Source organism: Pseudomonas sp. BS3782 TE3695 (genome assembly GCF_050435305.1).
Taxonomy (GTDB): domain Bacteria; phylum Pseudomonadota; class Gammaproteobacteria; order Pseudomonadales; family Pseudomonadaceae; genus Aquipseudomonas.
In genome coordinates, this window is the sequence record NZ_JBNDKB010000001.1 from 1,907,403 (window position 1) to 1,964,797 (window position 57,395).

Annotated in this window: 51 protein-coding genes (1 of these 51 only partly in view); 29 read left to right on the forward strand and 22 right to left on the reverse strand. The window is 59.4% G+C overall.

Features of this window, described 5'->3' with window-relative positions; translation table 11 throughout:
- The 8 genes from ftsW to lpxC all read left to right on the forward strand — a co-directional run.
- Positions 1-129 carry the 3' end of a putative lipid II flippase FtsW gene (gene ftsW / locus ABH909_RS08725; RefSeq protein ID WP_429432232.1) on the forward strand. The gene continues 1,089 nt to the left of window position 1, outside the view, so 129 of the gene's 1,218 nt are visible here — the last part of the coding sequence; its start codon lies beyond the left edge, outside the window; its stop codon occupies positions 127-129.
- Entirely contained in the window at positions 119-1,189 is a 1,071-nt protein-coding gene (gene murG, locus ABH909_RS08730) for an undecaprenyldiphospho-muramoylpentapeptide beta-N-acetylglucosaminyltransferase (protein ID WP_429432235.1), read from the forward strand. Before ftsW ends, murG begins: the two co-directional genes overlap by 11 nt.
- Positions 1,182-2,642: a UDP-N-acetylmuramate--L-alanine ligase gene (gene murC / locus ABH909_RS08735; protein ID WP_429432238.1), complete on the forward strand. Its 1,461-nt coding sequence runs from the start codon at positions 1,182-1,184 to the stop codon at positions 2,640-2,642. The genes murG and murC overlap by 8 nt, the downstream gene beginning before the upstream one ends.
- Positions 2,639-3,622: a D-alanine--D-alanine ligase gene (locus tag ABH909_RS08740; protein ID WP_429432241.1), complete on the forward strand. Its 984-nt coding sequence runs from the start codon at positions 2,639-2,641 to the stop codon at positions 3,620-3,622. The genes murC and ABH909_RS08740 overlap by 4 nt, the downstream gene beginning before the upstream one ends.
- Positions 3,623-3,626: 4 nt before the next feature.
- Positions 3,627-4,493: a cell division protein FtsQ/DivIB gene (locus tag ABH909_RS08745; protein ID WP_095632519.1), complete on the forward strand. Its 867-nt coding sequence runs from the start codon at positions 3,627-3,629 to the stop codon at positions 4,491-4,493.
- A gap of 15 nt (positions 4,494-4,508) precedes the next feature.
- Entirely contained in the window at positions 4,509-5,768 is a 1,260-nt protein-coding gene (gene ftsA / locus ABH909_RS08750) for a cell division protein FtsA (RefSeq protein ID WP_007904319.1), read from the forward strand.
- Positions 5,769-5,861: 93 nt separating this feature from the next.
- Positions 5,862-7,055, forward strand: coding sequence for a cell division protein FtsZ (gene ftsZ / locus ABH909_RS08755; RefSeq protein WP_007939850.1), 1,194 nt, complete (start codon positions 5,862-5,864; stop codon positions 7,053-7,055).
- A 112-nt stretch (positions 7,056-7,167) separates the two neighbouring features.
- Positions 7,168-8,079: a UDP-3-O-acyl-N-acetylglucosamine deacetylase gene (gene lpxC / locus ABH909_RS08760; protein ID WP_007939852.1), complete on the forward strand. Its 912-nt coding sequence runs from the start codon at positions 7,168-7,170 to the stop codon at positions 8,077-8,079.
- A gap of 152 nt (positions 8,080-8,231) precedes the next feature.
- Here the strand turns inward: lpxC and ABH909_RS08765 are convergent, their stop codons facing one another.
- The 3 genes from ABH909_RS08765 to ABH909_RS08775 form a co-directional block, all read right to left on the reverse strand.
- Positions 8,232-9,728, reverse strand: coding sequence for a sensor domain-containing diguanylate cyclase (locus ABH909_RS08765; RefSeq protein ID WP_429432246.1), 1,497 nt, complete (start codon positions 9,726-9,728; stop codon positions 8,232-8,234).
- Between the two features lie 255 nt (positions 9,729-9,983).
- Positions 9,984-13,076, reverse strand: coding sequence for a multidrug efflux RND transporter permease subunit (locus ABH909_RS08770; protein WP_429432248.1), 3,093 nt, complete (start codon positions 13,074-13,076; stop codon positions 9,984-9,986).
- On the reverse strand, positions 13,073-14,233 hold the full coding sequence (locus ABH909_RS08775; RefSeq protein WP_429432251.1) for an efflux RND transporter periplasmic adaptor subunit: 1,161 nt from the start codon (positions 14,231-14,233) through the stop codon (positions 13,073-13,075). Before ABH909_RS08775 ends, ABH909_RS08770 begins: the two co-directional genes overlap by 4 nt.
- 361 nt (positions 14,234-14,594) lie before the next feature.
- Here ABH909_RS08775 and ABH909_RS08780 point away from each other — a divergent pair, with 361 nt between their 5' ends.
- The gene (locus tag ABH909_RS08780; protein ID WP_007905458.1) at positions 14,595-14,852 is read left to right on the forward strand and encodes a hypothetical protein; all 258 of its coding nucleotides are present in this window, start codon (positions 14,595-14,597) and stop codon (positions 14,850-14,852) included.
- Positions 14,853-14,998: 146 nt separating this feature from the next.
- Here ABH909_RS08780 and ABH909_RS08785 read toward each other — a convergent pair whose 3' ends face one another.
- The 5 genes from ABH909_RS08785 to norR all read right to left on the reverse strand — a co-directional run bounded on the left by ABH909_RS08785 (position 14,999) and on the right by norR (position 19,551).
- A complete protein-coding gene (locus tag ABH909_RS08785) occupies positions 14,999-15,748 on the reverse strand; it encodes a YkgJ family cysteine cluster protein (protein WP_429432255.1) in 750 nt (249 codons plus the stop codon).
- An 83-nt stretch (positions 15,749-15,831) separates the two neighbouring features.
- Positions 15,832-16,158 carry a hypothetical protein gene (locus tag ABH909_RS08790; RefSeq protein WP_429432258.1) on the reverse strand — a complete coding sequence of 109 codons (327 nt, stop codon included), beginning with the start codon at positions 16,156-16,158 and terminating at the stop codon, positions 15,832-15,834.
- 177 nt (positions 16,159-16,335) lie between these two features.
- Positions 16,336-16,794, reverse strand: coding sequence for a GNAT family N-acetyltransferase (locus ABH909_RS08795; RefSeq protein ID WP_429439795.1), 459 nt, complete (start codon positions 16,792-16,794; stop codon positions 16,336-16,338).
- A gap of 27 nt (positions 16,795-16,821) precedes the next feature.
- Positions 16,822-17,724: a chemotaxis protein CheV gene (locus ABH909_RS08800; protein WP_429429514.1), complete on the reverse strand. Its 903-nt coding sequence runs from the start codon at positions 17,722-17,724 to the stop codon at positions 16,822-16,824.
- Positions 17,725-17,997: 273 nt separating this feature from the next.
- The gene (norR, locus tag ABH909_RS08805; RefSeq protein WP_429432261.1) at positions 17,998-19,551 is read right to left on the reverse strand and encodes a nitric oxide reductase transcriptional regulator NorR; all 1,554 of its coding nucleotides are present in this window, start codon (positions 19,549-19,551) and stop codon (positions 17,998-18,000) included.
- A gap of 147 nt (positions 19,552-19,698) precedes the next feature.
- On the opposite strand from norR, the gene hmpA reads away from it, so the two are divergent.
- Together hmpA and ABH909_RS08815 are read left to right on the forward strand one after the other, a co-directional pair.
- The gene (hmpA, locus tag ABH909_RS08810; RefSeq protein WP_429432264.1) at positions 19,699-20,880 is read left to right on the forward strand and encodes an NO-inducible flavohemoprotein; all 1,182 of its coding nucleotides are present in this window, start codon (positions 19,699-19,701) and stop codon (positions 20,878-20,880) included.
- Positions 20,881-21,119: 239 nt separating this feature from the next.
- On the forward strand, positions 21,120-21,896 hold the full coding sequence (locus ABH909_RS08815; protein ID WP_429432267.1) for an ABC transporter substrate-binding protein: 777 nt from the start codon (positions 21,120-21,122) through the stop codon (positions 21,894-21,896).
- 124 nt (positions 21,897-22,020) lie between these two features.
- Here ABH909_RS08815 and ABH909_RS08820 read toward each other — a convergent pair whose 3' ends face one another.
- From ABH909_RS08820 to ABH909_RS08840, 5 genes are all read right to left on the reverse strand, one after another.
- Positions 22,021-22,662: a helix-turn-helix transcriptional regulator gene (locus tag ABH909_RS08820; protein WP_429432270.1), complete on the reverse strand. Its 642-nt coding sequence runs from the start codon at positions 22,660-22,662 to the stop codon at positions 22,021-22,023.
- Between the two features lie 99 nt (positions 22,663-22,761).
- Positions 22,762-23,889: an NAD(P)/FAD-dependent oxidoreductase gene (locus ABH909_RS08825; protein ID WP_429432273.1), complete on the reverse strand. Its 1,128-nt coding sequence runs from the start codon at positions 23,887-23,889 to the stop codon at positions 22,762-22,764.
- A gap of 154 nt (positions 23,890-24,043) precedes the next feature.
- Positions 24,044-24,991 (reverse strand): ornithine cyclodeaminase family protein, encoded by a 948-nt coding sequence (locus tag ABH909_RS08830; RefSeq protein WP_429432276.1) that lies wholly within the window; start codon positions 24,989-24,991, stop codon positions 24,044-24,046.
- A 137-nt stretch (positions 24,992-25,128) separates the two neighbouring features.
- Positions 25,129-26,616, reverse strand: a complete 1,488-nt coding sequence (gene rhlB / locus ABH909_RS08835; RefSeq protein WP_429432279.1) for an ATP-dependent RNA helicase RhlB — start codon at positions 26,614-26,616, stop codon at positions 25,129-25,131.
- A gap of 85 nt (positions 26,617-26,701) precedes the next feature.
- The gene (locus ABH909_RS08840) at positions 26,702-27,358 is read right to left on the reverse strand and encodes an alpha/beta hydrolase (RefSeq protein ID WP_429432282.1); all 657 of its coding nucleotides are present in this window, start codon (positions 27,356-27,358) and stop codon (positions 26,702-26,704) included.
- Positions 27,359-27,827: 469 nt separating this feature from the next.
- Here ABH909_RS08840 and ABH909_RS08845 point away from each other — a divergent pair, with 469 nt between their 5' ends.
- The 4 genes from ABH909_RS08845 to ABH909_RS08860 all read left to right on the forward strand — a co-directional run bounded on the left by ABH909_RS08845 (position 27,828) and on the right by ABH909_RS08860 (position 31,990).
- Entirely contained in the window at positions 27,828-28,859 is a 1,032-nt protein-coding gene (locus ABH909_RS08845; protein WP_429432285.1) for an amino acid ABC transporter substrate-binding protein, read from the forward strand.
- A gap of 65 nt (positions 28,860-28,924) precedes the next feature.
- Positions 28,925-30,106, forward strand: coding sequence for an amino acid ABC transporter permease (locus ABH909_RS08850; protein ID WP_429432288.1), 1,182 nt, complete (start codon positions 28,925-28,927; stop codon positions 30,104-30,106).
- A 10-nt stretch (positions 30,107-30,116) separates the two neighbouring features.
- Positions 30,117-31,214: an amino acid ABC transporter permease gene (locus ABH909_RS08855; protein WP_429432291.1), complete on the forward strand. Its 1,098-nt coding sequence runs from the start codon at positions 30,117-30,119 to the stop codon at positions 31,212-31,214.
- Positions 31,215-31,225: 11 nt separating this feature from the next.
- Positions 31,226-31,990 carry an amino acid ABC transporter ATP-binding protein gene (locus ABH909_RS08860; protein WP_008053474.1) on the forward strand — a complete coding sequence of 255 codons (765 nt, stop codon included), beginning with the start codon at positions 31,226-31,228 and terminating at the stop codon, positions 31,988-31,990.
- A gap of 62 nt (positions 31,991-32,052) precedes the next feature.
- On the opposite strand, the gene ABH909_RS08865 is transcribed toward ABH909_RS08860, so the two are convergent.
- Entirely contained in the window at positions 32,053-33,732 is a 1,680-nt protein-coding gene (locus tag ABH909_RS08865) for a S8 family peptidase (protein WP_429432295.1), read from the reverse strand.
- A gap of 222 nt (positions 33,733-33,954) precedes the next feature.
- Here ABH909_RS08865 and ABH909_RS08870 point away from each other — a divergent pair, with 222 nt between their 5' ends.
- The 5 genes from ABH909_RS08870 to ABH909_RS08890 all read left to right on the forward strand — a co-directional run bounded on the left by ABH909_RS08870 (position 33,955) and on the right by ABH909_RS08890 (position 37,881).
- Positions 33,955-34,614, forward strand: a complete 660-nt coding sequence (locus tag ABH909_RS08870; RefSeq protein ID WP_429432298.1) for a FadR/GntR family transcriptional regulator — start codon at positions 33,955-33,957, stop codon at positions 34,612-34,614.
- Entirely contained in the window at positions 34,604-35,920 is a 1,317-nt protein-coding gene (locus ABH909_RS08875) for a CynX/NimT family MFS transporter (RefSeq protein ID WP_429432301.1), read from the forward strand. Before ABH909_RS08870 ends, ABH909_RS08875 begins: the two co-directional genes overlap by 11 nt.
- Before the next feature lie 115 nt (positions 35,921-36,035).
- The gene (locus tag ABH909_RS08880) at positions 36,036-36,506 is read left to right on the forward strand and encodes a nuclear transport factor 2 family protein (protein WP_429432304.1); all 471 of its coding nucleotides are present in this window, start codon (positions 36,036-36,038) and stop codon (positions 36,504-36,506) included.
- Between the two features lie 39 nt (positions 36,507-36,545).
- A complete protein-coding gene (locus tag ABH909_RS08885; protein WP_429439797.1) occupies positions 36,546-36,857 on the forward strand; it encodes a GIY-YIG nuclease family protein in 312 nt (103 codons plus the stop codon).
- 88 nt (positions 36,858-36,945) lie between these two features.
- Positions 36,946-37,881, forward strand: coding sequence for a glutathione S-transferase family protein (locus ABH909_RS08890; RefSeq protein ID WP_429432307.1), 936 nt, complete (start codon positions 36,946-36,948; stop codon positions 37,879-37,881).
- Between the two features lie 123 nt (positions 37,882-38,004).
- Here the strand turns inward: ABH909_RS08890 and ABH909_RS08895 are convergent, their stop codons facing one another.
- Both ABH909_RS08895 and yejK read right to left on the reverse strand, forming a co-directional pair.
- Positions 38,005-38,355, reverse strand: a complete 351-nt coding sequence (locus tag ABH909_RS08895; protein WP_429432310.1) for a glutaredoxin family protein — start codon at positions 38,353-38,355, stop codon at positions 38,005-38,007.
- Positions 38,355-39,359 (reverse strand): nucleoid-associated protein YejK, encoded by a 1,005-nt coding sequence (gene yejK, locus ABH909_RS08900; RefSeq protein WP_007905511.1) that lies wholly within the window; start codon positions 39,357-39,359, stop codon positions 38,355-38,357. Before yejK ends, ABH909_RS08895 begins: the two co-directional genes overlap by 1 nt.
- A gap of 497 nt (positions 39,360-39,856) precedes the next feature.
- On the opposite strand from yejK, the gene ABH909_RS08905 reads away from it, so the two are divergent.
- The gene (locus ABH909_RS08905) at positions 39,857-40,138 is read left to right on the forward strand and encodes an HU family DNA-binding protein (protein WP_007905514.1); all 282 of its coding nucleotides are present in this window, start codon (positions 39,857-39,859) and stop codon (positions 40,136-40,138) included.
- A 208-nt stretch (positions 40,139-40,346) separates the two neighbouring features.
- Here ABH909_RS08905 and rlmF read toward each other — a convergent pair whose 3' ends face one another.
- The 5 genes from rlmF to ABH909_RS08930 all read right to left on the reverse strand — a co-directional run bounded on the left by rlmF (position 40,347) and on the right by ABH909_RS08930 (position 46,987).
- The gene (gene rlmF / locus ABH909_RS08910; RefSeq protein WP_192345524.1) at positions 40,347-41,369 is read right to left on the reverse strand and encodes a 23S rRNA (adenine(1618)-N(6))-methyltransferase RlmF; all 1,023 of its coding nucleotides are present in this window, start codon (positions 41,367-41,369) and stop codon (positions 40,347-40,349) included.
- A 242-nt stretch (positions 41,370-41,611) separates the two neighbouring features.
- Positions 41,612-44,458 carry a valine--tRNA ligase gene (locus ABH909_RS08915; RefSeq protein ID WP_429432314.1) on the reverse strand — a complete coding sequence of 949 codons (2,847 nt, stop codon included), beginning with the start codon at positions 44,456-44,458 and terminating at the stop codon, positions 41,612-41,614.
- 139 nt (positions 44,459-44,597) lie between these two features.
- Positions 44,598-44,999, reverse strand: coding sequence for a DNA polymerase III subunit chi (locus ABH909_RS08920; protein ID WP_429432317.1), 402 nt, complete (start codon positions 44,997-44,999; stop codon positions 44,598-44,600).
- An 8-nt stretch (positions 45,000-45,007) separates the two neighbouring features.
- Entirely contained in the window at positions 45,008-45,436 is a 429-nt protein-coding gene (locus ABH909_RS08925; RefSeq protein WP_008072051.1) for a DNA polymerase III subunit chi, read from the reverse strand.
- A 60-nt stretch (positions 45,437-45,496) separates the two neighbouring features.
- Positions 45,497-46,987: a leucyl aminopeptidase gene (locus tag ABH909_RS08930; RefSeq protein WP_429432320.1), complete on the reverse strand. Its 1,491-nt coding sequence runs from the start codon at positions 46,985-46,987 to the stop codon at positions 45,497-45,499.
- A 295-nt stretch (positions 46,988-47,282) separates the two neighbouring features.
- On the opposite strand from ABH909_RS08930, the gene lptF reads away from it, so the two are divergent.
- The 8 genes from lptF to pdxJ all read left to right on the forward strand — a co-directional run bounded on the left by lptF (position 47,283) and on the right by pdxJ (position 55,708).
- On the forward strand, positions 47,283-48,401 hold the full coding sequence (lptF, locus tag ABH909_RS08935) for an LPS export ABC transporter permease LptF (protein ID WP_429432323.1): 1,119 nt from the start codon (positions 47,283-47,285) through the stop codon (positions 48,399-48,401).
- The gene (lptG, locus tag ABH909_RS08940) at positions 48,394-49,455 is read left to right on the forward strand and encodes an LPS export ABC transporter permease LptG (RefSeq protein WP_063341463.1); all 1,062 of its coding nucleotides are present in this window, start codon (positions 48,394-48,396) and stop codon (positions 49,453-49,455) included. Before lptF ends, lptG begins: the two co-directional genes overlap by 8 nt.
- A 171-nt stretch (positions 49,456-49,626) precedes the next feature.
- Positions 49,627-51,426, forward strand: coding sequence for a translation elongation factor 4 (lepA, locus tag ABH909_RS08945; RefSeq protein ID WP_123494427.1), 1,800 nt, complete (start codon positions 49,627-49,629; stop codon positions 51,424-51,426).
- A 5-nt stretch (positions 51,427-51,431) separates the two neighbouring features.
- Positions 51,432-52,286: a signal peptidase I gene (gene lepB / locus ABH909_RS08950; protein WP_429432325.1), complete on the forward strand. Its 855-nt coding sequence runs from the start codon at positions 51,432-51,434 to the stop codon at positions 52,284-52,286.
- 184 nt (positions 52,287-52,470) lie between these two features.
- On the forward strand, positions 52,471-53,160 hold the full coding sequence (gene rnc / locus ABH909_RS08955; RefSeq protein WP_007905528.1) for a ribonuclease III: 690 nt from the start codon (positions 52,471-52,473) through the stop codon (positions 53,158-53,160).
- Positions 53,153-54,055: a GTPase Era gene (era, locus tag ABH909_RS08960; RefSeq protein WP_429432328.1), complete on the forward strand. Its 903-nt coding sequence runs from the start codon at positions 53,153-53,155 to the stop codon at positions 54,053-54,055. Before rnc ends, era begins: the two co-directional genes overlap by 8 nt.
- Before the next feature lie 169 nt (positions 54,056-54,224).
- Positions 54,225-54,911 carry a DNA repair protein RecO gene (gene recO / locus ABH909_RS08965; protein WP_429432331.1) on the forward strand — a complete coding sequence of 229 codons (687 nt, stop codon included), beginning with the start codon at positions 54,225-54,227 and terminating at the stop codon, positions 54,909-54,911.
- Positions 54,912-54,961: 50 nt separating this feature from the next.
- Entirely contained in the window at positions 54,962-55,708 is a 747-nt protein-coding gene (pdxJ, locus tag ABH909_RS08970) for a pyridoxine 5'-phosphate synthase (protein WP_401177034.1), read from the forward strand.
- Positions 55,709-55,836: 128 nt separating this feature from the next.
- Here pdxJ and mltF read toward each other — a convergent pair whose 3' ends face one another.
- Positions 55,837-57,297, reverse strand: coding sequence for a membrane-bound lytic murein transglycosylase MltF (gene mltF / locus ABH909_RS08975; RefSeq protein ID WP_429432334.1), 1,461 nt, complete (start codon positions 57,295-57,297; stop codon positions 55,837-55,839).
- Between the last annotated feature and the right edge of the window lie 98 nt (positions 57,298-57,395).

Here is a 57,395-nt window from a genome sequence, read left to right on the forward strand (position 1 = left end):
TTGGTGATCTGCTGTGCCTGTCTTGGCTTGTTGCTGCGCATCGAGTGGGAGAGTCGAACCCACCTGGGCAGTGAAGAGATGGAGTTCCATGAGAGCGACTTCGCCGAGGAGCCGAACCATGGGCGCTAACGTATTGATCATGGCGGGCGGCACCGGGGGCCACGTGTTCCCGGCACTGGCTTGCGCTCGCGAGTTCCAGGCCCGCGGTTACACCGTGCACTGGTTGGGCACGCCGCGCGGGATCGAGAACGATCTGGTGCCGGCGGCCGGTCTTCAATTGCATCGGATCAACGCCAGCGGTTTGCGCGGCAAGGGCAAATTGTCCCTGCTCCAGGCACCGTTCATGTTGCTCAAGTCGATCTGGCAGGCGCGGGCGATCATTCGTCAACTGCGACCAGTCTGCGTGGTCGGCTTCGGAGGTTATGTGACCGGGCCCGGCGGCGTTGCAGCCAAATTGTCCGGTGTGCCGGTGATCGTTCATGAGCAGAACGCCGTGGCCGGTACCGCCAATCGGTTGCTGGTGCCGTTGGCCGCCCGAGTCTGTGAAGCGTTCCCCGACACCTTTACCCTGTCGAACAGCCGTCGCACCACCGGTAACCCGGTGCGCACCGAGCTGTTCCTCGAAACACCGCGACCTGCCCTGGCCGGTCGCAAGGCGCGTTTGCTGATCCTGGGCGGAAGCCTGGGCGCAGAGCCGTTGAACAAGTTGCTGCCTGAAGCCTTGTCGCAAGTCGCTCCCGACCTGCGCCCGGACGTGTTTCATCAGGCCGGCAGAAACCACGATGAAGTGACTGCAGAGCGCTATCGCGCAGCTGGCGTCGAGGCGCACGTGCAGCCTTTCATCAAAGACATGGCCCAAGCCTATGGCTGGGCCGACCTGGTGGTGTGCCGTGCAGGCGCATTGACCATCAGTGAACTGGCGGCTGCCGGTCTGCCCTCGATGCTGGTGCCTTTGCCCCACGCAATCGACGATCACCAGACCCGCAACGCCGATTATTTGGCCCGTGAAGGCGCTGCCTTCCTGATGCCGCAAAGAACGACTGGCGCAGCGGATCTTGCCGCTCGCCTGACAGAGGTCTTGATGCAACCGCAACGACTCAACGACATGGCCACCGCGGCACGCCGCCTGGCCAAACCCGATGCCACTCGTAACGTGGTCGATACCTGCCTGGAGGTGGCCCATGGTTGAGAACAAGAAAGCCATGCCGCACCCGGAAATGCGCCGCATCCGTCGCATCCACTTCGTCGGTATCGGCGGCGTGGGCATGTGCGGCATTGCCGAAGTGTTGCTGAACCTGGGCTATGAAGTGTCCGGTTCCGACCTCAAGGCATCGCCGGTGACCGAGCGCCTGGAATCCTTCGGTGCCCACATTTATATCGGCCACCGTGCAGAGAACGCCGCGAACGCCGATGTGCTGGTCACCTCCAGCGCTGTGAACACGTCCAACCCGGAAGTTGCTACCGCCCTGGAACGCCGGATTCCGGTAGTGCCACGGGCCGAGATGCTGGCGGAGCTGATGCGTTACCGCCACGGCATCGCCGTCGCCGGTACCCACGGCAAAACCACCACCACCAGCCTGATCGCTTCGGTGTTTGCCGCCGGTGGCCTGGACCCGACGTTCGTCATCGGTGGTCGTCTTAATGCCGCGGGCACCAATGCCCAGCTCGGCACCAGCCGTTACCTGATCGCCGAAGCCGACGAAAGCGATGCCAGCTTCCTGCACTTGCAGCCGCTGGTGGCCGTGGTCACCAACATCGACGCCGACCACATGGCGACCTACGACGGCGACTTCAACAAACTGAAGAAAACCTTCGTCGAGTTCCTGCACAACCTGCCGTTCTACGGTCTGGCGGTGGTGTGCCTGGACGATCCGGTGGTGCGTGAGATTCTCCCGCAGGTGAAACGCCCGACGGTCACTTATGGCTTTGGCGACGATGCCGACGTGCGCGCGATCAATGTGCGTCAGCAGGGCATGCAGACCTTCTTTACCGTGCTGCGCCCTGATCGTGAGCCGCTGGATGTGTCGGTGAACATGCCGGGCAACCACAACGTACTGAACGCGCTGGCAACCATTTGCATCGCCACCGACGAAGGCGTCAGCGATGAAGCCATCGTTCAGGGTCTGTCCGGGTTCCAGGGTGTCGGTCGTCGCTTCCAGGTGTACGGCGAACTGCCGGTTGAAGGTGGCAACGTGATGCTGGTGGACGACTACGGTCACCACCCGACCGAAGTCGCGGCCGTGATCAAAGCCGTGCGCGGTGGCTGGCCGGAGCGCCGTCTGGTGATGGTCTACCAGCCGCACCGTTACAGCCGCACACGCGATCTGTACGACGATTTCGTCAATGTATTGGCCGACGCCAACGTGTTGCTGTTGATGGAAGTCTACCCGGCCGGTGAAGAGCCGATCCCGGGCGCCGACAGCCGCAAGCTGTGCAACAGCATTCGCCAGCGCGGTCAGCTCGACCCGATCTACATCGAGCGCGGCGTCGACCTCGCACCAATCGTCAAGCCGCTGCTGCGTGCCGGCGACATTCTGCTGTGCCAGGGCGCCGGTGATATCGGCGGTCTCGCACCGAAACTATTGAACAGTCCGTTGTTCGCTGGCGCGGTTGCCGCGCCAAGCGTGGGGAAGTTGAAATGACTGCTGCTTACGCCAACCTCGTCTCCACGATCGCGCCGAAAGACTTCGGCCGTGTCGCCGTGCTGTTCGGCGGCAAGAGTGCCGAGCGTGAAGTCTCCCTGAAGTCGGGTAACGCGGTGCTCGACGCACTGCAAAGCGCCGGTGTGGACGCCTTCGGCATCGATGTGGGCGATGACCTGCTGCAACGTCTGCTGAACGAGAAAATCGACCGCGCCTTCATCATCCTCCACGGTCGTGGCGGTGAAGACGGCAGCATGCAGGGCCTGCTCGAATGCGCAGGCATTCCGTACACCGGCAGCGGCATTCTGGCCTCGGCATTGGCCATGGACAAACTACGCACCAAGCAGGTCTGGCACAGCCTCGGTATTCCGACGCCGCGCCACGCGGTACTGAGCTGCGAGGCCGATTGTATTTCGGCGGCCACGGAACTGGGCTTCCCTTTGATCGTCAAACCGGCCCATGAAGGTTCCAGTATCGGGATGGCCAAAGTGACCTCCGCGTCCGAATTGATCGACGCATGGAAAGCGGCCAGTACCTACGATTCGCAAGTGTTGGTCGAGCAATGGATTCAAGGTCCGGAGTTCACCATCGCCACCCTGCGTGACCAGGTGTTGCCTCCAATCGCCCTGGGCACAACCCACAGTTTCTACGACTACGACGCCAAGTACGTGGCTTCCGATACCCAGTACCGGATCCCGTGTGGCCTGGACAGCGACAAAGAAAAAGAACTCATGGACCTCACGGCCAAAGCCTGTGAGGCGCTGGGTATCGCCGGTTGGGGCAGGGCAGACGTGATGCAGGACGCCGACGGGCAGTTCTGGTTCCTGGAAGTCAATACCGCACCGGGCATGACCGATCACAGCCTGGTGCCGATGGCGGCCCGTGCCGCTGGCCTGGATTTCCAGCAACTGGTTCTGGCGATTCTGGCCGCCAGCGTTACCGGCAATGCTGCCGGTAATCAAGAGCCGACAAGAGGTTAAGACCATGCAAGGCGCTCAGCTACGTCATCAGCCTTCCGCACCCGGCCGCAAGCCGGTGCCGCGGGGTGCCAGCCGAATGGTGGCCAAAGAGCCGATGTCTGCGCGCCTGCCGAAAGCCAATTTTGGTTTTCTGAAAAGTCTGTTCTGGCCCGTGCTGCTGGTCGCGCTGGGGTTCGGCACTTATGAAGGCGCACAGCGTTTGCTGCCGTATGCCGACCGGCCGATCACCAGGATCGCGGTGCAGGGCGACTTGAGTTACATCAGCCAGCAAGCGGTGCAGCAGCGGATCGCCCCATTCGTGGCATCGAGCTTCTTCACCATCGACCTGGCGGGCATGCGCACCGAGCTTGAACAGATGCCATGGATTGCTCATGCCGAAGTGCGCAGGGTATGGCCGGATCAGGTGGTGATTCGTCTGGAAGAACAACTGCCGGTGGCCCGTTGGGGCGATGAGTCGCTGTTGAACAACCAGGGGCAGGCGTTCACCCCGCGTGAACTGGCGAACTACGAACACTTGCCGCAGTTGTTCGGCCCGCAACGGGCCCAGCAGCAAGTGATGCAGCAATACCAGGTGCTGAGCCAGATGCTCAGGCCATTGGGCTTCTCGATTGCACGCCTGGAGTTGCGTGAACGAGGCAGTTGGTTCCTGACCACCGGCGCCGGCAGCGCGGGCCCGGGAATCGAACTGCTGCTGGGACGCGGCAAGCTGGTGGAAAAGATGCGCCGCTTCATTGCCATCTATGACAAGACGCTCAAAGAGCAGATTACGAACATTGCGCGCATCGATCTGCGCTACGCCAACGGCCTCGCTGTTGGCTGGCGGGAACCTGTAGCGCCCACGACAGCCCAACCCGCTGTCGCGCAGAATTAAGAAGAGGCAGGACCCATGGCAAACGTGCAAAGCGGCAAAATGATCGTCGGTCTCGATATCGGCACCTCCAAGGTGGTGGCGCTGGTAGGCGAGGTCTCGGACGACGGCACGCTCGAAATCGTCGGGATCGGTACTCATCCGTCCCGCGGCCTGAAAAAAGGCGTAGTGGTGAACATCGAGTCCACCGTGCAATCGATCCAGCGCGCGATCGAAGAAGCGCAGCTGATGGCCGGTTGCCGGATCCACTCGGCGTTTGTCGGCGTGGCCGGCAATCACATCCGCAGCCTGAACTCCCACGGCATCGTGGCGATTCGTGATCGCGAAGTCAGCTCCGCGGACCTTGAGCGCGTTCTCGACGCTGCCCAGGCGGTAGCGATCCCGGCTGACCAGCGCGTGCTGCATACCCTGCCGCAGGATTACGTGATCGATAACCAGGAAGGCGTTCGCGAGCCGCTGGGTATGTCTGGCGTGCGTCTGGAAGCCAAGGTTCACGTCGTCACCTGCGCCGTCAACGCCGCACAGAACATTGAAAAATGCGTGCGCCGCTGCGGTCTGGAAATCGACGACATCATTCTCGAGCAGTTGGCCTCGGCCTACTCGGTCCTGACCGATGACGAGAAAGAGCTGGGCGTGTGCCTGGTGGACATCGGCGGCGGCACCACCGACATCGCGATCTTCACTGAAGGCGCGATCCGTCACACCGCGGTGATCCCGATTGCGGGCGACCAGGTGACCAACGACATCGCCATGGCGCTGCGCACCCCGACCCAGTACGCCGAAGAAATCAAGATTCGCTACGCCTGCGCCCTGGCCAAACTGGCCGGTGCCGGTGAAACCATCAAGGTGCCGAGCGTCGGCGACCGTCCACCGCGCGAGCTGTCCCGTCAGGCCCTGGCCGAAGTGGTCGAGCCGCGTTACGACGAACTGTTCACCCTGATCCAGGCCGAACTGCGTCGCAGTGGCTACGAAGACCTGATCCCGGCCGGCATCGTACTGACCGGCGGTACGTCGAAGATGGAAGGCGCGGTGGAACTGGCCGAAGAGATCTTCCACATGCCGGTTCGCCTGGGCGTGCCGCATGGCGTCAAGGGCCTGGACGACGTGGTCCGCAACCCGATTTATTCCACCGGTGTTGGCCTGTTGATGTACGGCCTGCAGAAGCAGTCCGACGGGATTTCGTTCTCGGGCATCGGCAGCCGTGACAGCTACAGCAACGACGAACCGAAAGTTGCCTTGCTCGATCGCTTCAAGAGCTGGGTCCAAGGCAACTTCTGACGAAGCAGTTCAAGCGACAAGTTTCAAGCGGCATGCGGTAAAGCAGCAAAACGCAGTAGGCGAAAAAAACTAGAGAACGTAAGGAGAGGGAACATGTTCGAACTCGTAGACAACATCCCCGCAAGCCCGGTAATTAAAGTTATCGGTGTTGGCGGTGGCGGCGGCAACGCTGTCAATCACATGGTCAAGAGCAACATTGAAGGCGTTGAATTCATCTGCGCCAACACTGATGCCCAGGCACTGAAAAGCATCAGTGCGCGGACCATCCTGCAACTGGGTACCAGCGTGACCAAAGGTCTGGGCGCCGGTGCCAATCCTGAAGTAGGTCGTCAGGCCGCTCTCGAGGACCGTGAGCGCATTGCCGAAGTCCTGCAGGGCACCAACATGGTGTTCATCACCACCGGCATGGGCGGTGGTACCGGTACCGGTGCTGCGCCAATCATTGCCGAAGTGGCCAAGGAAATGGGGATCCTCACCGTAGCGGTGGTGACCCGTCCGTTCCCGTTCGAAGGTCGCAAGCGCATGCAGCTCGCCGACGAAGGTATTCGTCTGCTGTCTGAAAGCGTCGACTCGTTGATCACCATTCCCAACGAGAAGCTGCTGACCATCCTCGGTAAAGACGCCAGCCTGCTGTCGGCTTTCGCCAAGGCCGACGATGTACTGGCCGGTGCCGTTCGCGGTATCTCCGACATCATCAAGCGTCCGGGCATGATCAACGTCGACTTCGCCGACGTACGCACCGTGATGTCCGAAATGGGCATGGCGATGATGGGCACTGGCTGCGCCAGCGGTCCGAACCGTGCACGCGAGGCCACCGAAGCGGCCATTCGCAACCCGTTGCTCGAAGACGTGAACCTGCAAGGCGCACGTGGCATCCTGGTGAACATCACCGCTGGTCCTGACCTGTCCCTGGGTGAGTACTCCGACGTGGGTAGCATCATCGAAGCCTTCGCCTCCGAGCACGCAATGGTCAAGGTCGGTACCGTTATCGATCCGGACATGCGCGACGAGCTGCACGTGACTGTTGTTGCCACCGGTTTAGGCGCTAAAATCGAGAAGCCTGTCAAGGTCATCGACAATACCGTTCACACCTCGATGGCTTCCCAGCCACAACAACAAGCCCCTGTTCGTCAGGAACAGCCTGCGGTGAATTACCGTGACCTGGACCGTCCGACCGTCATGCGCAACCAGGCTCAGGCCGGTGCTGCGACTGCCGCGAAGATGAACCCGCAAGATGACCTGGACTACCTGGACATCCCGGCTTTCCTGCGTCGTCAGGCCGATTGATGAAATGTATCAGGGGTATTAGGGTGATTGGTGTTCAGCAAAGGTCTGGTCTGCTATCATCGCCAGCCTTTGTTGATACCAGTTCGCAATTTGCGCTGAAGCGGCCCATGCCATGATAAAACAACGCACCCTGAAGAATATTATCCGTGCCACAGGTGTCGGCCTGCACTCCGGGGAGAAGGTCTACCTGACCCTCAAGCCAGCGCCCGTCGACACCGGCATTGTGTTTTGTCGTGCTGACCTCGACCCTGTGGTGCAGATTCCTGCCCGCGCGGAAAACGTTGGCGAAACCACTATGTCGACCACGCTTGTTAACGGTGACGTCAAAGTGGACACGGTGGAGCACCTGCTCTCGGCCATGGCTGGCCTGGGCATCGATAACGCCTACGTCGAGCTCTCCGCGTCCGAAGTCCCGATCATGGATGGTAGCGCTGGACCCTTCGTATTCCTGATTCAATCGGCCGGCCTGGAAGAACAGGACGCCGCCAAGAAGTTCATCCGGATCCTGCGGGAAGTGACAGTGGAAGACGGCGACAAGCGCGCCACTTTCGTCCCTTTCGAAGGTTTCAAAGTGAGCTTCGAGATCGATTTCGATCACCCGGTTTTCCGTGACCGCACACAAAGTGCAAGCGTGGATTTTTCCAGCACTTCGTTCGTAAAAGAAGTCAGCCGCGCCCGTACCTTTGGTTTCATGAGTGACATCGAGTACCTGCGCAAGCACAACCTCGCACTCGGCGGCAGCGTTGAAAACGCTATTGTGGTCGACGCGGATGGTGTACTGAACGAAGACGGCCTTCGCTATGAAGACGAATTCGTGAAGCACAAGATCCTCGATGCAATTGGTGACCTCTACCTGCTGGGCAATAGCCTGATTGGTGAGTTCAAGGGCTTCAAGTCCGGACATGCATTGAACAACCAACTGCTGCGCAAGTTGATTGAGCAGACAGATGCTTGGGAAGTCGTGACTTTCGAAGACGCCAGCACTGCACCGATCTCTTACATGCGTCCTGTTGCGGCCGTGTAAGCAAAAAAACCTCTCTAGTTTTTTAAAGGCTACCTTCGGGTGGCCTTTTTTTATCCCAAGATCAAAAGATCGCAGCCTTCGGCAGCTCCTACAAGGGAAACGCATTCCAGATGTAGGAGCTGCCGAAGGCTGCGATCTTTTGATTCTGGCCTCTAATCCGCGCAAACCACCCGATTCCGCCCACTTTCCTTGGCCTGATATAGCGCCTTGTCCGCCGTATACAACAACTGCTCCAGGCTGATATCGGATGCTGTCGTCCAGGTGCTGATACCAATACTGACAGTAATCGGCGATGCATCATCCCCCACCAACGGCAACCGCTCCACGGCTGCGCGGATGGTGTCGGCAATCTGTTGCGCGCCGACACTGTCGGTTTCAGCCAGAATCACCGAAAACTCCTCGCCACCGTAACGGGCGACCAGGTCCGCCGGCCGTCGAACATGGGTGCTGATCACCTTGGCTACCCAGCGCAAGGCATCGTCGCCGCCCTGATGGCCATGGCGATCGTTGTACGCCTTGAAGTGATCGACATCGATCATCAGCACCGACAATGGCAGGCCGGAACGTTGGGCGCGAAACCATTCATGGTGCAAGGCCTGATCCAGGCTTCGACGGTTGGCCAGGCCGGTCAAGGGGTCGGTAGCGGCCAGTTGTGCCAATTCATGCTCGGCACTTTGGCGCCGACGCAATTCCCGGCAGAGCAACCAGGTCAGCCACAGCAAGCTCACACACAAGGCAATGGTCGCAAAGCTGACCACCACCGCAGTGCGCTTCCAGGCCGCAAAGACTTCATCACTCGATAGCGCAACGATGACGATCAACGGCAAGTTTCCGACCTTGGAGAAGGTGTACAAACGCTTGTCCTGGTAGCGGGTGGACAGGCTGGTGAAGCTGCCGTTGCCTTCTTTGACGATGCGCTGGAAATTGGGACGGTGACTGAAGTTCTTGCCGATCAGCTCTTCCGCCAGTTGTGGTTGCTGAGCCAGAAGTGTCCCGTCCTTGCTGATCAGATTGACCGTGCTGTCGCGCCCGATGTTCAAGCTGTTGAACAACTGATCGAAGTAACTCAAGCGCATGGCGGCTTCGGCCACGCCCAGGAACTCGCCCTGGGGCCCGTTCACCCGGCGGCTGAAACTGATTCGCCAATCCTGTTCGGGCGACCGGGCCCTGAAGGGGGGACTGATGAACATACCCGGGTCCGGGTTATCCACGTGAGACCGGAAGAATTCGCGATCGGCATAATTGCCCTGCCTGGGCTCAACCGAGGCCGAGTCGGCGATCACGTCGCCCTTGTTGTCGAGCAACAAAATGTTGCCCTTGTAGGGCGCGGCAGTGGCGCGGTCGAAATAGGCCAGATGACGAATGGCCGGGGAAACGCTCTTGAGGTCTTCTCGCCGGGAGGCAGCGATCAAACCCAGCAGGGACACATCATAGAGTTCGACATTGCGCAGCACGTCGGCGTCGATCAATTGCACGATATTGTTGGCGGCACGAGCGGCGGACAATTCGGCATTGGCGCGTTCACGAATCAGCAGGAACGCCACGATGCTCAGTATCGCAATCACTAACAACAAACTACCCAGAACCAGAAGCCGCTCCGACCGTGTCGAACGGATCGGATGTCGAGATTTCGCACTGCTCACACTCATGGTTCTGACTTCTGCAAATAAGGCGTTATGAAAGTTCTTTTACAAGAATCGGGCAGAGTCCCAGAAACCGGTCGCGTCCAGAGCGCCTGTATAAATGCCGGATAAAAAAAAGGCCAGCAAAACATGCTGGCCTTTTGCTAATTGAAGCTTAGAAGACATTCCGCGGGTAGTCGATAATTACCCTGGCTTGGTAGTTTTGTGGCGAGGGGACTTGCCCCAGTTGTGCTGCGAAGCGGAACCGCGTGAGACCTCGCCTCAGTCCGTGTTTGCCAGCACCGGCAGCGGTGCGGGCTCAGGCCGATGGAATATTCGCTCGAGCCACAAGTAGATGACCGGCGTGGTGAACAGCGTCAGCGCCTGGCTCACCAGCAAGCCGCCGACCACCGCAATGCCCAGCGGTTGGCGCAGTTCGGCGCCAGTGCCGTAGCCGAGCATCAGCGGCAGGGCGCCGAGCAAAGCGGCGAGGGTGGTCATGATGATCGGCCGGAACCGCGTCATACACGCCTCATAGATCGCCTCTTCCGGCGGCAGGCCACGGTTGCGCTGGGCTTCCAGCGCAAAGTCGATCATCAGGATGCCGTTTTTCTTGACGATGCCGATCAGCAATACCAGCCCGATCAGCGCCATGATCGAAAAGTCCTGGCCGCAGATCCACAGCATGATCACCGCCCCGAGGCCTGCCGAGGGCAACGTCGAGATGATCGTCAACGGGTGCACGAAGCTTTCGTACAGAACGCCAAGGATGATGTACACCGCCACCAGCGCCGCCAGAATCAGCCACGGCTGACTGGCCAGCGAACTCTGGAACGCCTGGGCCGCGCCCTGGAAGTTACCGCTGATGGCCACCGGCATGCCGATGTCGGTCTTGGCTTGATTGAGCATGATCACCGCATCGCCCAACGCGACGCCGGGCGCCAGGTTGAACGACAGGTTAGCCGCCGGGAACATTCCGTCGTGAGCAATGGACAACGGGCCGATGGTGGGCGCATCGAATTTCGCCAGGGCCGATAGCGGCACCATTTCCCCGCTCAGGGGCGAACGCAGATAGAAATAGTTGAGGCTTTCGGCCTTGCCGCGTTGCTTGGTGTCGAGTTCCAGAATCACGTTGTATTGGTTGGTCTGGGTCTGGAACTCGTTGATCTGCCGCTGGCCGAAGGCGTCGTACAGCGCTTCATCGACGTCGCTGGCGGTCAGGCCGAAACGCGCCGCCGCACTGCGGTCGATGCTGATGTGAGTGATACTGCCGCCCAGTTGCAGGTCGTTGGACAGGTCGCGGAACGCCGGGTTGCCGCGCAGTTTTTCCGTCAGGCGCTGGGTCCAGGTGCTCAGGAGTGCCCCGTCGTTGCTCTTGAGCACGTATTGGTACTGCGCGCGGCTCGGGCCGGCGCTGAGGTTGATGTCTTGCCCGGCGCGCAAGTACAGCACAATGCCGGGGACTTTCATCAGCTGCGGGCGAATCCGGTCGATGAATTGGCTGGCCGATACGTCGCGGTCGCCGCGTTTTTTCAGCGAAATCCAGAAGCGGCCGTTGGCGATGGTCTGGTTGCTACCGGCAACGCCGACTGAGTGGGAGAACGTCTCGACGGCGGGGTCGGCGGCAACGATTTCGGCCATCGCCAAGTGTTTTTTCACCATGTTGCCGTAGGAAATGTCCGCCGCCGCTTCAGTGGTGCCGAGTACGAAACCGGTGTCTTGTACCGGGAAGAAGCCTTTAGGGATAAAGATGTAACCGGCGATGGCCAACCCCAGCGATAGACCGAATACACCAATCATCAACTTCTGATGGGCGAGGGCGCGGCGCAAGCCTTTTTCATAAAGCGCCAGCAAGCGCTCACCGAAGCCCGATCGGCTGTGTTCCGGCGCACGCATGAATAGCGCGGCCAACGTCGGTGCGAGTGTCAGGGACACCACCACGGAAATCATGATGGTCGAGGTGGCGGTCAGGGCGAACTCCTTGAACAACCGCCCGACCACGCCGCTCATGAACAGCAGCGGAATGAACGCCGCCACCAGCGAGAAACTGATCGAGACCACGGTAAAACCGATCTCGCCGGCGCCCTTGATGGCCGCCTCGCGCATGCCGTCGCCGGCTTCCAGATGACGGTGAATGTTTTCCACCACCACAATCGCATCGTCCACCACAAACCCGACGGACACCACGATCGCCACCAGCGTCAGGTTATTCAGGCTGAAGCCCATGATGTACATCAGGGCAAAACTGGCGATCAGCGACACACCGAGCACCGAGGCCACAATCAAGGTCGCCGATAACTGCCGCAGGAACAGGGCCATCACCGCCACCACCAGCAGGATTGCGATCAGCAGGGTGACTTCCACTTCTTGCAACGAAGCGCGAATGGTCTGAGTACGGTCGACCAACACCTTGACTTGCACCGAGGCCGGCAGCATGGCCTCCAGCGCCGGCAGGGCTGCTTGAATTCGGTCGACGGTCGCGACGATGTTGGCTCCCGGTTGCCGGAAAATCACCAGGTTCACCCCAGGCTGACCGTCAGCCCAGGCCTGGATGTAGGCATCTTCCGAACCGTTGACGACTTTTGCTACATCCTTGAGATGAACCGGTGCGCCGTCCTTGTAGGAAACAATCAGCTGACCGTATTGCTCGGGATGGAACAATTGGTCGTTGGTGGACAAGGTCGAAATGCTCGATTCGCCATACAACGCCCCCTTGGCCAGATTGAGGCTGGTCTGCTGGATCGCCAGGCGAATGTCTGCCAGGGTCAGGCCGATGGCGGCGAGTTTGTCCGCCGAGGCCTGCACGCGGATCGCCGGACGTTGCTGACCGGTGATGTTGATATTGCCTACGCCGTCGATCTGGCTGATCTGACGGGCGAGCAGGGTTTCCACCAGGTCACTGACTTCGGTGCCGGGCATTTGCGGCGAGTTGATGCTGAGGATCAGCACCGGGCTGTCGGCCGGGTTGACCTTCCTCCAGTTCGGCAGGTTCGGCATGTCTTTTGGCAGTTTGCCGGCGGCGGTGTTGATCGCGGCCTGGACTTCCTGCGCGGCGGTGTCGATGCTTTTGTCTAGGGTGAATTGCAAGGTCAGAATGGTCGAGCCCAGGGCGCTGCTCGAGGTCATCTGGGTCACGCCGGGGATGGCGCTGAATTGCACTTCAAGCGGTGTGGCTACCGACGAGGCCATGGTTTCGGGGTTGGCGCCGGGCAATTGCGCGGCCACCTGGATGGTCGGGAACTCCGCCTCCGGCAGTGGCGCAATCGACAGGCGCGGGAAGGCGATCACACCGAGCAGTACCAAGGCAAAGGTCAGCAGGACCGTCGCCACCGGATGATCGATGCACCATGCGGAAATCGAGCCATGGCCCTTCATGGTTTCGGCTCCGATTGCACCACTTGCGGCGGGTCGGTCACCACCTGCACGGTCGAACCCGGTTTGAGCCGCGAATGCCCGTCGCTGACCAGCACATCGCCCGGTTTCACACCTTTGATGAGGTCTTGGCCGCTGTCTTGATAAACCATCTGCACTTGAACGGCTTCGACCTTGTCGCCGTCGACCCGGTAGACGAAATGTTGATCGAGGCCACGTTGTACGACGGTGGGTGGCACCACCAGCGCATTTTTATCCAGTGCTGTCTGAATTTTTACCGTTACCAGCAGGCCCGGCCAGAGTTTCTGGGCGGGGTTGGCGAACTCGGCCTTGGCGCGGATGGTCCCGGTGTTGGCGTTGATCTGGTTGTCGATCAGGGTCAGGCGGCCCTCGCCTAGCAGGTTGCCGGTTTCGCCGTCGGTGTCGGCACCGATGTAGGCCTTGACCGGCGTGTGCTGGGGATCGTTGATCAGGCCTTGCAGGGTCGGCAACAGGAGTTGCGGCAGAGAAAATTCCACGGCGATCGGGTCGATCTGGGTCACCGTGAACAAGCCTTGGGTGTCGCTCATGCGCAGGAAATTGCCTTCGTCCACCGTGCGAATACCGACGCGACCGGTAACCGGGGAGCGAATCTGTGTGTAGGAAAGCTGCACCAAAGCGGCATCGATCGAGGCTTGATTGCCTTGGGCGGTGGCTTTGAGTTGGTTGACCAGGGCTTGTTGCTGGTCATAGGTCTGCTTGGACACGCCGTCGTCGACGCTCAGCAGTTTGTAGCGTTTGAGGTTGACCTGAGCCACTTGCAGTTGCGCCTGACTTTCACCCAATTGCGCCCGGGCCTGGTCGAGGCTGGCGCGGATCGAGCGGTCGTCGATGGTGGCCAGTAGGTCACCTTTGTTCACCAGTTGACCTTCCTTGACCAGCAGCTTGGTGAGGATGCCATCGATCTGGGGGCGCACGACCACGCTGTGCAAGGACAGCACCGAGCCGATGCCGCTGATGTAGCGGGGCACGTCTTTTTCGGCGACGCTGACCACTCGCACGGGAATGGCGGTGGAGGTGGCCAGCTTGGTGGTGGCGGGTTTGGCGGCGTACCACACTCCCAGCGCTGCCAGGGTGATCAGAAGGGCGGCGAACAGGGCGATTTTTTTCTGAATTCGCATGCGAGTGGGGCGCCGGGCAGAGTGGTCGGAGTGTTGTCAGGCTTATACCTTCCTTTATAAACCTGTTCGCCCGTCAGGAGAGTGACTGCCGACCAATCCCTCGCGGGTTTACGCACCCCCCGTAGGAGCTGCCGAAGGCTGCGATCTTTTGATGTTGATTTTCAAGATCAAAAGATCGCAGCCTCGTTTCACTCGACAGCTCCTACAGGCGAGGCTTGCCCGCGAAGGCGACAGGTCAGTCAACACAAAACCCGACGGACTCGCTTGCGGCTTGAAGCTTGCGGCTCCCGACACAGGTATACTGCCGCCTTTCGCGGCTCGCCTACCGGGCCCGACTCTTTGAGCATCACCCGGAGCTTTCATGACTTCCCCGACACAACCGCCGGTTGCCGACGCTTTGAGCGACGACCAGGCAGACCTGCCAGACAGCGTCGACTCCAGCGCAGACAGCGAAACCAAAGCGGCGATCCCAGCGTTCAAGTTTCCGTTCAAGCCAGGTGAACTGGCTGCGGCAAAGAATGCCAGCCAGCCTTGGTACAAGAATGGCGCGAAGAATGGTCACACCAAGACTCCCGGCGCAGCACCTCCCGGCACGCGTCGTTCGATGGGTAAGCGCTGAGTTTTTACCTCTGCGGTGCCTGATCTGCCGTCTTCGCGAGCAAGCCCGCTCCCACATTTAATCGAGTTCCTTCAGAAAGAACGCGATCGAATGTGGGAGCGGGCTTGCTCGCGAAGAGGCCCGGGCAGACACCCAATGCCTCGGATTCAGGCCGCCCGCAACGAAATGAACGCATAGTTCAGCGGCGCTTCAGTCGCCACTAGCGCCCCGGCTGCCAGCACTTGCCCGGCAATATCATTGCCTGACACATGAAACACCCATTCACCGCCCGACCCCACCAACGGCTGTTGCACCACCTGTTCAACGACCATGGCAAATGCCGTCATGTCCGGCAAACAAGCAGTAAAGCCATCGCCCTTTAACGCTGTCGTCCGAATCCCCAATAACGCGCAAATCGCCTCTTTGGTCTGAATCTCATCGCGATCCGCCTGACGGGAGCGCTGGATCAATCCCGTCAGTTCCTGATCCACCAGTTCACCCCCGATGATCAAATCCGGCCCTGTTTCCCAAGACTCGGGCGGGCATTCCTTGATCGCCGGGTTGAGCGGAATGTGCGGATTGATTTCCATCGGGTAGATGCGGCACACCAGCGGTCGGCGTTCGTAGATGCGGCAGAGGTTGTCTTCGTCAAGATTCCGGCAGGGGCCGACGTTGTACGCGGCAAAGGTGATCGCCACATACGCCTCACAGGCACCACTTCGAACCACCACCGAACGGCGTTCGGCATGTTCGCGTTGCTGCATGGGCAGACCCAGGCCATTGGCGAGAAAGGCCTCCACCAGCACGATCACCTGACCGCCATCGGCCGCCCACATCCGGGCTTCGGCCAGTGTCAGGGGCACGTGGTGGTCGTTGCAGCATTTGCCACAACCTACGCAGGAAAACGTTGTATTCATTGAACGGCCAGTCACCTGTGAGGGCATGAAATGGCGACAAAAAGCCACCGCAAAGGCCTGTGCCGAAGCAAGTTATGCGCCAGTCACTGCGCTTTTGCTGTTGGGCGGATGGAGTCCCACTCGGTGACGTAGGCGGTTTTGCTTTTCTTGTTGTAGAGGCACAGCTCGGTGCCTTGCTGGCCTTTCATGTGTTTTTGCGGGTACTGGCCTTGCAGCAGGAGCGCGGTATAACCGACCCGGTCATCGAACTGCGCGGCGTTGCCGACGGGTTTGACGTTTTTCAGGCCGCTGGTTTTGGTGCAACTGACGAGCACGGCTTTGTCGTAGCTGGCCCAGGCGTCGGGGCTGGAGGCATGGGCTTGGGAGGTGAGGGCGGTGAGGCAGAGAAAGGTCAGGGTGGCGGCTTTCATGATTTGGGCATCCTTGGCGTGTTGTGGCCGAGGTCGGAGTATGCCTGATGGATCGATGTTGGTTGTGCCGGCCTCTTCGCGAGCAAGCCCGCTCCCACAGTGGTTCCTCGTCGTTCACACATTCGGTGTATGACACAAATCAACTGTGGGAGCGGGCTTGCTCGCGAAAGCGGTGTGTCAGACAGGCACGGGCTCCCGGCGGACCACATACATCCCGGCACTTTCATACAAGCGCTGGGCCCGGAGGTTGTTTTCCAGCACCTTCAGATCCACAAAGCCTTCGCGGCGTTGCTGAAACACTTTGAAGGCATTTAGTAGCAGCGCACGGCCAAGTCCGAGGCCTTGGGCGCGCGGATGCACCACCAGGCTCTTGATGTAGGCACTGGTCCAGCACTGGGCGACGCCGACGATTCCTTTGACATCAAACGCGATGACGCACAGGGACGGATCGTATTCGGGATCGGTTTCGAAACGCTGTTGCCAGACTTCCAGCGCCGGTACGCGACCGCTACCTTCCCGATAGCCCAGTTCCATCAAGTGATGAACGGCTTCAGCGAGTTCGGGACGGTACTGGGTCAACTCAATGCCATTTGGCCAAGTGAAAGGCGGCACATCCTCAGCGAGGTTGCGCCGCATCAGAAAACAAAAGGTCTCGGCCACCACTCAATGACCTTGTTCGGCGACGGCCTTGGCCGCCGCGATCAGGCATTTGGTCAGTTCCGGCGAGGAGAATTTGGTCAGTACTGCGTTGGCCCCGGCCAGTCGAGCTTTCTCACTGTTCATCGCGCTATCCAACGAGGTGTGCAGCAATACATAGAGGTGCGAGAAGTCCGGGGTTTCGCGCAATGTGCGGGTGAGGGCATAACCGTCCATTTCCGACATTTCGATATCGGAGACGATCAGGTTGATTTGCTGGGCGGTGCCTTGCAGATCCAGCAGGCAGTCGATGGCCTCCCTGGCGCTGCGAGCGGTGTGGCATTGCAGGCCTAAGTTGCGCAGGGTGTGTACCGATTGTTGCAGGGCGACCTGGCTGTCATCGACCACCAGGATTCGCGCGTTGCCGAGGACTTCGGCGTCTTCCATGCTCAGTTCGGTCGGGGCCGTTTCGATCTGCGCCGGAGCGATGCCGTGAATGACCTTTTCGATGTCCAGCACCTGCACCAAAGTGCCGTCGACCGAGGTCACGCCAGTGATGTATGAGCGCACGCCACCGGAGCCGAAGGGCGGTGGCCGGATGTCGGTGGTCAGGCAATGGACGATCTTGCTCACCGCCTGAACGTGCAGGCCTTGCTTGGAGCGGCTGACGTCGGTGACGATCAGGCAGCCACCGTTCGGATCTTCCAGCGGTCGCTCGCCGATGGCGCGGCTCAGGTCGATCACCGACAGCGATGCGCCGCGCAGAGTGGCGATACCTTTGACGTGGGGGTGCGACTCCGGCAGCCTGGTCAGCGGCGGGCAAGGGATAATTTCGCTGACTTTCAGCAGGTTGATCGCCATCAGCTTGCCGCTGCGCAAGGTAAACAGCAGAAGCGAAAGTGAATCTGCGCGGGCTTTGTTGGAAGACATAAAAACCTTCTGTGGAAAAAGGTGATGGGCGATTGTGAAGATCGCCAACAGCTATCGATGCCGGGTTATCGACTTGTTAGGGGTAGGCTTTAGGAGTAATCCCCATTGCCGCCCAAACAGTGAACCCCTGTGGCGAGGGAGCTTGCTCCCGTTCGGCCGCGAAGCGGTCGTGAAACCAGCAATGAGGTTTTACTCTGGAAAAAGCGGGAGCGCTACGCACTCCAACGGGAGCAAGCTCCCTCGCCACAAGGATACGACGTTATCCAGGTGAGACTATTTCATACCCAACCGCTTGGCCATCCGCCCAAGGTTCGCCCGATCCAGACCCAGCTCCCGCGCCGCACTGGCCCAGTTGTTCTGGTGCCGTTCCAGGCAAGCGCTGATCAGTTGGCGCTGATAATGCTCGGTGGCCTCACGCAAATCCCCTGCAATCAATGCCGCCGCCGGTGCCGCAACCAGCGGTTCTGGCGCCGGTTCAATGCTGGCGTTGGGCAAGTCCAGATCCGCCGCACTCAAACTGAGAATCTTTGGCCGTTGTTTGCAGTTACCCAACGCCTTCAGCGCACTGCGACCAATCAAATGCTCCAGCTCCCGCACGTTCCCCGGCCAGGCATACGCCAACAAGGCCGCTTGCGCATCGCTGGTCAGGCGTAGGCTGTTGAGGCCCATGCGTGAGCGGTTCTGTTCCAGGAAGAAGCCACTGAGCAACAGCACATCCCGACCGCGATCCCTCAGGGCAGGCACCAGCAGCGGGTAAACACTCAGGCGATGATAGAAATCGGCACGGTAGCGACCGCTGCGCACTTCTTCAGCCAGGTCGCGGTTGGTCGCGGCGATCAATCGCACGTCGACCTGATGTTCCTGGTCCGACCCCAGACGCTGCAATTGCCCGCTCTGCAGCACTCGCAGCAATTTGGCCTGCACCGTCAGCGACAGTTCGCCCACTTCATCGAGGAACAACGTACCGCCATTGGCCAGCTCGAACTTGCCGCGCCGATCATTCGTTGCGCCAGTGAAAGCGCCGCGCACATGGCCGAACAATTCACTCTCCACCAGCGTGTCTGGCAGGGCGGCGCAATTGAGGCTGATGATCGGTTTGTCGGCCCGGGGCGACGCCGCGTGGATGGCCTGGGCCACCAGCTCTTTGCCGACCCCGGTTTCGCCGGTGATCAGCACCGTCAAGTCGCTGCCGCCCACCAGGCTGATCTCTTCCATCAGTCGTTTGTAAGTCTTGCTCTGGCCGATCATTTCGCGGTTCTGCTGGCCGCTGGCCTGACGGTAAACCTCGGCGCGCTGATGTTCGTCCTCGACGCGATTGGCCAGTCGTTCGATGCGCTCGGCGGCGTTGACCGTGGCGGCGGCGAGGCTGGCGAAGGCTTGCAGGGCATCCAGTTCGATCGGTTCGAAACGTTCAGGGTCGAGCGCGTCGAGGGTCAGCAAACCCCACGGACGCTCGTCGATAAACAGCGGGCAGCCGATGCAGTCGTGGACCTCCAGATGTTCGTGAAGACCATCGACCAGGCCGTCATAAGGATCGGGCAAATCACTGTCGGCGGCGAAACGAGTCGGGCCGGGGCTGCTGAGCAGCGCTTCGAAACGCGGATGTTCGCTGACCTTGAAACGTCGACCGAGGGTGTCGGTGCTCAACCCGTCCACCGCCAGCGGCACCAGCCATTCGCCATCGAGTCGCAGCAGGGCCGCGGCGTCGCACGGGAGCAGGGCGCGCATGGCCTCGAGCAAACGTCGGTAACGCTCGCCTTCGGGCAGTTCGCGGGACAGGTCGGAGACCAGGGGTAGCAGGGTCGTGAGCAGTAATTTTGCAGTCATAATGACTCCGTGTAGTCGGTGTGACTATAAAGCGTTGCGTGTCGATATGACTACTGTGTTTATAACATACTGATTTATAAGGTTTTAATTGTTGGCATGGAAACTGATACGTAAAGATTATTCATATAAAGCCCAGGGGTTGCTCTTATGCTTAGCGTTCAAGACCGTGCCATCGTCAAGTCCACCGTGCCGTTGCTGGAAAGCGGCGGCGAAGCGTTGATCACTCACTTCTATCGCATGATGCTCTCCGAATATCCGGAAGTCCGCCCGCTGTTCAACCAGGCCCACCAGGCAAGCGGCGATCAGCCACGCGCCCTGGCCAACGGTGTATTGATGTATGCGCGGCACATCGACCAGCTCGATCAATTGGGCGACCTGGTGGCCAAGATCATCAACAAGCACGTGGCCCTGCAGATCCTCCCGGAGCATTACCCGATCGTGGGCAGCTGCCTGTTGCGGGCGATCTCCGAAGTGCTGGGCGAAGAGATTGCCACGCCTGAAGTGATGAGTGTCTGGGGCGCGGCCTACGGTCAATTGGCCGACATCCTGATCGGCGCCGAAGCCAGCATCTACGACCAGAAAGCCCAGGCGCCGGGCGGCTGGCGTGGTGCGCGGGAATTCATCGTGGTGGCCAAAGTCGAGGAGAGCGCGGAAATCACCTCGTTCTACTTCGAACCGGCGGACAAGGGCCCGATTCTCGCGGCAGAGCCTGGCCAGTACATCGGCATGAAGCTGATCCTCGATGGCGAAGAAATTCGACGTAACTATTCACTGTCGGCGCTGGCCAATAAGGGGCAGTACCGAATCAGCGTCAAACGCGAAACCGGGGGTCGCGCTTCCAACCATTTGCACGATCAACTGCACGTCGGCGCGAGCATCCAGCTGTTCCCGCCAGCGGGGGATTTCACCCTGACCGCCAGCGACAAACCGCTGGTGCTGATCAGTGGCGGCGTCGGCATCACCCCGACGCTGGCGATGCTCGAAGCGGCGCTGGCGACCGAGCGGCCGGTGCACTTTATCCACTGCGCGCGTAACGGTAGCGTGCATGCTTTCCGTGACTGGATCGACGGGCTGGCCGAGCGTCATCCGCAGCTCAAGCGTTTTTATTGCTATGCCGAAGACGATGGCATCAGCCCGGCGGCGGACAAGGTTGGCCTATTGAGCCAGGCGCAACTCGGCGAGTGGTTGCCGGAACAGCGTGACGTGGATGCGTACTTCCTGGGGCCTAAAGGCTTCATGGCGGCGATCAAGCGTCACCTCAAGGCCTTGGGTGTGCCAGAGAAGCAGAGCCGTTACGAATTCTTCGGGCCGGCTGCGGCACTGGAATAACTGTTTTCGGTGATGTCTGAAGGCCGGGTCGGTGTTTCGCTTGTTGCGAAGCGCCGACCCGGCCTTTTTTTCGTATTCGTGTTAGTACCCGACCAGAGGCCAGGTATGAGGTTGCCTGCCTGATTGACGGAAAATACATAAAAGTCCAGTATGGAATTCCAAGTACAAAAAATGTTTGCTCCGTTGCAGTTTTTTTCTTCTGTCTTGCCAAACCAACAACAACCCGCGAGAGAACGAATATGAAGAAATTCCCCCTCATCACCGGTCTGGCCCTGAGCCTGTTGGCGTGCAGTAGCGTGTTTGCCGCCGAGAAAACCTTGCGCATCGGCATCGAAGCGGCTTATCCGCCGTTCGCGTCCAAAACCCAGGAAGGCAAGATAGTTGGCTTCGACTACGAAATCGGCAATGCCTTGTGCGCGCAGATGAAGGTCACGTGTGAGTGGGTCGAAGGCGAGTTCGACGGTCTGATTCCTTCCCTGAAAGTGAAGAAAATCGACATGGCCCTGTCGTCGATGACCATCAATGAAGACCGCAAGAAATCGGTGGATTTCAGTCACAAGTATTACTTCACTTCATCGCGTCTGGTGATGAAGGACGGCGCAGTGGTGGATGACCAGTACGCCAGCCTCAAGGGCAAGAATATCGGCGTGCAGCGCGCAACCACCACCGACCGTTACGCCACCGAAGTTTTTGAACCGAAGGGCATCAACGTCAAGCGCTACAGCAATAACGAAGAAATCTACATGGACCTGGCCGCCGGTCGCCTCGATGCGATTTTTGCCGACACTATTCCGTTGAATGACTTCCTGGCAATGCCGCGTGGCAAAGGTTATGCGTTCGTCGGGCCGGAATTGAAAGACCCGAAATATGTGGGTGAGGGCGCCGGGATTGCAGTACGCAAGGGCAACACGCAATTGGTGGCGGACCTGAACAAGGCGATCGACGACATTCGCGCCAGCGGCGAATACCAAAAGATCTCGCAGAAGTATTTCAAGTCGGATATCTACGGCGACTGATTAGTTGCTTTCGCGAGCAAGCCCGCTCCCACAGTTGATCGAGTTCTTCCTGAAGAAATGCGATTGAATGTGGGAGCGGGCTTGCTCGCGAAGGGGCCCTGTCAGGCAGCCAAAATCCCAGGGCCTAACCCTTCAATTCCTTCAAATGCTTGTACACCGTCGCCCGCCCCATGTTCAGCACATTGGCCACATAGTTGGAGGCACTTTTACCTTTGAAGGCGCCTTCGGCGTGCAGTGCCAGCACCAGTTCGCGTTTGTGGTCGCGGGTCAGCACGTTCAGGCTCAACTGACGCTCGCGCAGCCAGGCGTGCAGAAAGGTGTTGATCCGTTCCTGCCAGTCATCGCGAAACAGTGAGTCCGGTTGCGGGATCAGCTTGGTCGGCGACAGGAACAAATCCAGCGCCGCTTTCGCGTTCTCGAACAACGAGATATTCAGATTGATGCACAGCACCGCCAGCGGACGACCCTCGCTGTCGCGCAGCACGCTGCTGAGACTGCGAATTTTCTGGCCGTCCCAGTTGAGCTTTTCGTACGGCCCGATGTTTCGTTCGCTGACGTCGTCGCTGAGCATGTCTTCCAGCGACGAGTCGTCGCCGATTTCCCTTTTGGACAGGTTGTTGGCGATGTAATCGACCTTCTGCGTGCGCAGGTCGTGCAGCACCACCTCGGCGTGAGGGAAGAACAACGTGGCGATCGCATCGGCAATCGCGCGAAAGTTGTCCATGGACGTAGCGTCCAGGGCCGAGTCTTTTTCAGGTGCGTTCATACAGTGCAACTCCAGGCAGCGTCAGCGCCCCGTTAAAAAGGGGCACTGGAAGTTTGCCGCAATCGTGTGGACACGTCACCTCAGGGGGCAGGATCAGCGTCAGCTCAGGCGGGCGGGGGATAGCATCTGGGCGTTCAGGCCGAAACGGGTGAGCTGCTCGGGCAAGGCTTCACCGCGAACCAGTGCCGCGCTCGCCTGGCCCATGGCTGGCGACGTCTGAATGCCGTAGCCGCCTTGCGCCGCGACCCAGAACAGCCCCGGCACCTGCTGATCGAAGCCGGACAGCAAATCGCCGTCGCGCACGAAACTGCGCAGCCCAGCCCAGGTGCGAGTCGGGCGGCGGATGGTCAGGGTGGTGGCTTCTTCGATCTGGTAAATGCCCATGGCGATGTCCAGTTCTTCAGGCTGCACGTCGTGCGGTTCCACCGGGTCGGCATTGGCCGGTGAGCCAAGGAACATGCCGGCGTCGGGCTTCATGTAGAAGGATTCATCGAGGCTGACCAGCATTGGCCAGTCATGGATATCTAGACCCTCGGGGCCGGCAAAGATAAAGGCTGCCCGGCGCTTGGGCTGCACGCCCAGAGGTCGGGCGCCGGCCAGTTCGCCAATCTTGTCGGCCCAGGCACCGGCGGCATTGATGACGATCGGAGCGCTAAAGGTCTGCGTATTGGTTTGAACCTGCCACATCCCTGCGGCATCCCGGCTCAGGCTCAACACTTCGCTGTCGGTATGCACTTCACCTTTATTGCGCCGGATACCGCGCAGATAGCCCTGATGCAGAGCATCGGTATCAATGTCGCTGGCGGTCGGGTCGTAGATCGCGCCATGGACTTTTTCCCGACGCAGGATCGGCAGGCGTGCACAGGCTTCGTCGGCGCTGAGCCATTGCATTTGCGGCACGGTGGCTTTGGCGCTCAGGTATTGATTGCTCAACTCGGCCGGATCGCCGGTGAAGTCGACGGTCATCTCGCCGCGCGGGGTCAGCAATGGGTGTTCGCAGAAACCGGGCGGTGGCGCGTCGAAGAAATCGCGGCTGGCCTGGGTCAATGCCCGAACCTGCGGTGTACCGTAGGCGGCGGTGAACAGCGCAGCCGAGCGTCCGGTGGAGTGATAGGCCGGATGGGATTCGCGTTCGAGCACAATCACCCGCCCGTGCTGCGACAGCCAGAAACCGGTGGAAGCGCCGGCAATTCCGCCGCCGATGATGATGAAGTCTGCCTGGCTCATGAACGTCTCCTGTGGGGGGCGCAAATGCCGAAATGGTGGAATTCCCCCTGTAGGAGCTGACGAGTGAAACGAGGCTGCGATCTTTTTACTTTGCTTTTTAAAGGCAAGATCAAAAGATCGCAGCCTTCGGCAGCTCCTACAGGGGTTTGTGGTGTTAGCGCTGTAATTGGTAAAGGGCATTGGCCAGTGCGATGTCTTCCAGGCCCAGGCCGATGGAGCGGAAGAACACCGGGCGGTCGTAGTCGGGGCGCTGCACTTTTTCGCTGAGCAAATCGGGCAGGTCGCCGACAATCGAGCGCTTGTCCCAGCCATACTGTTCGCCGGCGATCAGCATCTCGCCGGCCGAGTCCGGCGTGGTCTGACGATAGTCACAGAACACCTGCATGTCATTGAGGCTTTGTGGCGGCACCTCATGGGCGCGTGGGGCGTTGGTGCTGATGGAGGTGATCAGCGCCGGCTTGCTCAAGATTGACGGGTCGAGCACCGGGCCGGCGGATGAGGTGCAGAGCATGATCACATCGGCGTCTTCAATCGCGGTTTCGCAACTGTCGGCAAGGGTCAGCCGTGGATCGAGACTTTTGAGCTGTGCCAACGCTTCCGGATTCTTGCCCCTCAGGCTCGGCGAGTAGAGGCTGATGCTTTGCCAGTCCCGCAGGCCCTTGACGTAGTGCAGGTGCGCCTGGGCCACTTCACCGCTGCCGATAATCGCCAGTCGCCGTGCCTTCAGCGGGGCGAGGGCGTCGACCGCCACCGCCGTTGTCGCGGCGGTGCGTGCGGTGGTCAATTCACCGGCATCGCAAAGCAGCAGCGGCTGGCCGGTCTGCATCGACATCAGCAGCGTCCAGGCGGTCACCAGCGGGCCCTGCTCGCGCACGATGTAGGGCGAGGTCTTGACGCCATACACGCCATCTTCGGCCAGCACACCCAAATAGTTGATGAAGTCCCCGGCACCTTTCGGGAACTCCACCAACTGTTGCGCCGGCTGCACGGCTTGCCCGGCGGCCAGGTCGCGGAACAGCTTGCGCAGGATCTGCGGCACGTCAACGTGTGCCAGCAGTTCGCGGGCTTGAGGTTGGGTGATCACGTAAGGCGTGCTGGGCATGGTCGGCTCCGGGTGCTGAAAGTAAACTAATTTGTCTATTATGGACTTTTAGTTGTCTCGATCAAGCGCTGTTGAAAAAGCCGGACGAAAAAAAAGCGCAGTCCGTTTCCGGCTGCGCCTCTTTCTGAAGGCTCGAGTTACGGGCGCTTGCGCTCAACCGCCCGCAGCAGATGCGTCGGTGGCGTTTCACAACTGATCTTGCGACCCAGCAACGCCTCGATGGACGGTAGCTGGTAGGAATCATCTTCACCGGCAAAGCTGATGGACACGCCATCCGCGCCGGCACGGCCGGTACGACCGATGCGGTGCACGTAGTCGTCCGGGACTTCCGGCAAGGTGAAGTTGATCACGTGGCTGATGCCGTCGATGTGAATACCTCGACCGGCCACATCGGTGGCCACCAGCACGCGGATCTTGCCTTCGCGGAAACCTTCGAGGGTCTTGATGCGCTTGTGCTGCGGCACGTCGCCAGACAGTTGCGCCGCGTTGACGCCATCGCGCACCAGGCGTTCTTCGATGCGCCGCACTTCGTCCTTGCGGTTGGCGAAGACCATCACCCGCTCCCAGCCGTTATCGTTGACCAGGTTGTAGAGCAGTTTGTATTTGTCGGCTCCGGCCACCGCGTAGATGTGTTGCTCGACGTTTTCGCTGGCCACGTTCTGCGCTTCGATCTCGACGATCGAGGGGTCAGTGGTCCATTGCTTGGCGAGGTTCATCACGTCATCGGTGAAGGTCGCGGAGAACAGCAGCGTCTGGCGCTCGTTCTTCGGCGGGGTCTGGCGAATGATCTGACGCACTTGCGGGATGAAACCCATGTCGAGCATCCGGTCGGCTTCGTCCAGTACCATCACTTCGACCATGTCCAGGTGCACGTCGCCACGCTGGTTGAAATCGAGCAAACGGCCCGGAGTGGCCACCAGGATGTCGCAGTGACGGGCTTCGAGGTGCTTGAGTTGCTTGTCGAAGTCCATGCCGCCGACAAAGGTCATGACGTTGAGGCCGGTGTATTTGGTCAGGTCGGCTGCGTCCTTGGCGATCTGCACCACCAGTTCGCGGGTCGGGGCGATGATCAGTGCCCGCGGTTCACCCATGTAACGCTCTTTGGGCGGCGGGGTTTGCAGCAGCTGAGTGATGATCGAAATCAGGAAGGCGGCGGTTTTGCCGGTGCCGGTCTGGGCGCGACCGATGGCGTCTTTGCCCGCGAGGGTGAAGCCAAGCACCTGCGCCTGGATCGGCGTGCAATACGGAAAGCCCAGGTCCTGAATGGCGTGCATCAGTTCGGGGGCAAGTTTGAAATCGTGGAAGCGGGTTTTGCCTTCCTGGGGTTCGACGACGAAGTCTTCGAGTTTCCAGGGAATAACCGGCGCTTTTGGCTTGGGGTCGCGACGCGGTTTAGCCGGTTTCGGGGCTTCGCTGCGCGGCTGCTCAGAGGCGATGGGCTCGGCTGCGGGGGTGGTCGGTGTGATCACCGGTTCGTGTTTCGGTGCCGCTACGGTTGCGGTCCGGCCAGGCTGATTACCGTCGGTGCGGTGGCTGGGAGTATGAGAAGGAGCGCTGGAGACTGGCGCGAGCTGCTCAGTCTCGCTTTTACCGAACATTTTCTTGAGTGCTTTGAGCACGGTCATCTCATCAATTGGTTAAGGAATATACGCCGGCCAGTGTAATGCAAGAATCAGGCGCGGCGTAGTGGGATGGATCAATGGGTAGCTTTTAACGCAAACGCTCGGCGAGCCAGACGCCGATGTCACGAATTTCTTCAGGTAACACTTCGTGGCCCATTGGGTATTCCTGCCATGTCACGGTGACACCATGTTGCTTTAGATACTCGTAGGCGGTCCGGCCCATGGAGTTTTGCACAACGTCATCGTACTGGCCGTGCAATGACAGCACCGGAATCCGTTGCTGGCTGGCGGAAAGCTCGAGTTCATCACTGAAGGTCGGGGCATAAGTCGAAAGGGCAAGTACGCCACCCAGCGGTCCCTGCCATTTCAAAAAGGCTGCGTGTAGCACCACTGCGCCGCCTTGGGAAAATCCGGCGAGAAAGATCCGCGAGGCGTCTATCCCGCTTGCCTTCTGCTCTTCGATCAAATCAACGACACGTTGCGCGGAAGCTTCCAGCTGCTCGCGACTGATCGCGCGCGCCGGGCTCATGGCCAATATGTCGTACCAGCTCGGCATTTCGTAGCCACCGTTAATAGTGACGGCGCGAGTCGGTGCCTGGGGCAAAACGAAGCGCGTGGTCAGCAAGCTTTCCTGCAGCGCTTCGGCCACCGGCAGGAAGTCGTAGCGGTCGGCGCCCAGCCCGTGTAGCCAGATAACGCAGGCATCTGCGGGTTTTTCGGGTTGCAGAATCAAGGGCTCGGTCATGGGTGCTCCAAATGTGTGCATGCGCTCTCATTTAAGTGCGAGGTTGGAGTGCGCAACAGGTTGATCAGTTAAGAAGATGTCGCAAGGCTACAAGTTTTGCTATTGACCTATCACTGAATCGCTTTAGCGAGCGGTCTGGTACGGGCTTTGCTATGGGGAAAGCTGTGCAACCAATCTCATGCCTTGCGGTAACACTATCAGTGTACGGCTGGTCGTGGGATAGCAAAGAATCCGGTGATGGATGTTCGCCAATGGCCGCTACGGGCTCCGCGAACGTGAAAGGGCTACCGCCCGTTCGGCCGATTGGTGAGAAGGGGGTTATCCAGAACGCGGATTTTCTCCTGCAAGACTCATAGCGACGGTCCTGCGTCGGTTGACCCTAAAAAAAGCCAACATGGGTCAACAACGCCTCATAAGGGTGCGACAGGGCTCAAGCTCCGACACAACAAGAGCAAAACTGGAGGTTTGAATGAAGTTATTGAAATCCACCCTGGCCATCGTGACTGCAGCCGCAGTGCTCGGTGTCAGTGGGTTCGCTCAGGCGGGTGCAACCCTGGATGCAGTGCAGAAGAAAGGCTTCGTACAGTGCGGTGTAAGTGATGGTCTGCCGGGTTTCTCGGTTCCGGACTCCACTGGCAAGATCGTCGGTATCGATGCTGACTTCTGCCGCGCTGTGGCCGCTGCCGTATTCGGCGACGCGACCAAGGTCAAGTTCAGCCAGTTGAACGCTAAAGAGCGTTTCACTGCTCTGCAGTCCGGCGAAATCGACGTGCTGTCGCGCAACTCCACCATGACCAGCTCTCGTGATGCGGGCATGGGCCTGAAGTTTCCAGGCTTCATCACCTACTACGACGGCATCGGCTTCCTGGCCAACAGCAAACTGGGCGTGAAAAGTGCCAAGGAGCTGGACGGTGCAACCATCTGCATCCAGGCCGGTACCACCACTGAGCTGAACGTCTCCGACTACTTCCGCGCCAATGGCCTGAAATACACCCCGATCACTTTCGACACCTCCGATGAAAGCGCCAAGTCGCTGGAATCCGGTCGTTGCGACGTGCTGACCTCCGACAAGTCCCAGCTATTCGCCCAGCGCAGCAAGCTGGCTTCGCCGAAGGACTACGTGGTTCTGCCAGAAACCATTTCCAAGGAGCCGCTGGGCCCGGTCGTGCGTAACGGCGACGACGAGTGGCTGGCCATCGTGCGTTGGACTGGCTACGCCCTGCTCAATGCTGAAGAAGCAGGCGTGACTTCGAAGAACGTCGAAGCCGAAGCCAAGTCCACCAAGAACCCTGACGTCGCTCGTATGCTGGGCGCTGACGGTGAATACGGTAAAGACCTGAAACTGCCGAAAGACTGGGTCGTGCAGATCGTCAAGCAAGTCGGCAACTACGGCGAGATGTTCGAGCGCAACCTCGGCAAGGATACTCCGCTGCAAATCGACCGCGGCCTGAACGCGCTGTGGAACGCTGGCGGCATTCAATACGCACCACCAGTGCGCTGATGGTTCTATCACCCGGTGGGCCAACCACCGGGTGATGTTCTGTTCCATTCTTTGCGGGGCACTTCATGCAAAATTCAATCGGCGCACCTAAGCAGAGGCTCAGCCTCAGCGATCCACGAGTGCGTGCGTGGCTGTTTCAGATCATCACGGTTGTCGCCGTGGTCGGGATGGGTTGGTACCTGTTCGACAACACGCAAACCAACCTTCAGCACCGGGGCATTACCTCGGGTTTCGACTTTCTTGAACGCAGTGCCGGTTTCGGCATCGCTCAGCACCTGATCGACTACACCGAATCGGACAGCTATGCCCGTGTGTTCGTCATCGGCTTGCTCAACACCCTGCTGGTCACCTTTATCGGTGTGATCCTGGCGACGATCCTCGGTTTCATCGTCGGTGTGGCACGGCTGTCGAAGAACTGGATCATTGCCAAGCTGGCGACGGTGTACGTAGAGGTTTTCCGTAACATTCCGCCGCTGCTGCAAATCCTGTTCTGGTACTTCGCCGTGTTCCTGACCATGCCGGGGCCACGCAACAGCCATAACTTCGGCGACACCTTCTTCGTCAGCAGCCGCGGCCTGAACATGCCCGCAGCGTTGGCGGCGGACGGTTTCTGGCCGTTTGTGGCGAGCATCGTCGTGGCCATCGTGGCCATCGTGCTGATGAGCCGCTGGGCGACCAAGCGCTTCGAAGCGACCGGCGTACCGTTCCACAAATTCTGGGTAGGCCTGGCGCTGTTCCTGGTGATCCCTGCGCTGTGTGCCTTGATCTTCGGCGCGCCACTGCACTGGGAAATGCCGGAGCTCAAGGGCTTCAACTTCGTCGGTGGCTGGGTGCTGATCCCGGAACTGCTGGCGCTGACCCTGGCCTTGACGGTGTACACCGCGGCGTTCATCGCTGAAATCGTGCGTTCGGGCATCAAGTCGGTCAGTCACGGCCAGACCGAAGCGGCCCACTCGTTGGGATTGCGCAACGGTCCGACCCTGCGCAAGGTGATCATCCCGCAAGCCCTGCGCGTGATCATTCCACCGCTGACCAGCCAATACCTGAACCTGGCGAAAAACTCCTCGCTGGCGGCCGGTATCGGTTATCCGGAGATGGTGTCGTTGTTTGCCGGTACGGTGCTGAACCAGACCGGGCAGGCGATCGAAGTCATTGCCATCACCATGAGCGTGTACCTGGCGATCAGTATCAGCATTTCCCTGCTGATGAACTGGTACAACAAGCGCATTGCGCTGATCGAGCGGTAAGGAAAAGCGCATGACGACTCATACTTTCAAACCCGATATGCCACCACCGAGCAGCAGCATCGGTGTCGTGGCGTGGATGCGGGCGCACATGTTCTCCAGCTGGATCAACACCCTGCTGACGCTGTTCGCGTTCTATCTGATTTACCTGATAGTTCCGCCTATCGTGAGCTGGGCGATTCTCGATGCCAACTGGGTCGGTACCACCCGCGCCGATTGCACCAAGGAGGGCGCCTGCTGGGTGTTCATCCAGCAGCGCTTTGGCCAGTTCATGTATGGTTACTATCCGACAGAACTGCGCTGGCGCGTCGATCTGACCGTGTGGCTGGCGGTGATTGGCGTGGCGCCGTTGTTCGTCGCACGCGTTCCACACAAGGCAATCTACGGCCTGAGCTTTCTGGTGCTCTATCCGATCATTTCCTACGTCTTGTTGCACGGTGGATGGTTCGGTCTGACCGAAGTGGCGACCAGCCAATGGGGCGGCCTGATGCTGACTCTGGTGATCGCCACCGTCGGTATCGTCGGCGCATTGCCGCTGGGTATCGTTCTGGCTCTGGGCCGTCGTTCGAACATGCCGGCGATTCGCGTGGTCTGCGTGACCTTCATCGAATTCTGGCGCGGCGTGCCATTGATTACGGTGCTGTTCATGTCGTCGGTGATGTTGCCGTTGTTCCTGCCCGAAGGCATGAACTTCGACAAACTGCTGCGCGCGCTGATCGGTGTGATCCTGTTCCAGTCAGCCTACATCGCTGAAGTGGTGCGTGGCGGTCTGCAAGCGATCCCCAAAGGTCAGTACGAAGCGGCGGCAGCGATGGGCCTCGGCTACTGGCGCAGCATGGGCCTGGTGATTCTGCCGCAAGCCCTGAAGCTGGTGATTCCTGGCATCGTCAATACCTTTATTGCGCTGTTCAAGGACACGAGCCTGGTGATCATCATCGGTCTGTTCGATCTGCTCAACAGCGTCAAGCAAGCCGCCGCCGACCCGAAATGGCTGGGCATGGCCACTGAAGGCTATGTGTTCGCGGCCCTGGTGTTCTGGATTTTCTGTTTTGGTATGTCCCGCTACTCCATGCATTTGGAACGTAAGCTGGACACTGGCCACAAGCGTTAGGAGCGTAGTTTATGAGTGAAGCGATCAAACAGCCTGTGAGCCCTGAAGGCATTATTCAGATGCAGGGCGTGAACAAGTGGTACGGCCAGTTCCACGTGTTGAAAGACATCAACCTGAACGTCAAGCAGGGCGAGCGTATCGTCTTGTGCGGCCCGTCGGGTTCCGGCAAATCCACCACCATCCGTTGCCTCAACCGTCTGGAAGAACACCAGCAGGGCCGCATTGTGGTCGATGGCGTGGAGTTGACCAACGACCTCAAGCAGATCGAAGCGATCCGCCGTGAAGTCGGCATGGTGTTCCAGCACTTCAACCTGTTTCCGCACCTGACCATCCTGCAGAACTGCACGCTGGCGCCGATGTGGGTACGCAAGATGCCCAAGCGCAAGGCCGAAGAAATCGCCATGCATTACCTGGAGCGCGTACGCATTCCAGAGCAGGCGCATAAATACCCGGGGCAACTGTCTGGCGGTCAGCAACAGCGTGTGGCGATTGCCCGTGCTTTGTGCATGAAACCGAAAATCATGCTCTTCGACGAACCAACTTCGGCACTCGACCCCGAGATGGTGAAAGAGGTTCTGGACACCATGATCGGCCTGGCCGAAGACGGCATGACCATGCTCTGCGTGACCCACGAAATGGGCTTCGCCCGTACCGTGGCCAATCGCGTGATCTTCATGGACAAAGGTGAAATCGTCGAACAGGCTGCGCCGAACGACTTCTTCGACAACCCGCAGAACGAGCGGACGAAGCTTTTCTTGAGCCAGATTCTGCATTGATTGGTTGAGCGATAGCGTTACTAAAAGCCCCGCAGACAGCGGGGCTTTTTTTATAGGGTGATTTATTCTTTTGCCTCTCGTCTTTCCAGTGCAAGGCGCACTGCGCGAAGTGCATTGAGGCGTCCATGGCCGTAGTAATGGCTATGGCCGTTGAGGTCATATTGGCCGAGCGGCCCGTCGTCGGCATGCCCGATTTTGTCGCAACAATCGGCGAGGATTTGTCGAACAGTTTCGCGATCCAGCGTCGGGTTGATGCCAAGCACCAGAGCTGCGACACCAGCCGCACCAGGGCAGGCGCTGGAGGTTCCGCTAAAAAACTCGGTGTAGGCGTCTCTGGCCGAATCGCCGAACTTGCCGCTCAGATCCGTCGTGCGAATTCCGCGGGTTTGCACGATTGAAGTGGCGGGCATGAACTTCGGATCCGGGTGCGATTGGTCCCCGCTGGGAAAGCAGCACCAGAGTGCCTTGCCAAAGTCGCTGTAGGCACTGCGGCGGCTCTGGTCATTGCAGGCGCCGACAGCAATCACCATGGGATGGCTGGAATAACCATCGTTATCCACACTCTCGTTACCATTGCCGGCTCCAAAGAATATGAGGCAGCCTTTTCCATTACGGCCCTTGGTTGCCGCGTATTCGATGGCAAGTCGGGTGCTGGCGGCTAGCGGGAACACATTCGTGTGACGAGGGTCGGTGGGATCGGCCCAATGGCCTTCGGCCGGCCCCCAGCTGCAGGAAATAATGTCGGCGCCCTGATCGGCGGCCCAGAAAAAAGCGTCGGCTTCCGCACGCGCGCCCAAGGGTTTGGTGAGTTTCAACGGCATCAGACTGGCTCGGGGGGCAACGCCGCTGGCTCCCGCTTCACCATTGGCACAAGCGACACCGGCGGCGGCAGTGCCGTGGCGTTCAAGAGCATTTTTCGGGCGCGGGCCTTGCTTGGCGTTACGCCGATCAAAGTTTTGCGCTGCGATGACTTTGCCTTCTCCCGCGAACTCGGGATGGTCGATATCAAAGGCATCATCGATGACTGCAATTACAATACCTTCCCCCAGCGCGAGGTCATGGGCGGCTTCGACGTTGGCGCTGGCGTCGATTTCAACCTGATAGGTCACAGTAGTTTTCTTCAGGTGCCATTGATTGGCGTGTATCGCCCGACGTTTCCCTTGGCGAAGCATTTCCGGGTGGCAGTACTCGATGTCATCTCGTTTGAGCCATTCACAAGTCAGTGCGCACACATTGGCTCCCTGGACGTCCGGGTGATGAACGAAGAAGGCATTTAGCGCGTAGGGCACCTGTTGTTTGATCCGCAAGCCCAGCTCATCGAGTATGGCCAGGCACTGCGTGGCGGAGAGGGAATCAATAAACTTCAGAAAAATGTTCTCGGTGTAGAGAACGGGCTCTTGAGTGTGAGGATCCACTAGCACGCTGCCGACGAAACGTACGTCCGACAATCCGCGCAGCAATGCCTTGCATCGTGAAGCGTCCGAATCCTGCGGCAGTTTGAACACCTGGACATCGGCGTCCTCGACATGCAACAACAGTTCGCTGCCCCCCAGCGCCGAGTAGGCCGTTTCGCAACACAAAGCCTGTGCCAGCTGTTCTCCTGCGTGACTGCGTACGGCCAGCAGTTGCCGATTTTTCTCCAGGACAAGTGGGCGGCTGTGCTGTCTGCCGAAATTTACTTCTACCATGAATTTTTCAATTTCCCTTTGGACAAGTGACGAGCGAAAACGCCCGCGGATCAATGTCCGGAGTCTGAAGTCCCTTGCCTGCGAGGGATGTCGGTAGATTCTTGTCGGCTACGTGGGAAAGCTCTCTGCATATAAAGGGATTATGCGATTCAATTCGTAGGCTTTACGCTTTGTCGCTGTTGGCTTGTGTAGATGAGCGGAGGGTTGTCTGGTTGCTAAAAGCTGACTAATATGTCAAAAAAATTCATCCTATGATTGGATGAAAGGGCGAATTCCATGTCAGACATTTCTCCGTTGATTAAACGATCCCTGGTCGATCAGGCGCTGGATCAGTTACGCCTGCGCATTAACCAAGGCATCTGGACGGTCGGCCAGCGTTTACCTACCGAACCCGAGCTGTCCGCCGAATTGGGCATCAGTCGCAATACCGTGCGCGAAGCCATGCGCGTGTTGGCGTTTTCCGGGTTGATCGAGATTCGCCAGGGCGACGGCAGTTATCTGCGGGCGGTGATTGATCCGCTGGATACCATGAAGGCGCTGTCCCGTTGCACTCAGGAACAGGCTCGGGAAACCCGGCACATTCTGGAAGTCGAAGCCATTGGCCTGGCTGCATTACGTCGCACCGATGAAGACCTGGTGGCATTGCGCGAAGCGCTAAACGTCAGCGGCAGTCACTACCACGGCGATCTCGACACCTACATCGCCTGCGACCTGCTGTTCCATCGCCGTCTGGTGGATGCGGCACACAACCCGACACTCAGCGAGCTGTATCGCTACTTCTCCAGCATCGTCGGCGCGCACTTGCGCCAGACCCTGAACATCTCCCCTCGACGCCAAGCGGTGTTCGACCTTCATGTCGAACTGCTCGAGGCCGTCGAGCAGCGTGACCCGGAACGGGCCAAAGCCCTGTCGAGGCAGTTGATCAATGAACCTTGAAACCGAGAACCCCATGTCCAGCCAGCAGGCCAGCAACAGCCGCATCATTGAGCGCAAGCGTACGGCGGAGCTCGAAGAGCTGTTGATCGACGCCGAGGCCGATGACGAACAGGTTCAGCAAACTCACCCGATTCTTCAGCGGCCATGGCTGTTGTTGCTCGGCCTGATTCTGGTGGCGCTGAACCTGCGTCCGGCGCTGTCGAGCATGGCGCCGATGCTCAGCGAGATCTCGAAGACCTTGGGCCTATCGGCTGCCCAGGCCGGGTTGCTGACGACCTTGCCGGTACTTTGCCTCGGTCTGTTCGCCCCCTTGGCGCCAGTGCTGGCGCGACGTTTTGGTGCCGAACGGGTGGTGTTGGGGATTCTTCTGATGCTGGCCGGCGGGATCATATTGCGCAGTTCGTTCGGCGAGGTCGGCCTGTTCGCCGGTAGCGTGCTGGCCGGTGCCAGCATCGGGGTGATCGGTGTGCTGCTGCCTGGCATTGTCAAACGCGATTTCCCGAAACAAGCCGGCACCATGACCGGCGTCTACACCATGGCCCTGTGCCTGGGCGCGGCGATGGCGGCGGGCGCGACTGTGCCGTTGAGCGAACATTTCGACAAAAACTGGGCCTTGGGCCTCGGCTTCTGGGTAGTTCCAGCATTAGTCGCGGCGATTTTCTGGTTGCCGCAAGTCGGTCAGAAACACGGCGCGCACCATGTTGCCTATCGGGTTCGAGGGCTGTTGCGTGATCCGCTGGCCTGGCAAGTAACGTTTTATATGGGCCTGCAATCGTCTTTGGCCTACATCGTGTTTGGCTGGCTGCCGTCGATTCTGATCGGTCGCGGTTTGACGCCAACCCAGGCCGGTCTGGTGTTGTCGGGTTCGGTGATTGTCCAGTTGATCAGCTCGCTCGCGGCACCTTGGTTGGCGACACGCGGCAAGGATCAGCGGCCGGCGATTGTGATTGTCATGGCAATGACCCTCGGCGGTTTGTTCGGTTGCCTCTATGCACCAATCGATGGCCTGTGGGGCTGGGCGATCCTGCTGGGGTTGGGGCAGGGCGCCACGTTCAGCCTGGCGTTGACCCTGATCGTGCTGCGTTCGCGGGATGCCCATGTCGCGGCCAACCTGTCGAGCATGGCCCAGGGGTTCGGTTACACCCTGGCCTCCATGGGGCCGTTCGCGGTCGGCGTGGTGCATGACTGGACCGGCGGCTGGAGCGCCGTGGGCTGGATCTTCGGCGTTATCGGCCTCGGCGCGATCATCGCCGGCCTCGGTGCCGGGCGTTCGTTGTACGTTCAGGTTCAAAGCGAGAAAGTCTGACGTTCTGCGCACTGTCGGTATTCGGCCCGCGAATGCCGATAGTGTTCCGCGCAGTTGTTGACTATCGTTGCAGGCTATCTTTCCAAGCTACTTTGCGATTCCAGAGAGCCTGCCCATGAGTGATGCCCACAACGCCCTGATCACCCGGTTCTACCAAGCCTTCCAGCGGCTCGATGCCGAGGCCATGAGCGCCTGCTACACCGACGACGTGGTGTTCAGTGACCCGGCATTCGGCGAACTGCGCGGGCGCGACGCCGGCGACATGTGGCGCATGCTCACCACTCGGGCCAAGGATTTCTCCCTGACCTTCGATAACGTGCGCAGCGATGAACGCACCGGCAGTGCCCATTGGGTGGCGACCTACCTGTTCAGCCAGACCGGCAATACCGTGGTCAACGACATCCAGGCGCGTTTCGTGTTTCGCGATGGCAAGATCTGCGAGCATCACGACCGCTTTGATCTGTGGCGTTGGTCGCGTCAGGCGCTGGGTTTCAAAGGGCTGTTGTTGGGCTGGACGCCAGTGGTGAAAAACGCCGTTCGTGCCCAGGCCTTGAAGGGGCTAAAGGCATTCCAGGCCAGTCGCTGATAAGATCGCGGCTTGTTTCCTACAAACCTTGATCGTGACGTGACCACCCTCAGCGAAATCCCCGTCGATGCCGATACACCGGTTAGCAAACCCTGGTTCGTCTACCTCGTTCGCGCGGCCAATGGTTCGCTCTACTGTGGGATCAGCGACGATCCCGTCCGCCGCTTCGCCACTCACCAACGTGGCAAAGGCGCGCGCTTCTTTCTGTCGAGCCCGGCCGTCGCGCTGGTGTACACCGAAGCCTGCCGCGACAAAAGCGAAGCACTGCGCCAGGAACGATTGATTAAAAAACTCAAGAAAAGTGCCAAGGAATGTCTGGTGGCGAGCGCGGCTGCGGGCTTATCAATCTGACTGATAAGCGTCCATCAGGCAGATGGGTAGGCTGCTTGTGGATTGCGCGCTAAGCTGCGGGTTCCTTATCCGAGCGGCGGAGCCGAGCATGTCCGAGTTGATTCTTCATCACTACCCGACGTCCCCTTTCGCCGAAAAGGCCCGCTTGCTGCTGGGCTTCAAGGGGCTGTCCTGGCGTTCGGTGAACATCTCGCCAGTGATGCCGAAACCCGATCTGACGGCGCTGACCGGCGGCTATCGCAAGACGCCAGTGTTGCAGATTGGCGCTGATGTCTATTGCGACACGGCGCTGATGGCGCGTCGTCTGGAGCAGGAAAAAGCCTTGCCGGCATTCTTCCCGGAAGGCCAGGAAATGATCACCGCGACCTTCGCGGCGTGGGCCGATTCGGTGGTGTTCCAGCATGCGGTCAGCCTGGTGTTCCAGCCGGAGTCGGTAGCGGTGCGCTTCGGTAAATTGTCACCTGAAGCGATCAAGGCCTTCCTGGCCGATCGCGCCGGCCTGTTCAGCGGTGGCAGCGCCACACGGTTGTCGGCTGAGCAGGCCCGGCATCAGTGGCCAACGATCATGGCGCGTCTGGAGCAGCAGCTTCAGCGCGAACAGGGCGATTTCCTGTTTGGCGAGCCATCGATTGCCGACTTTGCCCTGGCTCATCCGTTGTGGTTTCTCAAGGCGACGCACGTGACGTCACCGTTGGTGGATGCTTATCCGGCTGTGTCGGCGTGGTTTGGTCGTGTGATGGGCTTTGGTCATGGCGCGTTCAGCGAGATGACTTCCGAGGAAGCGCTTGAAGTCGCGCGTAACGCCACACCGGCGGCGTTGCCGGATGAGCAGTTCGATGAGCCGAATGGGTTCGAGGTTGGCCAGCAAGTGGTGATCGCTGCGACCGATTACGGCGTTGATTCGGTGGCGGGAGAGTTGCTGTTTGCGGGTAGCGAAGAATTGATTTTACGTCGCGAAGATGAGCGGGCCGGCGTGGTGCATGTGCACTTTCCGCGGTTTGGGTTTCGAATCGAAGCGCGCTGATATTCTCTGACATGCTTTGGCGATAGGGAAACCGCCAAGATCGCAGCCTTCGGCAGTTCCTACATTGGGATGGCGTACACCCTGTAGGAGCTGCCGAAGGCTGCGATCTTTTGATCTTAAAGGTTATTCCAGCGCCGCAAGAACCTTGTCGGGGTCATACCCGCGAATCAACGTGCCATTCACATCGATCAGCGGAATTCCGCGTCCTCCGAGCGCCTCGTAGGCTTTACGCGCCAAGGCATCTTTCTCGATATCGAACTCCTTGTACGGGATGCCCTTCTGGTCGAGAAAGCGTCGGGTCAGCTTGCAGTAGCCACACCATTCAGTGGTGTAGAACACGACGTTGGCCTTGGCCTGGGTCTGCGCGGACACCACTTGTGAGGGATGGAAAACCCGCTCGATCTTGCCCCAATTCTGGTAAACCACGACCACCAGCAAGATCAGCAGGCATTTCTTCAATACGCCGCCGAGCATCAGTTGCGTCGCTTGAGCTGATCGGTCAATTGGGTCGGCAGGCCTTTGATGATCAGCGTACCGGCTTCTTCGTCGTATTCGATCTTCGAGCCCAGCAAGTGCGCTTCGAAGCTGATAGACAAGCCCTCGGCGCGGCCAGTGAAGCGGCGGAACTGGTTCAGGGTGCGCTTATCGGCAGGGATCTCGGGCGACAGGCCGTAGTCTTTGTTGCGGATGTGATCGTAGAACGCTTTCGGGCGCTCTTCGTCGATCAGCCCGGACAGTTCTTCCAGGCCCATGGGCTCGCCCATTTTTGCCTGGCTGCTGGCGTAATCCACCAGGGTCTTGGTCTTCTCGCGCGCAGACTCTTCCGGCAGGTCTTCGCTTTCGACGAAGTCACTGAAAGCCTTGAGCAGGGTGCGGGTTTCGCCGGGACCGTCGACGCCTTCCTGACAACCGATGAAGTCGCGGAAGTACTCCGACACCTTTTTGCCGTTCTTGCCTTTGATGAACGAGATGTACTGCTTGGACTGCTTGTTGTTCTGCCACTCAGAGACGTTGATCCGCGCCGCCAGGTGCAACTGGCCAAGGTCCAGGTGTCGCGAAGGTGTCACGTCCAGTTGATCGGTCACAGCCACGCCTTCACTGTGGTGCAGCAGGGCGATGGCGAGGTAATCGGTCATGCCCTGCTGGTAATGCGCAAACAGCACGTGGCCGCCCACAGAGAGGTTCGACTCTTCCATCAGCTTTTGCAGATGTTCCACTGCCACCCGGCTGAAGGCTGTGAAGTCCTTGCCGCCGTCGAGGTATTCCTTCAGCCAGCCGCTGAACGGATGCGCCCCGGACTCGGCATGGAAGAAACCCCAGGCCTTGCCTTGTTTGGCGTTGTAGCTCTCGTTGAGGTCGGCAAGCATGTACTCGATGGCGCTGGACTCGGCCAGTTCGGAATCGCGGGCATGAAGAACTGCAGGTGTGCCGTCGGGTTTTTTGTCGATCAGGTGGACGATGCAATGACGGATCGGCATGGGCTTCTCGGCTGATTGAAGAGAGGAGGGCGTGCTCCCCCGAAAAAGCGCTAAGTGTACCGCAATCTCTGGTTTTGGCGTTGTAACCATGCCATAGCGCGCCGCCCGTAGGCGCTGCCGAAGGCTGCGATCTTTTGATCCTGTTTTTGAAAATCAAAGTCAAAAGATCGCAGCCTTTGGCAGCTCCTACGAGGGGAGATGGGGTAATTCGTGGCCCTTATGCAGTTTTTTACCGATTTAGAGCAATAAAGCTGACCAAATGGGTAGCTAGAGGCGGATATTTCCCCGTCTCTGTGCTAGTTTTGCCCGGTCTTACGCGAAGTCACTGCGTTAAGCGTGCATTCAGCATTTGTCAGGTCGAACCAAACCCTGATTTCGGCATCTATAACCCCGACTCGTCGAGGTTATGCCGAGGGTGCCAGATCCAGAAGATCGGGCTCGATGGCTGACACTGCACTCTGCAATCCATATGAATTTGATAGGGAAGGAACACTACAATGGCTCTTACTAAAGACCAACTGATCGCCGACATCGCTGAAGCTATCGACGCGCCAAAAACCACCGCGCGTAACGCTCTGGACCAACTGGGCCAAATCGTTGCTGATCAGCTGGAAAACGGCGGCGAAATCACCCTGCCAGGTATCGGCAAGCTGAAAGTGACTGAGCGTCCTGCCCGTACCGGCCGCAACCCTTCGACTGGCGCTGCCATCGAAATCGCTGCCAAGAAAGTTATCAAGCTGGTTGTGGCCAAAGGCCTGACCGACGCTGTTAACAAGTAAGACTTGTTAGAAAAAACCGTGCTCCGGAGCAATCCGGGCACGGTTTTTTTGTGTCTGCGATTTGGCGGTACTCCCGCATACACCGCTAAACCCATTGTGGGAGCGGGCTTGCTCGCGAAAGCGGTCTTACATTCAATATTGGTGCTGAATGTTATGGCCCTTTCGCGAGCAAGCCCGCTCCCACATTTTGATCTACGTCGGTCATTAATCAGCTTTTACGCGCCCAGCGTTCACGCCAGACCTGCTGCTCGCTTTTAGTCTGGAACGTCCAGGCGACGAAGCGGCTTTGCTTCTGCCCTTGGGACATCTCCACGACCTGGCTTTCCAATACACCAGCCTTTTTCAGTGCCGTCTGGATCGCAGGCAGGTTCGAGGCTTTCGAGACCAGGGTGCTGAACCAAAGCACTTTGTGTTGAAAATGCGCACTCTCGGCGATCAGTTGCGTCACAAAGCGTGCTTCGCCGCCTTCACACCACAGTTCGGCCGATTGACCACCAAAGTTTAGCACCGGCAGTTTGCGTTTCGGGTCGGCGCGGCCCAAGGCGCGCCATTTACGCTCGCTGCCCTTGGTTGCCTCATCCATCGAGGCATGGAACGGTGGGTTGCACATGGTCAGGTCGAAGCGTTCGCCGGGTTCAAGCAGGCCCAACAGAATGTGCTTGGGATTGCTTTGCTGGCGCAGCTGGATGGCTTTGTTCAGCCCGTTGGATTGCACGATGGCTTTGGCGGCGGCCACGGCCGTCGGGTCGATTTCCGAGCCGAGGAAGTGCCAGCGATAGTCGCTGTAGCCGATCAGCGGATAGACGCAGTTGGCGCCCATGCCGATATCGAGCACCTTGACCGGCGCGCCCCGAGGGATTTCGCCGTCGTTGACGCTGGCCAGCAGGTCAGCCAGGAAGTGCACGTAGTCAGCACGGCCCGGCACCGGTGGGCACAGGTAATCGGCCGGGATGTCCCAATGGGCGATGCCGTAGAAGGACTTGAGCAGCGCCCGGTTGAACACCCGAACCGCGTCCGGGCTGGCGAAGTCGATACTTTCCTTGCCATACGGATTGATGATCACGAACTTCGCCAGCTCCGGCGTGGTTTTGATCAGCGCCGGGAAGTCGTAACGACCCTGATGGCGATTGCGCGGGTGCAGGCTAGCCTTCTCACGGGGTTCCACGGCTTTGGCCGGAGTGGTGGAATCAGGCTTCTTGCGCGCAGGTCTTGGTGTGCGGGGGGCGTTCATGGGCGTTGTCGATTCGGGTATGGCTAAAAGTGGCGGGTATTGTCCCACATTCGCTCCATGATGATGCATATCCCCCTGTAGGAGCTGCCGAAGGCTGCGATCTTTTGATCTTGTTTCTGAGAATCAAAGTCAAAAGATCGCAGCCTTCGGCAGCTCCTACAGGGGGGGCGGTGTATGGGGAAAGGGGCGGGCATAAAAAAGGGAGGCCGTTGCGGGCCTCCCGTTTTCATTGCGACTTGCCGTTACAAACTGGCAATCCGCGCATGTTGCTCGGCCAACTTGCCCAAAGCCTGTTCGGCTTCAGCCAGTTTGGCGCGTTCCTTCTCGATGACGTCGCTAGGGGCCTTGTCAACGAAACCGGCGTTGGACAGCTTGCCGCCGACGCGCTGAACTTCACCCTGCAGACGCAGGATTTCCTTGTCCAGACGAGCCAGTTCGGCGTCTTTGTCGATCAGGCCGGCCATTGGCACCAGCACTTCCATCTCGCCAACCAGAGCGGTGGCGGACAGCGGTGCTTCTTCGCCGGCTTTCAAAACGGTGATTGATTCCAGACGGGCCAGCTTCTTCAGCAGTGCTTCGTTTTCGGTGAGGCGGCGCTGATCTTCGGCGCTGACGTTTTTCAGGAACAGCTTCAACGGTTTGCCTGGACCAATGTTCATTTCGCCACGGATGTTACGCGTGCCGAGCATCAGGCCCTTGAGCCATTCGATGTCGTCTTCGGCGCCTTGATCAATACGTGCTTCGTTGGCCACTGGCCAAGGTTGCAGCATGATCGTCTTGCCTTCGATACCGGCCAGCGGCGCGACGCGCTGCCAGATTTCTTCGGTGATGAACGGCATGAACGGGTGCGCCAGACGCAACGCGACTTCCAGCACTCGAACCAGCGTGCGGCGGGTGCCGCGCTGACGTTCGACCGGTGCATTTTCGTCCCACAGCACAGGCTTGGACAGTTCCAGGTACCAGTCGCAATACTGGTTCCAGATGAACTCATACAAGGCTTGTGCGGCCAGGTCGAAACGGAACTGATCGAGCTGACGGGTCACTTCGGCTTCGGTGCGTTGCAACTGCGAAATGATCCAGCGATCCGCCAGGGACAGCTCGTAGGCTTCGCCGTTCTGGCCGCAGTCTTCGCCCTTGTCCAGCACGTAGCGCGCAGCGTTCCAGATCTTGTTGCAGAAGTTGCGATAGCCTTCGACGCGGCCCATGTCGAACTTGATGTCGCGACCGGTCGATGCCAGCGAGCAGAACGTGAAGCGCAGGGCGTCGGTGCCATAGCTGGCGATACCGTCGGCGAACTCGTCGCGGGTCTGCTTCTCGATCTTCTTCGCCAGTTTCGGCTGCATCATGCCGGAGGTACGTTTCTGCACCAGTTCTTCCAGCTCGATACCGTCGATGATGTCCAGCGGGTCAAGGACGTTGCCCTTGGACTTGGACATCTTCTGGCCCTGCCCGTCACGCACCAGACCGTGCACATAAACGGTCTTGAACGGAACCTGCGGCGTACCGTCTTCGTTTTTCACCAAGTGCATGGTGAGCATGATCATCCGGGCAACCCAGAAGAAAATGATGTCGAAACCGGTCACCAGCACGTCGGTGGAGTGGAATTTCTTCAGGAATTCGGTCTGTTCCGGCCAGCCGAGCGTGGAGAAAGTCCACAGGCCCGAGCTGAACCAAGTGTCGAGTACGTCGTTGTCCTGTTGCAGCGCAACCTCCGGGCCGAGGTTGTTCTTGGCGCGTACTTCGGCTTCGTCGCGACCGACATAGACCTTGCCCGACTCGTCGTACCAGGCCGGAATCCGATGGCCCCACCACAACTGACGGCTGATGCACCAATCCTGGATGTCGCGCATCCACGAGAAGTACATGTTTTCGTATTGTTTTGGCACGAACTGAATGCGGCCATCTTCAACCGCAGCGATGGCCGGCTCGGCCAATGGCTTGGTGGACACGTACCACTGGTCGGTCAGCCACGGCTCGATGATGGTGCCGGAGCGGTCGCCTTTCGGCACTTTCAGGGCGTGATCGTCGACGCTGACCAGCAGGCCGGCGGCTTCGAATGCTGCCACGATCTGTTTGCGCGCTTCGAAACGGTCCAGGCCGGCGAATTCGGCCGGAAGCTTGCCGTCGACTTCGGTGTTCAGCGTGCCGTCCAGGTTGAACACTTGGGCTGCGGGCAGAACATTGGCGTTTTTGTCGAAGATGTTCAGCAGCGGCAGGTTGTGGCGCTTGCCGACTTCGTAGTCGTTGAAATCGTGGGCCGGGGTGATTTTCACGCAACCGGTGCCGAATTCTGGATCGCAGTAATCGTCGGCGATGATCGGGATGCGGCGGCCAACCAGCGGCAGCTCGACAAATTTGCCGATCAGGGCTTTGTAGCGTTCATCGTTCGGGTTAACGGCCACGGCGGCGTCGCCGAGCATGGTTTCCGGACGCGTGGTCGCAACGATCAGGTAATCGTTGCCTTCAGCGGTTTTGGCGCCATCGGCCAGCGGGTACTTCAGGTTCCACAGGAAACCTTTCTCGTCGTGGTTTTCCACTTCGAGGTCGGAAATCGCCGTGTGCAGCTTGGTGTCCCAGTTGACCAGACGCTTGCCGCGGTAGATCAAGCCGTCTTCGTGCAGGCGCACGAACGCTTCCTTAACCGCTTCCGAGAGACCATCGTCCATGGTGAAGCGTTCACGGCTCCAGTCCACGGACGAGCCGAGGCGGCGGATCTGACGGCTGATGTTGCCGCCGGACTGGTCCTTCCACTCCCAGACTTTCTCGAGGAATTTTTCACGGCCCAGATCGTGGCGATTCTGGCCTTGGGCTTCGAGTTGACGCTCCACCAGCATTTGCGTGGCGATACCGGCGTGGTCGGTACCCGGTTGCCACAGGGTGTTGCGACCCTGCATGCGGCGGAAACGGATCAGGGCGTCCATGATCGCGTTGTTGAAACCGTGACCCATGTGCAGGCTGCCGGTGACGTTCGGCGGCGGGATCATGATGGTGTAGGACTCGCCCGCGCCTTGCGGGGCGAAGTAATTCTCAGACTCCCAGGTGTTGTACCAGGAAGTTTCAATGGCGTGCGGCTGGTAGGTCTTATCCATGCGCGGCGGGACCCTATTGGCATTTAATCAGGAAAAGCCGGCAAGTATAGCGGGGGGGGCAGCTACAGGCTACAAGCCACAAGCTGCAAGAGGGAGTCCGGCTTTTGCTTTGACTTTTGCTTTGACTTTTGCTTACAGCTTAAAGCTTGCCGCTTACAGCTGCGGCGAGTAGCCGCTCCATCCGCGCATCAAGACGGCGTTTGATTTCGGTTTCGATGTGCGGGGCGAAGTCGTCGATCACGTCTTGCATGATCAATAGCGCGGCGGCGCGCAGTTCGCTGTCCAGGTGCAGCAGGGCGTCGGGGCCTTTGCTCGCGGCAGGCGACGGTTGCGCGGCCGGGGCGGGCGGCGGTGTCGTTTCGACCGGTTGCGGCGCATTGCCGACTGTGTCGAACAGCATGGGGATCTGTTCCTGATCACCTTCAATGACCGTGTCGGTCAGCAAGGGCGGTTGCAGGTTGTCATCGCCGAGCAATTGGCGGATCGACTCGAGGTCATCCAGCAGATGCGCGGAATTTTGCTGCGGTTTTGGAGTGTCCATCGGAATGCTCAGAGTCGCTGTAAACGGTGATCTTGCAGAGGATAGCCCTGTTCGCGGTAGAAACGGAAACTCTCCCGCGCAGCCGAACGAATCGTCGGATCTTCCACCACCACTTCCGCCACGCGGGCGAACTGTTTGGCAAATACCGGGACTTTCAGGTCGAGATTGACCAGCAGATCCTGATGCTGACCGCAGTCATCACCAAGACCCAGGACAATCAAACCCTCCGGCTCGCTTTCGGCGGGACCGTGGGGCACGAAGCTCTCGCCCTTGAAAGCCCACAACCGCGCATCGAGGTCATCACGCTGGGCGGCATCGCTGCAGTGCAGGTAAATGCGGTGGCCCATGCGCCAGGCTTTTTCGGTGAGCTTGCAGGCGAAATCCAGCCGTGCCGAAGGATCGGCGCTGGGCAGGATATAGAAGTCGACTTTGGTCATTGCGGTTCCTGAGCCTCGGGCGGCGCCACTGGTCAGTGGCACCGCTCGGGGTCAACGGTTTCAGGCGTTGGCGCGGTCCAGCAGGTATTGGGTCAGCAGGGGCACCGGACGGCCAGTGGCGCCCTTGTCCTTGCCGCCGCTGGTCCAGGCCGTGCCGGCGATATCCAGGTGCGCCCAGTTCAGGTTCTTGGTGAAGCGCGACAGGAAGCAGGCAGCGGTGATGGTGCCGGCTTTCGGGCCGCCAATGTTGGCGATGTCGGCGAACGGGCTATCCAGCTGCTCTTGATATTCATCGAACAGCGGCAGTTGCCAGGCGCGGTCGTCGGCGGATTGGCCGGCGCTCAGCAGTTGGCCGATCAGCTCGTCGTTGTTGCCCAGCAGGCCCGAGGTGTGGGAACCCAGTGCAACGACACACGCGCCGGTAAGAGTGGCGATGTCGATCACCGCTTGCGGCTTGAAGCGTTCGGAGTAGGTCAGGGCATCGCACAGCACCAGACGGCCTTCGGCGTCGGTGTTGAGAATTTCCACGGTCTGGCCGCTCATGGTGGTGACGATGTCGCCCGGACGCGAAGCGTTGCCGCTCGGCATGTTCTCGGCGCAAGCCAGGATGCACACCAGGTTGATCGGCAGTTTCAGCTCAAGCACGGCACGCAAGGTACCGAACACGCTGGCGGCGCCGCCCATGTCGTACTTCATTTCATCCATGCCGGCGCCCGGCTTGAGGCTGATGCCGCCGGTGTCGAAGGTGATGCCTTTACCGACCAGTGCGTACGGCTTCTCGGATTTCTTGCCGCCGTTGTATTGCATGACGATCAGGCGCGGCGGCTGGGCGCTACCCTGGCCGACGGCGTAGAACGAGCCCATGCCCAGGTCCTTGATCTTCTTCTCATCGAGGACTTCGACTTTCAGGCTCTTGAATTCTTTGCCCAGATTCTTGGCTTGCTCGCCCAGGAATGTCGGGTGGCAGATGTTTGGTGGCAGGTTGCCCAGGTTACGGGTGAAGGCCATGCCATTGGCGATCGCGGTGGCGTGGGCAGCGGCGCGTTCGACTTCAGCCTGTGCGGCTTTGATGGTCACCAGGGTGATTTTCTTCAGGGTGAGCGGGTCGGCTTTCTGGCTCTTGAACTGGTCGAAGGTGTACTGGCCATCTACCAGGGTCTCGGCCAGCAAGCGGGTCTTGCCATAGCTGTCGCGGCCTTTGACCACGACTTCGTCCAGGGCCAGCACTGCATCGCTGCCGCCCAGGCTCTTAAGGGTGTTGAGGATGCCGGCGATGATTTTGCGGAACGGGCGATCGCCCAGTTCTTCATCCTTGCCCACGCCCACCAGCAACACGCGCTCGGCCTTGAGGTTAGGCAGGCTGTGCAGCAACAGGCTCTGGCCGACTTTGCCGGCCAGGTCGCCGCGTTTGAGCACGGCACTGATAGTGCCACCGCTCAGCTCGTCGAGTTGTTTGGCAACGGCGCCGAGTTTGCGGCCTTCGCCGACGGCGACCACCAACGTGGCGGTCTTCAACGTTTCCGGGCTAACGCTTTTTACAACCAGTTCCATGTCTGGGTCCCTGAATTAATGGTCAAAGTGCGCGACGCGCAGAGGCTTGCTTATAAATAGAAGGACGCCGGTGCAGTGCCAGCGACAAAGGCGGCAGTTTGAACCTCGCTACCGGCGCCTGACAACCCTCGGTCGTGCGAACTTCGGTGCTTCAGGCGTCTGCTTGAGCGTGCGCAGTGACAGGCGCACCCAATCACAGGATAATGCGCCATCTTTTTCGGCGGCTCTGCCCTGCGGGCCGACCGATACGTTTGTTTGTTTGGCCGCTTAGCCTGACAACCCTGGAGTGTCTGGTTTGATTGTCTTCCGTTATCTTTCCCGCGAAGTCCTGTTGACCTTGAGCGCCGTCAGCGCCGTGCTGCTGGTCATCATCATGAGCGGACGCTTCATCAAATACCTCGCCCAGGCGGCTTCTGGCGCCCTGGATCCGGGGTCGCTGTTTCTGATCATGGGTTTTCGTCTGCCGGGTTTCCTGCAGTTGATCCTGCCTTTGGGACTGTTTCTCGGCATTCTGCTGGCCTACGGTCGTCTGTACCTCGACAGCGAAATGACCGTGCTGTCGGCCACCGGCATGAGCCAGCAGCGACTGTTTCGCATCACCCTGTTTCCGGCCACGCTGGTTGCGCTGGTGGTGGCCTGGCTGAGCCTGAGCCTGGCTCCACAAGGTGCCAATCAGTTCCAGCTGCTGTTGAACAAACAGGACGCACTGACGGAATTCGATACCCTTGAGCCCGGCCGCTTCCAGGCTTTGCGCGACGGTACCCGGGTCACCTACACCGAGCAATTGTCGGATGATCGTGTCAATCTGGGCGGCGTGTTCATTTCGCAAAAGAATGTGAGTTCCGACAAAAAGGACCGCGGGATTTCCGTATTGGTGGCCGAGAAGGGCCGTCAGGAAATTCGCCCCGACGGCAATCGGTATCTGATTCTCGACAACGGTTATCGCTATGACGGCAATCCGGGTCAGGCCGATTACCGCGCCATCAAATACGATGAGTACGGTGTGTTGCTGCCCAAGCCGGACGTCAGCGACGAAGTCACCGACCGCGATGCGATGACCACCCGCTCCCTGTTGGGCAGTGACGACATCCGCTCACGCACCGAACTGCAATGGCGTCTGTCGCTGCCGTTGCTGGTCTTCATCGTGACCTTGATGGCGGTGCCGCTGTCGCGGGTCAATCCGCGTCAGGGCCGTTTCCTCAAGCTGCTGCCGGCGATTCTTCTTTATATGGCTTACCTGACCATCCTGATTGCCGCTCGCGGCGCCCTCGAAAAGGGCAAGATTCCGGCGGCGTTGGGCTTGTGGTGGGTGCATGCGATTTTCCTGGCCATCGGCCTGGGCTTGCTGTATTGGGAGCCGTTGCGCTTGAAGATGGCGAGTCGCCGCAGTGCGCTGGAGGTGGCCCATGGATAAGCTCGATCGCTACATTGGTAGCAGCGTGTTCATGGCGATCCTGGCGGTACTGGGGATCATTCTGGGGCTGGCAACGTTGTTTGCCTTCATCGATGAGATGGGCGACGTTAGCGATACCTACACCCTGGCGGATGTCCTGAGCTATGTGCTGCTGACGGCGCCGCGCCGTCTGTACGACATGTTGCCGATGGCGGCGCTGATCGGTTGCCTGATCGGCCTCGGCAGCCTGGCCAGCCACAGCGAACTGACCATCATGCGCGCTGCGGGTGTGTCGCTCGGGCGGATCGTCTGGGCTGTCATGAAGCCGATGCTGCTTTTGATGGTGGTGGGGCTGGTGATCGGTGAATACGTCGCGCCGGCAACAGAAGTCACCGCTCAAGCCAATCGTTCGCTGGCCCAGGGCAGTGGCGATGCGCAAAGCGCCAAGCACGGTCTGTGGCACCGTCAGGGTGACGAGTTCATTCACGTCAACTCCGTGCAACCCAATGGTCTGCTGTACGGCGTGACCCGTTATCGCTTCGATGATCAACGCCATATCCTGTCTTCGAGCTTCGCCAAGCGTGCGGAATTCGACACGGATCACTGGCAGTTGAGCGACGTCACGACCACGTTGTTCCATGAAAAGAACACCGAAGTGGTGACGACTCCGGTGGAGCGTTGGGAGGTCGCGCTGAGCCCGCAATTGCTGAGCACGGTGGTGATGGCGCCGGAATCACTGTCGATCACCGGTCTGTGGAGTTACATCCACTACCTGGCTGATCAGGGCCTGAGCAACGGTCGGTACTGGCTGGCATTTTGGGTCAAGGTGTTGCAGCCGCTGGTGACCGCGGCATTGGTGCTGATGGCGATTTCCTTCATCTTCGGCCCGCTGCGTTCGGTGACCCTCGGTCAGCGGGTCTTTACCGGTGTGTTGGTGGGCTTCACCTTCCGCATTGTCCAGGATTTGCTCGGCCCTTCGAGCCTGGTATTCGGTTTCTCTCCGTTGTTTGCGGTGCTGGTACCGGCCGGAGTCTGTGCCCTGGCCGGGGTCTGGTTGTTGCGCCGGGCCGGTTGATCAAGGGTTTCTCTTGGCCTTGATGGTCACTCGAAACGCCCCTGTCGCAAGACCGGGGCGTTTTTGTATCCTCCGTCTGACCTGCGAACGTGACGCTTGCGCCGAGGATCAGGTACAATTCCCGGCTATTTTTCGGCGGGCTATGCCTGCAGCCTTTTTGAGTGTTGATCCGTGAGTGATTTGAGTCATATCCGCAATTTCTCCATCATCGCCCACATTGACCATGGCAAGTCGACGCTGGCCGATCGCTTCATCCAGATGTGCGGCGGCCTTGCCGAGCGCGAAATGGAAGCCCAGGTGCTGGACTCCATGGACCTGGAGCGTGAACGCGGGATCACCATCAAGGCCCACAGCGTCACCCTTTATTACACCGCCCGCGATGGCATCAAGTACCAGCTGAACTTCATTGACACCCCCGGCCATGTTGACTTCACCTACGAAGTCAGCCGCTCGCTGGCGGCCTGCGAAGGTGCATTGCTGGTGGTCGATGCCGGTCAGGGCGTTGAAGCGCAGTCGGTTGCCAACTGCTACACGGCAATCGAGCAGGGCCTGGAAGTCATGCCGGTCCTGAACAAGATCGACCTGCCTCAGGCTGATCCGGACCGCGTCAAAGAAGAAATCGAAAAAATCATCGGCATCGATGCCACTGACGCGGTCGAGTGCTCTGCCAAGACCGGTCTGGGCGTCGATGAAGTGCTCGAACGCCTGGTAACCACGATTCCTGCGCCGACCGGCAACTACGAAGATCCGCTGCAAGCGTTGATCATCGACTCCTGGTTCGACAATTACCTGGGCGTTGTTTCCCTGGTGCGCGTGCGTCACGGTCGTGTGAAGAAGGGCGACAAGATCCTCGTCAAGTCCACCGGCAAGATTCACCTGGTGGACAGCGTCGGCGTCTTCAACCCGAAACACACCGCCACCGTTGACCTGAAGGCCGGCGAAGTAGGTTTCATCATTGCCGGCATCAAGGACATTCACGGTGCGCCGGTCGGTGACACCCTGACCTTGAGCTCCACGCCAGACGTTGACGTGCTGCCAGGCTTCAAACGCATTCAGCCGCAGGTGTATGCCGGTCTGTTCCCGGTCAGCTCCGACGATTTCGAAGATTTCCGTGAAGCGCTGCAAAAGCTCACGCTCAACGATTCGTCCCTGCAATACACCCCGGAAAGCTCCGACGCGCTGGGCTTCGGCTTCCGTTGCGGGTTCCTCGGCATGCTGCACATGGAAATCATCCAGGAGCGCCTGGAGCGCGAGTATGACCTGGACCTGATCACCACCGCGCCGACGGTAATCTTCGAGCTGCTGCTCAAGACCGGTGAGACGATCTACGTCGATAACCCGTCGAAACTGCCGGACCTGTCGTCGATCGAAGACATGCGTGAGCCGATCGTGCGGGCCAACATTCTTGTACCGCAAGAGCACCTGGGCAACGTCATTACCCTGTGCATCGAAAAACGCGGTGTGCAGGTCGACATGTTGTTCCTCGGCACTCAGGTACAAGTGACTTACGACCTGCCGATGAACGAAGTGGTCCTGGACTTCTTCGACCGTCTGAAATCCACCAGCCGCGGCTATGCTTCGCTGGATTACCATTTCGATCGTTACCAATCGGCTAGTCTGGTGAAACTGGATGTGCTGATCAACGGCGACAAGGTCGACGCCCTGGCGTTGATCGTGCACCGTGACAACGCGCACTACAAAGGTCGCCAGTTGACCGAGAAGATGAAAGAACTGATTCCACGGCAGATGTTCGACGTGGCAATCCAGGCCGCCATTGGCGGGCAGATTGTGGCGCGGACAACCGTCAAGGCGCTCAGAAAGAACGTATTGGCCAAATGCTACGGTGGTGACGTCAGCCGTAAGAAAAAGCTGCTGGAAAAGCAAAAGGCCGGTAAAAAACGCATGAAGCAGGTCGGTAACGTGGAAATTCCACAGGAAGCCTTCCTTGCCGTGCTCAGGTTGGATAGTTAGGTCCTATGTCACTAAATTTCCCGCTGTTGCTGGTCATCGCCGTGTTCGTCTGCGGCCTGTTGGCGTTGCTCGATCTGCTGTTCCTGGCGCCACGGCGTCGGGCTGCCATTAACTCTTATCAGGGTAGCGTCAGCCAGGCTGACATGGTGGTGATCGAGAAACTGAACAAAGAGCCGCTGCTGGTCGAATACGGCAAGTCGTTCTTCCCGGTGTTGTTCATCGTACTGGTGCTGCGTTCGTTCCTGGTGGAGCCGTTCCAGATTCCTTCCGGTTCGATGAAACCGACCCTGGACGTCGGCGACTTCATTCTGGTGAACAAGTTTTCTTACGGGATCCGCCTGCCGGTGATCGACAAGAAAGTCATCGAAGTCGGTGATCCGCAACGCGGCGATGTGATGGTGTTCCGCTACCCGAGCGACCCGAACGTCAATTACATCAAGCGAGTGGTGGGCCTGCCGGGTGACCAGATTCGCTACACAGCCGACAAGCGTTTGTTCGTCAACGGTGAGTCGATTGCCGAACAATTGGTCGGCTCCGAGCCGGGCACGTTGGGCAGCGCTGAGCTCTACAAGGAAAAACTCGGCATCGCCGAGCACCTTATCCGCAAGGAAATGAGCCGCTACCGCGCAGCGCCGGATCGTTCGTGGACCGTGCCTGCCGGGCACTACTTCATGATGGGCGACAACCGCGACAACTCGAACGACAGTCGCTACTGGGATGATCCGAGTATTCCCAAGAATCTGCTGGGCATGGTTCCCGACAAGAATATTGTCGGCAAGGCCTTTGCAGTCTGGATGAGCTGGCCGGAACCCAAACTCAGTCACCTGCCGAATTTCTCGCGGGTTGGCCTGATCAAGTAATCACACACGGCGCTGTTGAACACAGCGCCGAATGCATTTCTGGAACCGCCACAATCGGCACCGGACGCATGAAAACAATGATATTCAGGACGTTATTTTTGAACACAGCGTTAATTGTCCCAAGCCTGCGCCGCACCACGGCGATGGCGGTGGAATCCAGCCACGAACTCAGCGTGGGTAAACCGTGAGCGTCTCCTTAAGCCGTCTAGAGCGTCAGCTCGGCTACACCTTCAAAGACCAGGAACTGATGGTCCTGGCCCTGACTCACCGCAGCTTTGCCGGGCGCAACAACGAACGCCTGGAGTTCCTCGGTGATGCCATCCTCAACTTCGTCGCTGGCGAGGCGTTGTTCGATCGCTTCCCGCTGGCCCGCGAAGGCCAGTTGTCGCGTTTGCGCGCCCGCTTGGTGAAAGGTGAAACACTGGCCGTACTGGCCCGTGGTTTCGACCTGGGCGAATATTTGCGCCTGGGCTCCGGTGAACTGAAAAGCGGCGGTTTCCGTCGCGAGTCGATCCTGGCCGATGCCCTGGAAGCGCTGATTGGTGCGATCTACCTGGACGCCGGCATGGACATGGCGCGCGAGCGCGTGCTGGCCTGGCTGGCTGGAGAGTTCGAAGGCTTGACGCTGGTCGACACCAACAAAGATCCGAAAACCCGCCTGCAGGAATTCCTGCAGTCCCGTGGTTGCGAGCTGCCGCGTTACGAAGTGGTGGATATCCAGGGTGAACCGCATTGCCGGACGTTCTTCGTCGAGTGTGAAATCATCTTACTGAATGAAAAAAGCCGAGGTCAGGGTGTGAGTCGTCGTATTGCCGAACAGGTAGCGGCCGCCGCAGCACTGATTGCCCTGGGTGTGGAGAATGGCAATGACTGATTCAACTGCAACTCGCTGTGGCTATGTTGCCATCGTCGGCCGTCCCAACGTGGGCAAGTCCACGTTGCTGAACCACATTCTGGGTCAGAAGCTGGCGATCACCTCGCGCAAGCCGCAGACCACCCGTCACAACATGCTCGGCATCAAGACCGAAGGCGCCGTTCAGGCGATCTACGTCGACACCCCGGGCATGCACAAGGGCGGCGAAAAGGCCTTGAACCGCTACATGAACAAGACCGCTTCGGCGGCGTTGAAAGACGTCGACGTGGTGATCTTCGTGGTTGACCGCACCAAGTGGACCGACGAAGACCAAATGGTCCTCGAGCGCGTTCAATACGTGACCGGCCCGCTGATCGTTGCGCTGAACAAGACCGACCGTATCGAAGACAAATCCGAGCTGATGCCGCACCTGAGCTGGTTGCAGGAACAGCTGCCGAACGCGCAGATCATGCCGATCTCGGCCCAGCACGGGCACAACCTGGACGCGCTGGAGCGAGTGATCGCCCAGCACTTGCCGGAAAACGATCACTTCTTCCCGGAAGATCAGATCACTGACCGCAGCAGCCGCTTCCTGGCCGCCGAACTGGTGCGCGAGAAAATCATGCGTCAGATGGGCGCCGAGCTGCCGTACCAGATCACCGTGGAAATCGAAGAGTTCAAGCAGCAGGGCAAAACCCTGCACATCCATGCGTTGATCCTCGTCGAGCGTGACGGCCAGAAGAAAATCATCATTGGCGACAAGGGCGAGCGCATCAAGCGCATCGGCACCGAGGCGCGCAAGGACATGGAGCTGCTGTTCGACTCCAAGATCATGCTTAACCTGTGGGTCAAGGTTAAGGGTGGCTGGTCCGATGACGAACGTGCGTTGCGTTCGCTGGGTTATGGCGATCTGTAAACCGTTTGGCAGCACATAGATCTACTGTGGGAGCGGGCTTGCTCGCGAAGAGGATGTAACATTCAGCATTGATGTTGACTGTTACGCCGCTTTCGCGAGCAAGCCCGCTCCCACATTGGTTTTGGGTTGTTTTTAAAACTGCGCTCCGTCATTGAGAACCCTGACTTCCATGTCTCAAGCCCCCATCGGCCAACCCGCGTACGTCCTCCACTCCCGCGCCTACCGCGAAAGCAGTGCGCTGGTGGATTTCCTTACGCCGCAAGGTCGGCTACGGGCGGTGTTGCGCAGCGCGCGGGGCAAGGCCGGGACGTTGGCGCGGCCATTCGTGCCGCTGGAAGTCGAATTCCGTGGGCGGGGTGAATTGAAAAACGTCGGCCGCATGGAAAGCGCCGGTGTTTCCACCTGGCTCAACGGCGAGGCGCTGTTCAGCGGTCTCTACCTCAACGAGTTGCTGATTCGCCTGCTGCCCGCCGAAGACCCCCATCCCGCAGTCTTCGATCACTACGCCGCGACCTTGCTCGCCCTGGCTGAAGGCCGTCCGCTGGAGCCGCTGCTGCGCTCTTTCGAATGGCGTCTGCTCGACGACCTCGGCTACGGTTTTGCGCTGAACACCGACGTCCACGGCGACCCCATCGCGCCGGACGGCCTCTATCGTTTGCAAGTGGATGCAGGCCTGGAGCGGGTCTATTTGCTGCAACCGGGCCTGTTCAACGGCGCTGAATTGCTGGCCATGGCCGATGCCGACTGGTCCGCGCCCGGAGCGTTGTCCGCTGCCAAGCGCTTGATGCGTCAGGCACTGGCCGTTCATCTGGGTGGTCGTCCGCTGGTCAGTCGTGAGTTGTTTCGCAAGCCCTGATCACCCCGTATGCTGTGCACCGAACTTTCCCCTATTTCAGGAGCGCTTCCGTGACCACCAGCAATCGCATTCTTCTTGGCGTGAACATCGACCACGTTGCCACCCTGCGTCAGGCCCGGGGTACTCGCTACCCGGATCCGGTCAAGGCAGCGCTGGACGCGGAAGAGGCGGGCGCTGACGGCATCACCGTGCACTTGCGCGAAGATCGCCGGCACATTCAGGAGCGCGATGTGCTGCTGCTCAAGGACGTGCTGCAAACCCGCATGAACTTCGAAATGGGCGTCACCGAAGAAATGATGGCGTTCGCCGAGCGCATCCGCCCGGCGCACATTTGCCTTGTCCCGGAAACCCGTCAGGAGCTGACCACTGAAGGCGGTCTGGACGTGGCAGGGCAGGAGGCGCGGATCAAGGCTGCGGTGGATCGCCTGGCGAAGATCGGCTGTGAAGTATCGCTGTTCATCGACGCTGACGAGCGGCAGATCGAAGCGTCCCGCCGTGTCGGTGCGCCGGCCATCGAATTGCACACCGGGCGTTATGCGGATGCCGAGACGCCAGCTGAAGTCGCTGAAGAGCTCAAGCGCGTGGCCGATGGCGTGGCATTTGGTCTGGCCCAGGGCCTGATCGTCAACGCCGGTCACGGTCTGCACTATCACAACGTCGAGGCTGTTGCGGCGATCAAGGGCATCAACGAATTGAACATCGGCCATGCGCTGGTGGCCCATGCGTTGTTCGTCGGGTTCAAATCGGCTGTTTCCGAGATGAAAGCGCTGATTCTGGCTGCTGCACTAAAAGGTTAGATCGGCGGCGCTGCCATCGCGGGCAAGCCACGCTCCCACAGGTCCGGGTTGAACGACAACTATGTATTCGACGCGGACCTGTGGGAGCGTGGCTTGCCCGCGATGGCGTCTTTGAAGGCGACGAAGGTTTAAAGCTGTGGGGTTTCCTGACTCGGCTTGGTCTTGTCGACCCCCGGCACGTGCAGGTTGCCCTCGGCGACCTGATTGCCTTCCAGCTGCGGCTGCGTGACCCACGTCAGGATGTCGTAATAACGACGGATGTTCGCCACAAAATGCACCGGCTCGCCGCCACGAGCGTAGCCGTAACGAGTCTTGCTGTACCACTGTTTCTGTGACAGACGCGGCAGGATTTTCTTCACGTCCAACCACTTGTCCGGGTTCAACCCTGCCTTGGCCGTCAGTTTGCGCGCGTCATCCAGATGACCGCTGCCGACGTTGTAGGCTGCGAGCGCGAACCACGTACGATCCGGCTCCTGGATCGACTCATCCAGTTGCTCCTTCATGTAGGCCAGGTACTTCGCGCCGCCCATGATGCTCTGTTTGGGGTCGAGGCGATTGGACACGCCCATGGCTTGCGCGGTGTTCTGGGTCAGCATCATCAAGCCGCGCACGCCGGTCTTGGACGTGACCGCCGCTTGCCACAGCGATTCCTGATAACCGACCGCAGCCAACAAGCGCCAGTCGACTTTCTCTTTCTTGGCGTACGTCTTGAAATGCTGCTCGTATTTGGGCAGCCGTTGCTGCAGATGCTGGGCGAAGGTGTAGGCGCCCATGTAACCGAGTACATCGACGTGCCCGTAATAGCGATCCTTGAGGCGTTGCAGGGTGCCGTTTTTCTTCACTTTGTCGAGGTAATCGTTGATCTCGTTGAGCAGGCTGTTGTCTTCGCCGGCGGCCACGGCCCACCTCTGATTGCTGGCATCACCGAGATCGAAAGCGACCCGCACGTTGGGGAAGTACACCTGGTTCATCGCGACTTCGTTGGAATCGACCAGGGTCAGATCGATCTGGGCTTCGTCGACCATGCGCAGCAAGTCGACGACTTCAACCGCGTCGGACTCTTCGTATTCAATGCCGGGATATTTCTTTTTCAGCTCTGCCAATTGCTCGGCGTGGGTGCTGCCCTTGAGCACCATGATCTTCTTGCCGACCAGATCGCCGGCATCGGTCGGCCGCGACTGGCCATTGCGGTAGATGATCTGTGGAGTGACTTCGAGATAGGAGTGGGAAAACCGCACCTGTTTTTTGCGTTGCTCGCTGTTGACCAGGCCGGCAGCAGCCAGCACCGGGCCATTGGGCTTGCCCACCTGATTGAACAGGTCGTCGAGGTTGTCGGCAGTTTCGATCTTGAGCTCGACCCCCAGATCGTCGGCGAAGCGCTTCACCAGTTCGTATTCGAAGCCGGTTTCACCGTTGCGATCCTGAAAGTAGGTGGCAGGACTGTTACGGGTAACCACCCGCAGCACGCCATCCTCCTTTACGCGCTCCAGCGTGTTGGGTTTATCAACACAGCCACCGAGCACCAGGAAGAGTCCGGTTGCGATCAGCCATTTGGCGTACCGCGGACGCAAAGCCGTTGGGGAAAACATCTGCGCAGTATACGCAAAGGACCACGAGCGCCATATCTCGACAGCGAAGGGCTTGTCTGCTAGAGAGTCTAAAACCCGCTTGGAGCCCGCAGGAATGG

Bases quoted from the DNA above. Each gene is read 5' to 3' on its own strand.
- ABH909_RS08815 (WP_429432267.1), top strand. From the start codon at position 21,120: ATGAAGAAATTCCCCCTCATCACCGGTCTGGCCCTGAGCCTGTTGGCG.
- era (WP_429432328.1), top strand. From the start codon at position 53,153: ATGACTGATTCAACTGCAACTCGCTGTGGCTATGTTGCCATCGTCGGC.
- ABH909_RS08915 (WP_429432314.1), bottom strand. From the start codon at position 44,458: ATGGATAAGACCTACCAGCCGCACGCCATTGAAACTTCCTGGTACAAC.
- ABH909_RS08825 (WP_429432273.1), bottom strand. From the start codon at position 23,889: ATGAGCCAGGCAGACTTCATCATCATCGGCGGCGGAATTGCCGGCGCT.
- ABH909_RS08880 (WP_429432304.1), top strand. From the start codon at position 36,036: ATGAGTGATGCCCACAACGCCCTGATCACCCGGTTCTACCAAGCCTTC.
- ABH909_RS08775 (WP_429432251.1), bottom strand. From the start codon at position 14,233: ATGCGAATTCAGAAAAAAATCGCCCTGTTCGCCGCCCTTCTGATCACC.
- ABH909_RS08770 (WP_429432248.1), bottom strand. From the start codon at position 13,076: ATGAAGGGCCATGGCTCGATTTCCGCATGGTGCATCGATCATCCGGTG.
- ABH909_RS08780 (WP_007905458.1), top strand. From the start codon at position 14,595: ATGACTTCCCCGACACAACCGCCGGTTGCCGACGCTTTGAGCGACGAC.
- ABH909_RS08860 (WP_008053474.1), top strand. From the start codon at position 31,226: ATGAGTGAAGCGATCAAACAGCCTGTGAGCCCTGAAGGCATTATTCAG.
- ABH909_RS08850 (WP_429432288.1), top strand. From the start codon at position 28,925: ATGCAAAATTCAATCGGCGCACCTAAGCAGAGGCTCAGCCTCAGCGAT.
- ABH909_RS08870 (WP_429432298.1), top strand. From the start codon at position 33,955: ATGTCAGACATTTCTCCGTTGATTAAACGATCCCTGGTCGATCAGGCG.
- ABH909_RS08765 (WP_429432246.1), bottom strand. From the start codon at position 9,728: ATGAGTGTGAGCAGTGCGAAATCTCGACATCCGATCCGTTCGACACGG.
- ABH909_RS08800 (WP_429429514.1), bottom strand. From the start codon at position 17,724: ATGTCTTCCAACAAAGCCCGCGCAGATTCACTTTCGCTTCTGCTGTTT.
- ABH909_RS08930 (WP_429432320.1), bottom strand. From the start codon at position 46,987: ATGGAACTGGTTGTAAAAAGCGTTAGCCCGGAAACGTTGAAGACCGCC.
- ABH909_RS08920 (WP_429432317.1), bottom strand. From the start codon at position 44,999: ATGGACACTCCAAAACCGCAGCAAAATTCCGCGCATCTGCTGGATGAC.
- ABH909_RS08785 (WP_429432255.1), bottom strand. From the start codon at position 15,748: ATGAATACAACGTTTTCCTGCGTAGGTTGTGGCAAATGCTGCAACGAC.
- recO (WP_429432331.1), top strand. From the start codon at position 54,225: ATGTCTCAAGCCCCCATCGGCCAACCCGCGTACGTCCTCCACTCCCGC.
- ABH909_RS08745 (WP_095632519.1), top strand. From the start codon at position 3,627: ATGCAAGGCGCTCAGCTACGTCATCAGCCTTCCGCACCCGGCCGCAAG.
- yejK (WP_007905511.1), bottom strand. From the start codon at position 39,359: ATGCCGATCCGTCATTGCATCGTCCACCTGATCGACAAAAAACCCGAC.
- ABH909_RS08875 (WP_429432301.1), top strand. From the start codon at position 34,604: ATGAACCTTGAAACCGAGAACCCCATGTCCAGCCAGCAGGCCAGCAAC.
- ABH909_RS08790 (WP_429432258.1), bottom strand. From the start codon at position 16,158: ATGAAAGCCGCCACCCTGACCTTTCTCTGCCTCACCGCCCTCACCTCC.
- ABH909_RS08925 (WP_008072051.1), bottom strand. From the start codon at position 45,436: ATGACCAAAGTCGACTTCTATATCCTGCCCAGCGCCGATCCTTCGGCA.
- ABH909_RS08840 (WP_429432282.1), bottom strand. From the start codon at position 27,358: ATGACCGAGCCCTTGATTCTGCAACCCGAAAAACCCGCAGATGCCTGC.
- mltF (WP_429432334.1), bottom strand. From the start codon at position 57,297: ATGTTTTCCCCAACGGCTTTGCGTCCGCGGTACGCCAAATGGCTGATC.
- rhlB (WP_429432279.1), bottom strand. From the start codon at position 26,616: ATGACCGTGCTCAAAGCACTCAAGAAAATGTTCGGTAAAAGCGAGACT.
- ABH909_RS08820 (WP_429432270.1), bottom strand. From the start codon at position 22,662: ATGAACGCACCTGAAAAAGACTCGGCCCTGGACGCTACGTCCATGGAC.
- ABH909_RS08855 (WP_429432291.1), top strand. From the start codon at position 30,117: ATGACGACTCATACTTTCAAACCCGATATGCCACCACCGAGCAGCAGC.
- ABH909_RS08845 (WP_429432285.1), top strand. From the start codon at position 27,828: ATGAAGTTATTGAAATCCACCCTGGCCATCGTGACTGCAGCCGCAGTG.
- ABH909_RS08890 (WP_429432307.1), top strand. From the start codon at position 36,946: ATGTCCGAGTTGATTCTTCATCACTACCCGACGTCCCCTTTCGCCGAA.
- ABH909_RS08830 (WP_429432276.1), bottom strand. From the start codon at position 24,991: ATGCCCAGCACGCCTTACGTGATCACCCAACCTCAAGCCCGCGAACTG.
- hmpA (WP_429432264.1), top strand. From the start codon at position 19,699: ATGCTTAGCGTTCAAGACCGTGCCATCGTCAAGTCCACCGTGCCGTTG.
- ABH909_RS08895 (WP_429432310.1), bottom strand. From the start codon at position 38,355: ATGCTCGGCGGCGTATTGAAGAAATGCCTGCTGATCTTGCTGGTGGTC.
- ABH909_RS08795 (WP_429439795.1), bottom strand. From the start codon at position 16,794: ATGCGGCGCAACCTCGCTGAGGATGTGCCGCCTTTCACTTGGCCAAAT.
- ftsZ (WP_007939850.1), top strand. From the start codon at position 5,862: ATGTTCGAACTCGTAGACAACATCCCCGCAAGCCCGGTAATTAAAGTT.
- ABH909_RS08740 (WP_429432241.1), top strand. From the start codon at position 2,639: ATGACTGCTGCTTACGCCAACCTCGTCTCCACGATCGCGCCGAAAGAC.
- norR (WP_429432261.1), bottom strand. From the start codon at position 19,551: ATGACTGCAAAATTACTGCTCACGACCCTGCTACCCCTGGTCTCCGAC.
- murC (WP_429432238.1), top strand. From the start codon at position 1,182: ATGGTTGAGAACAAGAAAGCCATGCCGCACCCGGAAATGCGCCGCATC.
- ftsA (WP_007904319.1), top strand. From the start codon at position 4,509: ATGGCAAACGTGCAAAGCGGCAAAATGATCGTCGGTCTCGATATCGGC.
- lptG (WP_063341463.1), top strand. From the start codon at position 48,394: ATGGATAAGCTCGATCGCTACATTGGTAGCAGCGTGTTCATGGCGATC.
- lepB (WP_429432325.1), top strand. From the start codon at position 51,432: ATGTCACTAAATTTCCCGCTGTTGCTGGTCATCGCCGTGTTCGTCTGC.
- ABH909_RS08905 (WP_007905514.1), top strand. From the start codon at position 39,857: ATGGCTCTTACTAAAGACCAACTGATCGCCGACATCGCTGAAGCTATC.
- lpxC (WP_007939852.1), top strand. From the start codon at position 7,168: ATGATAAAACAACGCACCCTGAAGAATATTATCCGTGCCACAGGTGTC.
- murG (WP_429432235.1), top strand. From the start codon at position 119: ATGGGCGCTAACGTATTGATCATGGCGGGCGGCACCGGGGGCCACGTG.
- rlmF (WP_192345524.1), bottom strand. From the start codon at position 41,369: ATGAACGCCCCCCGCACACCAAGACCTGCGCGCAAGAAGCCTGATTCC.